This window comes from Massilia endophytica, assembly GCF_021165955.1.
In the GTDB taxonomy this organism is placed as follows: Bacteria; Pseudomonadota; Gammaproteobacteria; order Burkholderiales; family Burkholderiaceae_D; genus Rugamonas; species Rugamonas endophytica.
The window spans coordinates 393,478-450,896 of record NZ_CP088952.1; the positions used below are offsets into that span (position 1 = coordinate 393,478).

The window sequence follows — 57,419 nt, forward strand, 5'->3', positions numbered from 1 at the left end:
TGCGAATTCGTGTTCGTGACCAATGCTGCGGGTTCGCTGCGTCCCGAAGTGGATGCGGGTTCCCTGGTGGCGCTGAACGACCATATCAACTTCCTGCCGGGCAGCGCCATGATCGGCCCGAACGACGAGCGCTTCGGCCCGCGCTTCTTCAGCATGGCCAATGCCTACGACGCGGACCTGCGCAATCTGCTGAAAGACACCGCCGCATCCACCGGCATCACCCTGCATGAAGGCGTGTATATCGCCTACCCGGGCCCGAACTTCGAGACCCCGGCCGAGATCCGCGCCTTCGGCCGCCTGGGCGCCGATGTCGTGGGCATGTCCGTGGTGCCGGAAGTAGTGCCCGCCCGCCATTGCGGCCTGAAGGTGGTGGGCGTATCCGTGATTACGAACCTGGCGGAAGGCCTGTCGCCCTTCCCGCTGTCGCACGAGCAAACCCTGAAGTACGCAGCGGTGGGCGCCGAAAGCCTGATCAAGCTGATCCTGGCCTTCCTCGCCAACGTGGCGAAGACGCCGAAAGCCTAATTGCAGCGCGCGTGCGGACGGCGCGTGCCGTCCGGCGCGCCGAACCCGAAGCGAGAGTTCATCATGTCACGCGCATTCATTCTTCTGCTGGATTCCTTCGGCCTCGGCGCCACGCCGGATGCCGGTAAATATGGCGACAGCGCCGCGAACACCTTCGGCTCCATCGCCGCATGGGCCGCGAAAGAGGGCAAGCCAATGAGCCTGCCCACCATGGAAAAACTGGGCCTTGCCGCCGCCGCGCAGATCGCCAGCGGCAAATGGGCGGAGGGCTTCACCATGCGCGACGGCTTCACCGGCGCCTATGGCGCGGCGCGCGAGCAGTCCACCGGCAAGGACACGCAGAGCGGCCACTGGGAAATCGCTGGCGTGCCGGTCACTTACGACTGGGGCTACTTCCCCAAGACCGTGCCTTCCTTCCCGAAAGAGCTGACGGACAAGCTGCAGGAACTGGGCAAGGTGCCCGGCTTCCTCGGCAACTGCCACGCATCCGGCACCACCATCATCGATGAACTGGGCGACGAGCACGTTGCGACCGGCAAGCCCATTCTCTACACCTCCGCCGACTCCGTGCTGCAGATCGCCGCGCACGAGGAGAGCTTCGGCCTGGAGCGCCTGTACGCGCTGTGCGAACTGGCCTACGAGCTGGTGAAGCCTTACAACATCGGCCGCGTGATCGCGCGCCCCTTCCTCGGCTCCAACGGCAAGTACAAGCGCACCGCCAACCGCCACGACTACGCCGTGCCGCCGCATGCGCCCACCCTGCTGGACCACGTGAAGAACGAAGGCGGCGAAGTGATCGCCCTCGGCAAGATCAGCGACATCTATGCCGCGCAGGGCGTGAGCCGCGTGCTGAAAGGCCCCGACAACATGGCGCTCTTCGACCAGCTGCTGAAGGCGGAATCCGAGGCGGGCGACAAGTCGCTGACCTTCGTGAACTTCGTGGACTTCGACATGCTCTTCGGTCATCGGCGCGACGTGCAGGGCTACTCGAACGCGCTGCACGAACTTGACGCGCGCCTGCCGGAGTTCATCGGCCGCATGAAGGAGGGCGACCTGGCCGTGATCACCGCCGACCATGGCTGCGACCCCACCTCGCCAGGCTCCGACCATACGCGCGAACACATTCCGGTGATCTTCTTCGGCCCCGGCGTGAAGCCGCGCGCGCTCGGCGTATCCGAAACCTTCTCCGACATCGGCCAGACCATTGCCCACCACCTCGGCGTGAAACCCCTTTCCAACGGAACCAACCTTCTATGAGCAATCCCGCAGACTTCAAGCGCAACGAGGCCCAGGGCCTCGACCTGGGCTGGCTGAACCACATCCACGTCAACAAGGCTGCGGCAGACCGCCGCGCGGCATCGCTGGCGAACCGCCGCACGGTGAAAAAGGAATATCAGGCTGCATGGCTGGTCAAGGCCATCGAGCTGATCGACCTCACCACCCTGTCCGGCGACGACACGCCCGGCCGCGTCGAGCGCCTGTGCATGAAAGCCATGCGCCCGCTGCGTAATGACCTGGTCGAGGCCCTCGGCCTGCAGGAGCGCAATCTCATGACGGGCGCCGTCTGCGTCTATCACGAGATGATCCGCCATGCGGACAAGGTGCTGAAGGGCCGCCTGCCCATCGCCGCCGTGTCCACCGGCTTCCCGGCGGGCCTGACGAACATGGAAACCAAGGTGCGCGAGATCGAGCTCTCGGTGGCGGACGGCGCGCAGGAGATCGACATCGTCATCACCCGCCAGCACGTCCTCACGGGTAACTGGCAGGCGCTGTACGACGAAATGCTGGCCTACCGCAAGGCCTGCGGCGAAGCGCACGTGAAAGCCATTCTGGCGACGGGCGACCTGGTCACGCTGGAAAACGTGGCCAAGGCATCCTGGGTCTGCATGATGGCAGGTGCGGACTTCATCAAGACCTCCACCGGCAAGGAAGGCGTGAACGCCACCATTCCCGTGTCGCTGGTGATGGTGCGCGCGATCCGCGAATACTACGAGCAGACCGGCTTCAAGGTCGGCTACAAGCCGGCGGGCGGCGTGAGCACCGCCAAGGCCGCGCTGCAATACATGACCGTGATGAAGGAAGAACTGGGCAACGAATGGCTGGAACCGCACCTGTTCCGCATCGGCGCCTCCAGTCTCCTGACCGACATCGAGCGCCAGCTGGAGCACCACGTGACCGGCGCCTACTCCGCCGCCCACCGCCACGCGCAACCATAAGAAGACATCGCCATGCCAACTATTAACGAGATCCTCAACACTATGGACTACGGCCCCGCCCCAGAAAGCCAGAAAGAAGCGCAAGCGTGGCTGGACCAGCGCTCCCGCAAATTCGGCCTCTTCATCGACAACGCGTGGACCGAGCCGGGCGAACTGTTCGCCACCAATAACCCTGCGGACGGTTCGCAACTGGCCGAAGTCACCCAGGCCACTACGGACGACGTAAACCGCGCCGTGGAAGCCGCGCGCCGCGCGCAGCCGGGCTGGCAGGCGCTGGGCGGCCATGGCCGTGCGCGCGTGCTGTACGCGATCGCACGCCTGATGCAGAAGCACTCGCGCCTCTTCGCCGTGCTCGAGACCCTGGACAACGGCAAGACCATCCGCGAAACGCGCGATGCCGACCTGCCGCTGGTGGCGCGCCACTTCTACTACCACGCAGGCTGGGCCCAGCTGCAGGATGAGGAGTTCGCGGGCTACCGTCCCGCGGGCGTGGTGGGCCAGATCGTGCCGTGGAACTTCCCGCTGCTGATGCTGGCGTGGAAGGTGGCCCCTGCGCTGGCTGCCGGTAACACCATCGTCTTCAAGCCTGCCGAATTCACCCCGCTGACCGCCATGCTGTTCGCCGACATCTGCCAGCAGGCAGGCGTACCCGCGGGTGTGGTCAACATCGTCACCGGCGACGGCCGCACGGGCGAAGCCATCGTCAAGCACGAAGGCATCGACAAGCTGGCCTTCACCGGCTCCACCGAAGTGGGCCGCATCATCCGCGAAGCGACGGCGGGCAGCGGCAAGAAGCTCTCGCTGGAACTGGGCGGCAAATCGCCGTACATCGTGTTCGAAGACGCGGACCTCGACGCGGCCGTCGAAGGCCTGGTCGACTCCATCTGGTTCAACCAGGGCCAGGTCTGCTGCGCCGGTTCGCGCCTGCTGGTGCAGGAATCGGTGGAAGAGCGCTTCCTGAAGAAGCTCAAAGCGCGCATGGACAACCTGCGCCTCGGCTCTCCGCTGGACAAGTCCATGGACATTGGCGCCCTGGTCGATCCGATCCAGCGCCAGCGCATCCACGGCCTGGTGGAATCGGCGCGCGCCGAAGGCTGCGAGGTCTACCAGCCGGCCGCGTGCGAGATTCCCGCCAACGGCTCCTGGTTCCCGCCCACGCTGATCACCGGCGCATCGACTTCCGCCGCCGTGGCGCAGGCCGAAATCTTCGGCCCCGTGCTGGTTGCGATGAGCTTCCGCACCCCGGCTGAAGCGGTGCAGCTCGCGAACAATACCGTCTACGGCCTCGCATCCTGCGTGTGGACCGAAAACATCTCGCTGGCGCTGGACGTCGCGCCCGCGATCAAAGCAGGCGTCGTGTGGATCAACACCGCCAACCAGTTCGACGCAGCCTGCGGCTTCGGCGGCTACAAGGAATCCGGCTACGGCCGCGAAGGCGGCAAGGAAGGCATGTACGAATACCTCGTACCGCTGTCGGAAGACGCGCGTCCCGCCGCGCCGGTATTCGACAAGCCAGCGAAAGCCAAGGCCGCGCCGAGCGCCGCCGCCGACCCATTCGCCATCGACCGCACGGCCAAGCTGTATATCGGCGGCAAGCAGGCCCGCCCCGATGGCGCCTATAGCCGCGCCATTCACGGCGCGGACGGCAAGTTCATTGCCGAAGTGGGCGAGGGCAACCGCAAGGACATCCGCAATGCCGTGGAAGCAGCGCACAAGGCCACCGGCTGGACCAAAGCCACGGCGCACAACCGCGCGCAGGTGCTGTACTACATTGCCGAGAACCTGGCAGCGCGCGGCGAAGAATTCGCCGCCCGCATCGCCGCGCAGACCGGCACGAAGAACGCCGAGAAGGAAGTGCAAGCCTCCATCGAGCGCCTCTTCTACTGGGCCGCGTGGGCCGACAAGTACGACGGCCAGGCGCACCAGCCGCCGATGCACGGCATCACCGTGGCGCTGAACGAAGCGATCGGCGTGATCGGCATCGTCTGCCCGAACGAGAACCCGCTGCTCGGCTTCATCTCCCTGGTGGCGCCCGCGATTGCCGTGGGCAACCGCGTCGTGGCCGTGCCGTCGGAAGCCTATCCGCTGTCGGTGACTGACCTGTACCAGGTGTTCGACACCTCCGACCTGCCGGGTGGTGTGGTCAATATCGTCACCGGCAGCGCGGACGAACTGGCGCGCACGCTGGCGGCCCACTCCGACGTGGACGCCATCTGGCGCCACGACGGCTCGGCCGCAGGCTGCGCGGAAGTGGAGAAGCTGTCCGCCGGTTCGCTGAAGCGCAGCTGGACGGGCGGCGCGAAGGGCCGCGACTGGTTCAGCGTCCAGCAATCCGCAGGCCGCACGGTCCTCCAGCACGCGACGCAAGTGAAAAACATCTGGATTCCTTACGGCGTGTAAGCGGCGTCGCTCCCGCGGAGGCGGGAGCCCGGAGAATTGAACGGGGCTGCTGCGCGCAGCCCCAAGCTTTTGAATAGTGAGAAGAATATGTACCTGCCACAAGAAATCATCCGCAAGAAACGCGATGGCGGCGCGCTGAGCGCCGACGAGATCCAGTTCTTCGTGCGCGGCATCACGGACAACAGCGTCAGCGAAGGCCAGATCGCCGCGCTGGCGATGGCCGTCTACTTCCAGGGCATGAGCATGGACGAGCGCGTGGCCTTCACGCTCGCCATGCGCGACTCCGGCGATGTGCTGGACTGGAAATCGCTCAACCTGCCCGGCCCCGTGATGGACAAGCACTCCACCGGCGGCGTCGGCGACGTGGTCTCGCTCATGCTGGGCCCCATGATCGCCGCCTGCGGCGGCTTCGTGCCCATGATTTCCGGCCGTGGCCTGGGCCACACCGGCGGCACGCTGGACAAGTTCGACTCCATTCCCGGCTACTCCACCGTGCCCACCAACGAAAAATTCCGCGAAGTCGTGCGCGACGTTGGCGTGGCCATCATCGGCCAGACCTCCTCGCTGGCGCCGTCGGACAAGCGCTTCTACGGCATCCGCGACGTGACGGCGACCGTGGAATCGGTGGCCATGATCACCGGCTCCATCCTCTCCAAGAAGCTGGCGGCGGGCCTGGACGTGCTGGCGATGGACGTGAAAGTGGGCAGCGGCGCCTTCATGCCGACCTTCGAGAAATCGGTGGAACTGGCCGAGAGCATCGTCGCTGTCGGCAATGGCGCGGGCACCCTGACCTCGGCCCTGCTGACGGACATGAACGAGTCCCTGTCGCCGTGGGCGGGCAACGCGCTGGAAGTGCGCGGCGCCATCGACTACCTGACGGGCAAGCACCGTCCCGCGCGCCTGCATGAAGTGACGATGTCCCTGTGCGCAGAGATGCTCGTGCTGGGCAAGCTGGCCGCGACAGAGACCGAAGCGCGCGCCAAGCTGCAGGCCGCGCTCGACAGCGGCGAAGCGGCCGAGCGTTTCGCGCGCATGGTAACGGCCCTTGGCGGCCCGGCAGACCTCATCGACAACATGGAAAAGCACCTGGAGAAGGCGCCTATCGTCGTTCCCGTTCCGGCGCTGGAAGGCGGCTTCGCGGCGGCGGTTGACTGCCGCGCCCTGGGCCTGGCCGTAGTGAGCCTGGGCGGCGGCCGCCGCCGTCCATCGGACGCCATCGACTTCGCCGTCGGCCTGACGGACCTGGCCGAGCTGGGCCAGAAGATCGAAGCGGGCCAGCCGCTGGCGATGGTCCACGCCCGCACGGAAGCCGCGGCGCAGCAGGCAGTAGCCGACATCCAGTCCGCCTACCGCATCGCCGCCACGGCGCCCGCCGCCAACCCCATCGTCTACCGCACCATCCGCCCGTAGTATTTCTTAAAGGGGACAGACCCCTTTAAGAAATTGATTAAAGGGGTCTGTCCCCATTTAAGAAAGAATTCCGAGAGGAAAGATGGATACTCCAAAGCTGATTGAGGAAGCGAAGGCGGCGCGGCTGAAGGCTTATACGCCGTACTCGAATTTCAAGGTGGGGGCGGCGCTGCTGTGTAATGACGGCCAGGTGTTCCACGGCTGTAATGTGGAGAACGCGTCGTATGGGCTGTGCAATTGCGCGGAGCGGACGGCTCTGTTCAGCGCGCTCGCCCATGGCTACAAGCCGGGCGAGTTCGCGAAGCTGGCCGTCGTCGGCGAGACCGATGGACCTATCGCTCCTTGCGGCGCCTGCCGCCAGGTGATCCTGGAGCTGGGTGGCAACGAGCTGCCTGTGGTGCTCACGAACCTGAAGGGCGATGTGTTTGAAACCACTGCTGCCGCGCAGCTGCCGAATGCCTTCGGCGGCCAGGATCTGAAGAAGAAGTGAAACGGATCGTCGACGTCCAGGCGGCGGTGGCCGCCGCAGCGGCCGAAGCCATTGCGGCCAAGACCCAGGGGACGTTCGGCGTCGGCGGCGTCATGCTGGACCAGCATGGCACCGTGCTGAAGGCGCTCCACAATAACGTGATCCGCGATGGACTGATCTACGATCCCACCGCCCACGGCGAACGCCAGCTTATCGACTGGTACTTCGCGGAACGCGCCAAGGGCCGCGAGCTGCCGCCTCCCCATGAGGTGACGATCGTGACCTCGCTCGATCCCTGCTGCATGTGCGCCGGTGCGATTCTCGCCGCCGGCTTCAACGTTGTCGTCGCGGCAGACGACCGCAAGGCTGGTGTCAATCACGATGGCGGCGCGCAGTTCACCGCTTTGCCCGCAGGCCTGCGCGAGGGCGCGCGCGAGACCTTCGCCTATCCCGCCGTGCTGGGCACTTCGTCCTACGCGCGCGCCAGCGCGGGCGCCACGCCGAAGCCGAGCTTCATCGGCAAGACCATCGCGGAATCGACCCAGGCGCTGTGCTCCCTCGTGTTCGAGGCGACCGCCGAGGATGTGATGGACCTGTTCCAGATCGATCCTCCGCGCAGCGCGCTCAGGGATCCGGCAACCCTGCCCGAAGACCATGCCATCGTCCGCGCCTTGAAGCGCGCCTGTCCGGATGCGCTGACTTACCGCTGCGCGCCGCACCTGCCGGATGCGGGCCTTGCGCCTTACCTGTCGCAGGCCGCCCAGCGCGACCGCAGCAACGGCGGCAAGGGCAATGCGGTGGCGCTGCTGGATTCCTTCGGCAATCTGCTGCTGTGCTGCCATGGACGCTACAAGCTGTCCGATATCCGCAGCGCCTTCATGGAATGCACCCGCGCCTACGCCCAGCTGCGCTACCGCCTGATGCACGGCGCCAGCCCGGCAGTGCAGGCCGAGGTGCGGCAGTATCTGGGACATCCGAAGGACGGCACTTTCGTGTTCGCGCTCGGCCCCGATGCGGGCGCCTTGAGCTTCATGGACCTCGGCGCCTACGGCTCAAGCCTGGAAGGCGCACTCCCGGAAGACAATCCGCATCAGTTCCAGTACGTGCTGCCTTCCATGCCGGAAGACGAGCTGCACGCGCAGTGCGCCAGCCTGCCGCCGTTCTACCGCAACCTGGTGAAGGTGCGCCCGGTACAGGTGGAGGACGCGGCCCTGATTCAGTCCGTCCAGGGGTCGTAGGTTCCAATGCTCCAGACGTGGCCTTCGGGGTCGCGCAGCGTGAAGCCACGGCCCCCGTAGTCTTCGTCCTTCAGTTCCATGAGGATGGGCGCCCCGGCCCGGGTGGCGCGTTCATAGACGGCGTCCGCGTCGTTCACGACAAGATAGATGGACTGGGTGACGCGGTTGCCGATTTCCGCGGGCTGCTTCATCAGGCGGCCGTACTCCGTGTCGAATATCGATCCCAGCATCACCATGCCGTTGCCGTAGGAAAGCTGGGCATGCGCAATGGTTCCGTCTTCATTGGGCACAACCAGATTGCGTTCAAAGCCCAGCGTGCTGCACAGCCAGTCGATCGCGGCGGGCGCGTCGCGGTAGCGCATGCAGGGCATGACGGTGGCGTTGGTGTTCTTGGGTACATTCGACATTGCTCTTCTCCCTGAACTGGTTGGTGGTATCGGGAACGGCGAACCACCAATATAGACCAGCCCCGGAGGAGGAGCAAGCGGCGTCAGGTATTCGTACGCAACAGTGAAAGGGCCTTACATTTGCTGGAATAAATGGGTGTTGCCCCGGCTGACTTCCAGCTCTTCCTTCGAATTCCGCACCCGCACCATCTGCCGCCCGCGCAGGTCGCGCGTCACCTCGGCAATGGCGTCCACCCGCACCAGCGTGGAACGGTGGATGCGCCAGAACTCGTTGGGATTGAGTTCGTCTTCCAGTTCCTTGAGCGTTTTGCGGATCAGCACTTCGCCTTCCGCCGTCTGTACGCGCGTGTATTTCTCGTCCGCGCGGAAGAAGAGGATTTCGCGCGTGCTGATCATGCGCAGGCTGTTGCCCACCTGCGCCTGGATCCAGTGCAGGTAGTCGCGCTGCTTTTCCGGCGCACGGTGGGAGAGGAGGGCGGAGAGCTGCCGTTCGATATTGTTCGGCTTCTTGCCGACGCGCGCCTGCAGCCGCGCGCAGGTGGCCTTGAGGCGTTCACCGCCCGCGGGTTTCAGCAGGTAGTCCAGCGCGCCCTGTTCGAAGGCTTCAATGGCATATTGGTCGTAGGCCGTGATGAAGACGATATGGCAGCGGTTGAACAGCATGCGCGCCGCCTCGATGCCGCTCATGCCCGGCATGCGGATGTCGAGGAAAACGATGTCCGGCTGGTGCTGCCCCGCCAGCGCAATGGCTTCGATGCCGTTGCCCGCTTCGGCCACAATCTCCAGCTCCGGCCAGCATTCGGCGAGCCGTGCGCGCAGCATGTCGCGCATGGGTTCTTCATCGTCCGCAATCAGTGCGGTGGCGCGGGGATGGCTCATGCTGGCGCTCCTGCAAAAATGTCCGGCGCAAAGGGCACACGGATGGAGGCGCGGCAGCCGCCTTCCGCAGGCTGCTCGATCAGCAGCTGGGCGCGCGTTCCGTACACGAGCTTCAGGCGCTCGCGGATATTCGTCAGGCCCACACCGTCGCCCGCATAGAGGCTGAAGCCGACGCCATCGTCCTGCACGTCCACCTGCATCATGTTGCCGTTCACGCTGGCGCGGATGTCGATGCGGCCGCCCTCGATCTTCGGTTCCAGCCCGTGCTTGATGCAGTTCTCGATCAGGATCTGCAGCATCATGGGCGGGAAGGTCGCGGACTCCAGTTCCGGCGGCACGTCGATGGACACGGAGAGCCGCGACTTCATGCGCGCCTGCATGATGGCGAGGTAGGAGCGCGAAAGCGCTATCTGCCTTCCCAGCGTGCCGCTGCCGCGCGCCCGCATCTGGGGCAGGGTGGAGCGCAGATATTCGATCAGATGCGTGTGGATCTTCGCCGCCTGCGGCGGATCGGTTTCGATCAGTTGGCCGATCAGGGCCAGGGTATTGAACAGGAAGTGCGGTTCCACCTGCGCCTGCAGCGCGGCCATCTGGGCCTCCACCAGCTTGCGCTCCAGCGTTTCCGTGCCCGCCTGTTCGGATGCCTTGCGCGCTTCGATTTCGGCCTTGCGCTTGCCGCCGGCCAGCACCTTCAGGCCCAGCGAAATCAGCACGAAGGCGGCCGCCTGCTCCGGCAGCAGAATGGGCGTGCAGCCCAGGAGCAGTGCCAGCACCCAGGTCACCACCAGCTGGCGCATTGGCACCTGCGCCAGCCAGTCGAAGAACTGCCACCACAGCGCACTGGCAGTTTCGCCGACTTCGCGCACGAAGCCGATGGCGTTCCTTTTGGCGACCGGGTTCATGATCATTCGCCCTGTTTTTCCTCGGTTGGACGCGGCAGGTGCTTCACGCCGAAGGCGCCCACCACGACTTTCACCAGCATGAAACAGACGAAGAGCGTGAAGGCCAGCGGCAGGATCATCACGACCAGCGCGAGCAGGATGCACATCGCCAGCAGCGAGGGCCAGGACATGCGCTCGATCTGGCGCAGTGCGTGGCGGAATGAGCGCAGCACGGCATCGCTGGCGTCGTTCAGGCAATCGGAAAAGCTGCGGTTGATGGTTTTCATACGTGTTCCTCCTTGTTCGATGGTTTCACTGTACCCATCAAACTTGCACCAAGGTAGCGCTTTCCGATGGAGCGCAACTTTCGGGGGATGATTTGCGGCAGCGGCTGACGAATGGTGTGCTCAGCGGGCTGCGCGCCAGTCCGCGCGCAGCAGCCCGAACACATCGCTGTCGCACACCTCCCCATTCACGATCCAGCGTTCCCGCATCAGGCCTTCCTTGCGGAAATGCATACGTTCGAGCAGGCGTGCCGAGGCCTCGTTGCGGGGATCGACGTCGGCCTCGATGCGGTTCAGGTCCAGCGTGTCGAAGGCGTAGGAAATCATCGCAGGCAGCGCTTCGTGCATATAGCCCTTGCCCCAGAATTCCCTGCGTAGCAGGTAGCCGATTTCGCAACGCCGGTTCTGCATGTCGAAGGCCCGCAGCGTCACCGCGCCCGCCAGCACGCCGTCGATATCGATGCCCAGGCGCAGGTAGTTTCCGGCCTCGTAGCCCGCCAGCGTGGTGGCGATGGACTGCTGCGCCTGCTCAAGCGTGGTCCACGGTGCGCTGCTTCCGTAGCGCATGACTGCAGGATCGGAGAAGACGCGCAGCAACCCTTCCGCGTCGGATTCAGTGATAAAGCGCAACTTCAGGCGCTCGCATTGCAGGGTGAACGGGGCGAAGGGTGGCATTTTGGTTCAGAAGTGAGGTTTTTCTCAGCTTAAAGGTTTATAGGTAGAAAAACGATGGTATCGTGTCTGCTGTTTTATTGCAGCGGTTGAAACAAGATGTCGAAATTGATAACGGGCACCATGCTGGCGGGCGCGCTGCTGGCGGGTGCGGCCAAAGCGGACACCCTGGACCTGGGCTTCATCAAGGGAGCCAATCTTTTCAGCCTCGGCAGTTTCACCGCCATGGGGTCGGACGTGGAAGGCGCCGTCATCGTGCGCGGCGACGCGAATGTCGCCAACTACTCCATCAACGCGAAGAACGAAGACGCCTACGGCAGCTATTCGCTCGTCGTGGGCGGCAACCTCAATTACAACTCCGGTTCCATCAGCAACGGCCAGTGGTATGTGGGCGGAACCAGTCTGCTGACTTCCTTCGGCGCGGACAGTGCAAGCTTCGCGGCGGGCGCTCCCACGGGCTTGAACCTCGGCGCCATGGCTTCCCAGGCGCTTGGCGTTTCGTCAGCGCTGGCGCAGGCGCCCAGCACGGGAAGCGTGAACACCCAGTGGGGCGGCCTGTTCGTGAGCGGCACCGGGAAGTCCGTCGAGGTGTTCGACCTCACGGGCGCCATGCTGCAAAGCGTGAACTGGCTGAATGTGAGTAATCTCGCGGCCAATGCGACGCTGATCTTCAACGTGAGTGGTGCGGATGCATTGGGCTTCAACCAGAACGGCGGCGGCTTCGGCGCCTTCAGCAACTACAACGTGCTGTTCAACTTCTACGAATCCACGCACCTGAACTTCGCCAGCATCGGCCTTGAAGCCAGCGTGCTTGCGCCCCTGGCGACAGTAACGGGCGGCGGCGTCATCACCGGCAACGTCATCGCCGGAAACTGGGCTGCGCAAACCCAGGTCAATGCGGGAAATGCCTTCCAGGCCGCGAATGTGCAGGGCTTCGCGCCCAGCGTGGCGGAACCCGCGCCCTGGGCCATGGGCCTGATCGGCTTCTGCCTGATCGGCTTTCTCGGCCGCCGCAGCCGCCGCGGCGCGGAAATCAGGGTAGAGCCACCGCCGCAAGAACCATCCGGACAATAGTCTCCTCCGCCGCTTCGAAATCGCGGCGCGACAGTTCCTTGCGGTCCAGCACCAGCGACATCTGGGCCGCAAAGTCGGCGTAGGACTGGGTCATCGCCCAGATCGCAAACAGCAGGTGGGTGGCGTTGACGGGTGCAATGCGGCCCGCCGCGATCCACTGCTCGAATACTTCAATGTCCCTCCGCAGCAGCGGCACCACACGCTCGCGGATCTGCGGGCCGTAAAGCTGCGCGCCGCCGATAACCTCCATCGCATAGACGCGGGATGCCAATGGCTGCTCGCGGGAGAAGCGCAGCTTGGCCTGGATGTACGCGCGCAGCAGGTCCTGCGGCGACTGGGCGGGATCGGCGAGGCTGGCCATGCGTTCCAGCCATTCGTCCAGCACGTTGTCCAGCACGCGCTGGTAGAGCGCCTGCTTGGTGGGGAAGTAGTACATGAGGTTCTGCTTCGACAGCCCGGCATTCTCCGCGATCACGGAGATGGACGCGCCCTCGTAGCCGCATTCTGCGAAAGTGCGCACGGCTTCGGCCAGGATGTCCGCTTCCAGCTTGTCGCGCTGGAGCATGCGGCGCGAGACATTGCTGAACTTAGCCATGGTTTCTCCTCGCCGAAAGCAGGAAGCCGTGGAGCTGTGGCGTGTCCGTGTAGGCCACGTTGAAGCGGAACCAGATGGTTGGGCTGGGCCGAAGCATGAAGAATTCATTGGGCGAGAGCAGGATGCCAGCCTTCAGCGCCAGGTCGGCCACCACCTTGCCGTTCCATGCCTGGCTGGGCGCTTCCGGCCAGCCGGCGCTCACGAACATGCCGCCGCGCGGACGGGCAACGGGCGCCATGCCCGCTTCGGCCAGCACTTCGATGCTGCGTTCGCGTCCCGCGTCCAGCTGCGCCACCAGCTTTTCCACCATGCGCTTGTAGGGCCGCGCCGTAATGGCGTGGTAGACGGCGCGCTCGTTCACTTCGGAGGTTGTGAGCCCCGCCAGCATCTTCACCCGCACCAGTTCCGGCAGCAGCGAGGCGGAGGCGCAGATGGAGCCCACGCGCAGCACGGGCGAAAGCGTCTTGGAGAAACTGCCGACGCGGATCACGCGCCGCAGGCCATCCATCGCCGCCAGCGAGGCCTCACCGCGCGGCGTGAGCTCGCGGTAGATGTCGTCCTCCACCAGCCAGAAGTCGAATTGCTCGGCCAGCGCGAGCAGGCGGTGGGCCTGCGCCTGGGTGAGCGAGGTGCCAAGGGGATTCTGCAGCACCGTGTTCACGAACATCAGTTTGGGCTGGGCGGCCTTCGCCTGTTCGGCGAGTTGGTCCAGATCCAGCCCGTTCTCGCCGCGCGGAATGCCCACGATGTGGCAGCCGTGGTGGCGGATCAGCGAATGCAGGTTGCTGTAGCCGGGGTCTTCGACGAAGACGGTGTCGCCCGGCTTGGTGAGCGTGCGCAGTATGAGGTCGAAGGCGTGGGTGGCGCCGTGCGTGAGCAGGATCTGTTCGGGTTCCACCGGCAGCAGCTCGTCGCTCAGGGTGGAGGCCACATGCTGGCGCAGGCTGGGGAACCCGAGGGGATGGCCGTAGCCGCGCAGGCGGTTGGCCGGAATGCGCATGGCCTGGCGCACGGCGTCCAGAATCGTATCCTCGCCATACCATTCCGGCGGCAGCCAGCCCGCGCCCACCGGCAGGGCGTCCGTAACGCCGGAATAGAGCTCCGGCGTCAGCGCATCCACAGCGGCCGGGCTGGTGGCGAGGGCGGGGCTCAGCAGGGCGGGCAGCTCCTGGCGCGCCACGTAGTAGCCGGAACCCCTGCGCGAGGAGAGCAGGCCCAGCGTCACGAGCCGGTCGTAGGACTCCACAACTGTAAAGGTGCTGACGCCATTACACTTTGCGAATTGCCGTACGGAAGGCATTTTTGTCCCGACGCGCAATTCCTTGCTGGCGACCATCTCCGTGATGGCGGCAACGATCTTGTCCACCAGGCTGCCTTTGCTCGCGCGCTCCAGGGCGATCACGGGCCATCCGGCCGTGCCGGGCGTGCCTTGATCGGGCGCAAAGCCATGTCTATCCATCGTTGACTCCGTTAGCCTGCGGACAGGAAACTGTAGTGTTTTTGAGACCTGTACGGTTGGAATGTTTTTCTAATTGTGTATATGTGCCATAGTTAAAGCGCTGACTATTATTGCATCATCATTTTGCCAACTGGTAAAGAATTTTACGAGCCGTCAAAGACGCACAGGAGAAATGTATGAATGAGTCCCGGCCAGCATCGCTATCCGCTTTCTGGATGCCCTTCACGAACAATCGGGACTTCAAGGCCAGTCCCCGCCTGCTGGTGTCAGCCGAGGGCGTGTACTACAAGGATGTAGACGGCAACGCCATCCTGGACGGCACGGCAGGCCTGTGGTGCGTGCCCTGCGGCCACGCGCAGCCGAAGATCGTGGCCGCGGTGCGCGAGATGGTGGGCCAGCTCGATTTCGCGCCCACCTTCCAGATGGGCCACCCCGCAGCCTTCGACCTCGCCGAACAGCTGATGGAATATACCAACAAGCGTTACGGCCACGTGTTCTATACGAACTCCGGCTCCGAGGCGGTGGATACGGCGCTGAAGATGGCGCTGGCGTACCACAAGGCGCGCGGCGATGCGAGCCGCACCCGCTTCATCGGCCGCGAGCGCGGCTACCATGGCGTGGGCTTCGGCGGCATCTCCGTCGGCGGCATCGCGGGCAACCGCAAGCCTTACGGCGTGATGCTGCCGGGCGTGGATCATCTGCCGCACACGCACAATCTGGAGAAGAACGCCTACACGCGCGGCGAGCCGGAACACGGCGCCAACCTGGCGGACGAACTCGAACGCATCGTCGCGCTGCATGACGCGTCCACCATCGCCGCCGTGATCGTGGAGCCGGTCGCCGGGTCCACCGGCGTGCTGATTCCGCCCAAGGGCTACCTGAAGCGCCTGCGCGAGCTGTGCACCAAGCACGGCATCCTGCTGATCTTCGACGAGGTGATCACGGGCTTCGGCCGCCTCACCACGCCTTTCGCCGCCGACTACTTCGACGTCGAGCCGGACATGATGACCACCGCGAAGGGCCTGACCAACGGCACCATCCCCATGGGTGCGGTCTTCACCAAGCAGTTCGTGTACGACGCCTTCATGGATTCCCCGGCGGGCATTGAACTGTTCCACGGCTACACCTATTCGGGCCATCCCGTGGCCTGCGCGGCTTCGCTGGCCACCATCGAAGTGTTCAAGGAACAGAAGATCCTGGAGCATGCGGCCAGCATTCAGGATTACTGGGCCGATGCCGTGCATTCGCTGAAAGGCCTGCCGCATGTGATCGACCTGCGTACCATCGGCCTGATCGCGGGCATCGAGCTCGCCCCCATCCCCGGCAAGCCGGGCGCACGCGCCTATTCGGCGTTCAAGAAAGCTTTCGCGGACGGCATCCTGATCCGCGTGACCGGCGACATCATCGCGCTGTCGCCGCCTCTGGTCTTCGAGAAAAAACATATCGATGAACTGTTCGGCAAACTTACCAAGGTGCTGAAAGAACTGGAGTAAAGAGCGCGATTCCCATAAAGAGGAGACAACCATGCTTGTAGGCGTACCGAAGGAGATCAAGAATCAGGAATCGCGCGTTGGCCTTACCCCGGCCAGCGTGAAAGAGCTGACTCTGCGCGGCCACCAGGTTCTGGTGCAACAGAATGCCGGCGCAGCCATCGGACTGACGGACGAGATGTACGCCGCTTCCGGCGCCACCATCGTCGATACGGCGCAGGAAGTCTTCGCCCGTGCCGACATGATCGTGAAAGTGAAGGAGCCGCAGCCGCAGGAATGCGCCATGCTGCGCCCGAACCAGATTCTCTACACCTACCTGCACCTGGCGCCCGATCCCGAGCAGACCAAGGCGCTGGTGGCATCCGGCGCCGTCTGCATCGCCTATGAAACCATCACCGGCCCCGGTGGCGGCCTGCCGCTGCTGGCGCCCATGAGCGAAGTGGCGGGGCGCATGTCCATCCAGGCCGGCGCAGCGCACCTCGAAAAATCCAAGGGCGGCATGGGCCTGCTGCTGGGTGGCGTGCCTGGCGTGGCTCCCGGCCATGTGGCCATTATCGGCGCTGGCGTGGTCGGCACCAACGCCCTGCAGATCGCCGTGGGCATGGGCGCGCGCGTCACGGTGCTGGACAAGAACGTGGACCGCCTGCGCCAGCTCGACCTCGTGTTCGGCAACCGCGTGCAGACCATGTATTCGAACGCCCACACCATCGAGGAAGCCGTGCTGGATGCGGACCTCGTGATCGGCGGCGTGCTGGTGCCCGGCGCCGCAGCGCCCAAGCTGGTGACGCGCGCCATGGTGTCGCGCATGAAGCAGGGCTCCGTGGTGGTGGACGTTGCCATCGACCAGGGCGGCTGCTTCGAAACCTCCCACGCCACCACGCACGAGAAGCCCACCTTCGTGGTGGACGGTGTGGTGCACTACTGCGTGGCGAACATGCCGGGCGCGGTGGCCCGCACCTCCACCTTTGCGCTGAACAACGCCACCATCGGCCATGCCGTGGCCCTGGCGGACAAGGGCTGGGTGAAGGCGCTGCAGGCCAACCCGCACCTGAAGAACGGATTGAACGTATGCCAGGGCAAGGTCACCTATGAGGCGGTGGCCCATGCGCTCGGCTATCCCTATGTACCGGCAGACACCATGCTGGCCTGACCTTTTGGAACCACTATGAGCAATCTCGATACCATCACCCACTTCATCAACGGCAGCAAGGTGGATACGCTGAGCGGCCGTTATGCCGACGTGTTCAACCCCGCGCTGGGCGAGCCGGTGGCCCGTGTGGCGCTGGGCACGGCGGAGGAGGTGGATGCGGCGGTGAAGGCGGCGCACGCCGCTTTCCCTGCCTGGTCCAACACGCCCGCGCTGACCCGCGCGCGCGTGCTGTTCCGCTACATGCAGCTCTGCCAGGAACACACCGATGAATTCGCGGCCATGCTGACGCGCGAACACGGCAAGACCTTCGCGGACGCAAAGGGTGAAGTGGCGCGTGGTATCGAGGTGGTGGAATTCGCCTGCGGCATTCCACAGCTGCTCAAGGGCGAATTCACCGACCAGATTGCGCGCGGCATCGACGCCTGGGCCATGCGCCAGCCTCTCGGCGTGGTGGCAGGTATCACGCCGTTCAACTTCCCGGTGATGGTGCCGATGTGGATGTTCCCCATCGCCATCGCCTGTGGCAATACCTTCGTGCTCAAGCCTTCCGAGCGCGATCCTTCTCCTTCGCTGCTGCATGCGCGGCTGCTGAAGGAAGCAGGCCTGCCGGACGGCGTCTTCAACGTGGTCCAGGGCGACAAGGTGACGGTGGATGCGATTCTCGATCATCCAGAGATTCAGGCCGTGAGCTTTGTCGGTTCCACGCCGATCGCGGAATACATCTACGCCAAGGGCAGCGCAAGCGGCAAGCGCGTGCAGGCCCTGGGCGGCGCCAAGAACCACATGGTGGTGATGCCCGATGCGGACATGGAAATGGCCATCGACGCCCTGATGGGCGCGGCCTACGGTTCGGCGGGCGAACGCTGCATGGCGATCTCCGTTGTCGCGGCGGTTGGCGACGCAGGCGACAAGGTGATTGGCGCACTGGAACAGCGCACCGCCGCACTGAAAGTGCGCGACGGCATGGCGGCCGATGCCGAGATGGGGCCTGTCGTCACGGCGGCAGCCAAGCAGCGCATCGAACGTTTGATCGGGGAAGGCGTGGAGCAGGGCGCCAAGCTGCTGGTGGATGGCCGCGGCTATCAGGTGGAAGGACGTCCCAACGGCTTCTTCGTCGGCGGCACGCTGTTCGACCACGTGACGCAGGACATGACGATCTACAAGGAAGAGATTTTTGGCCCCGTGCTGTGCGTGATGCGCCTGCCGGACATTGCCAGCGCCGTGGAGCTGATCAACGCCAACGAATATGGCAACGGCGTGGCGGTCTTCACGCGCGACGGCGGCGTGGCGCGCGAGTTCGTGCGCCAGATCCAGGTGGGCATGGTAGGCGTGAACGTGCCCCTGCCGGTGCCGATGGCCTTCAACAGCTTCGGCGGCTGGAAGCGCAGCCTGTTCGGCGACCACCACGCATACGGCCCCGAAGGCGTGCGCTTCTACACCCGCCACAAGGCCGTGATGCAGCGCTGGCCCAACACCGCCAGCGCAGGCGCGGAATTTGCATTCCCGCAGATGAAGTAAGCAAGAGCAGAACGACACCAGGGATGAATCATGACGATCGAATCGCTGAAATACCTACCGCAGCCCAAAGCCACCGGCAACGAGCTGGCCACGCACTTCACCGACCTCGCACCGCCCTTGAACGCGCGCCAGGCGGCGATTGAAAGCGCCCGCTGCCTTTACTGCTACGACGCACCCTGCACCCGCATCTGCCCCTCCGAAATCGATGTGGCGAGCTTCATCCGCAACATCCACGACAGGAACATCAACGGCGCCGCGCAGGGCATTCTGAAACAGAACATCCTGGGTGGCAGCTGCTCGCGTGTGTGCCCCACGGAGATCCTGTGCGAGGACGCCTGCGTGCGCAATCACGACGCCGAAGGCCAGCCTGTGAAAATCGGCCTGCTGCAGCGCTACGCGCTGGACAACATGACCATCGAAGGCCACCCCTTCCAGCGCGCGCCGGGCACCGGCCGCAAGATCGCCGTGGTGGGCGCCGGCCCCGCAGGCCTCTCCTGCGCCCACCGCCTCGCCATGCTGGGCAATGACGTGGTGATCTACGAAGCACAGGAAAAGGCGGGCGGCCTGAATGAATACGGCATCGCCAAATACAAGCTGACCGACAACTTCGCCCAGAAGGAAGTGGACTTCCTGCTCGGTATCGGCGGTATCGAAATCCAGTACGGCCGCAAGCTGGGCGACAACCTGCACCTGAAGGACTTGCATGCGCAGTACGACGCCGTCTTCCTCGGCCTGGGCCTGGGCGCCAGCCGCCAGCTTGGCCTGACCGGCGAGGATGCGCCCGGCCTGTTGGCGGCGGTGGAATACATCGCCGCCCTGCGCCAGGCCAGCGACCTCTCCGCGCTGCCGCTGCCGCGCCGCGCCATCGTCATTGGCGCTGGTAATACGGCCATCGACATGGCCGTGCAGATCCAGCGCCTGGGCGCCGAGGAAGTGACGCTGGTCTACCGCCGCGGCTTCGATGCCATGAGCGCCACGCACCACGAACAGGACATCGCCAAGGCGAACCAGGTACGCATGGTGACCTGGGCCCAGCCGCAGCAGGTGCTGCTGGACGAAAAGGGCCATGTGCGCGGCATGCGCTTCGAGAAAACCATGCTGGAGGCGAACCGCCTGGTGGGCACCGGCGAAACCTTCGAGATCGCCGCCGATGCGGTGTTCAAGGCCATCGGCCAGAGCATGGAAGCTGTGTCCCTGAGCGATCCGCTTGCAACGCAGCTCAAGCGTGATGGCGACAAGATCCATGTGGACGCCCACTTCCGCACCGTGCTGCCGGGGATCTATGCGGGCGGCGACTGCGTGGCGCCCGGCCAGGATCTCACCGTGCAGGCCGTCCAGCACGGGAAGCTGGCCGCGCACGCGATTCATTCAGACATCCAATCGAAAGTGGAGGCTGCATAATGGCTGACCTGAGCATCGACTTCTGCGGCATCAAGTCGCCGAACCCCTTCTGGCTGGCCTCCGCTCCGCCGACCGACAAGGCCTACAACGTCGTCCGCGCCTTCGAGGCGGGTTGGGGCGGCGTGGTATGGAAGACGCTGGGCGAAGATCCTCCAGCCGTCAATGTGTCCTCCCGCTATTCGGCGATCTACGGAAAGAACCGCGAAGTCATCGGCTTCAATAATATCGAGCTGATTACGGACCGCAGCCTGGAAATCAACCTGGAAGAGATTACGGCCGTGAAGAAGGCCTGGCCGGACCGCGCCATCGTGGTCTCGCTGATGCTGCCCTGCGAGGAGCATTACTGGGCCGATATCCTGCCCAAGGTGGAAGCAACGGGCGCGGATGGCATCGAACTCAATTTCGGCTGCCCGCACGGCATGCCGGAGCGCGGCATGGGCGCGGCCGTGGGGCAGGTGCCGGAATACGTGCAGAACGTGACCAGCTGGTGCAAGAAGCACACGAAGCTTCCCGTCATCGTGAAGCTCACGCCCAACATCACGGATATCCGCTGGCCAGCGCGGGCGGCGCAGGCGGGCGGCGCGGATGCCGTTTCGCTGATCAACACCATCAACTCCATCACCTCCATCGACCTGGACCGCATGGTGGCCCTGCCCACCGTGGGCACGGCCAGCACGCACGGCGGCTATTGCGGCACCGCCGTGAAGCCGATTGCGCTGAACATGGTGGCCGAGATTGCGCGCGATCCGCAGACGAAAGGCTTGCCCATCTCCGGCATCGGCGGCATCAACAACTGGCGCGATGCGGCGGAGTTCATCTCCCTTGGCGCGGGCTGCGTGCAGGTCTGCACGGCCGCCATGCTGCACGGCTTCCGCATCGTCGAGGAGATGAAGGACGGCCTGTCGCGCTGGATGGACAGCAAGGGTTACCAGACCCTGGACGATTTCAAGGGCAAGGCCGTGCCGAACACCACGGACTGGAAATACCTGGACATGAACTACAAGGTGGTGGCCCAGATCAGCCAGGACGACTGCATCAAGTGCGGCCGTTGCTTCGTGGCCTGCGAAGACACCTCGCACCAGTCGATCTGGCAGCTGGTGGACGAGGCGACCGGCGTGCGCACCTATGAAGTAAACAAGGAGGAGTGCGTCGGCTGCAATCTCTGCGAGATCACCTGCCCGGTGCAAGGTTGTATTACCATGGTGCCGCAAGCGACCGGCAAGGGCTACATGAACTGGACGCAGGACCCGCGTAACCCCCGCGCCGAGAAAGTCACCGAAGCAGCGTAACCGTCATCCCCGCGAAGGCGGGGATCCAGGAGTGCGCCTAAACGCCCCTGGGTTCCCGCCTGCGCGGGAACGACCCTCGAGGAGAGCCGCAGTGAGCAAAGACTTGAACGGCAGTACCCAGTTGTGGAACGAGGACCTGGCGCCAACGAGCGCCGCCCAGCGCAGCTGGCGCTGGTATCACTTTGCGGCGCTGTGGGTGGGGATGGTGATGTGCATTCCAGCCTATACCCTGTCCGCCTCCCTGATCGAAGGCGGCATGTCCGGCTACCAGGCGGTGGTCACGGTCTTCCTCGCCAACGCCATTGTGCTGCTGCCCATGCTCGCCATCGGCCACGCGGGCACCAAGTACGGCATTCCGTACGCAGTGCTGGCGCGCGCCTCCTTCGGCACGTCCGGCGCCCGGCTGCCCGCCCTGATGCGCGCCATCGTGGCATGCGGCTGGTACGGCATCCAGACCTGGTTCGGCGGACAGATGATCTACACCCTGCTCGGGGTGCTGATGGGCGGTGAAATCGGCGGCGGAAAGATTGCGGGCCTCGGCATCAACCTTGCCCAGCTGTTCTGCTTCCTCGCCTTCTGGGCTATCCAGTTCTGGTACATCGTGCACGGCATGGACTCCATCCGCAAGCTGGAAACCTATACCGCGCCGCTGAAGATCCTGATCTGCTTCGTGCTGCTTGGCTGGGTCTACCAGAAGGCGGGCGGCTTCGGCCCGCTGCTGGACCAGCCTTCGCAGTTCGTTGAAGGCGGCAAGAAGGCCGGGCAGTTCTGGCCCACGTTCTGGCCGTCGCTGACGGCCATGGTCGGCTTCTGGGCGACACTGGCGCTGAACATTCCCGATTTCACACGCTTCGCCAAATCGCAGCGCGACCAGGTCGTGGGGCAGTCGGTCGGCCTGCCGGTGCCAATGGGCCTTCTCGCCGCGCTGGCGGTGATCGTGACCTCGGCCACCATCGTCCTGTATGGAAAGGCCATCTGGGACCCCGTCGACCTGGCCGCCCGCATGACCGGCGCCGCGGTGCTGATCGCCCTCATCATCCTCCTGATCGACACCGTCAGCGTGAACCTGGCGGCCAACCTGGTCGGCCCGGCCTACGACTTCTCCGCGCTGGCGCCGAAGCATATCTCCTACCGCACCGGCGGCTACATCACGGCGGGCATTGCGCTCGCCATGATGCCGTGGAAGCTGTTGGAGACTACCCAGGGCTATATCTTCACGTGGCTGATTGGCTATTCCGCGCTGCTCGGCCCCATCGCCGGTGTGCTCATCATCGACTACTACTTCGTTCGCAAGACCGAACTGAATGTGGCGGAGCTGTACCGTGAGGACGGCCAGTACTCCTACCGCAACGGCTGGAACGTAGCCGCCATCGCCGCCTTTGTGCTCGGCGTGCTGCCCAATATTCCCGGCTTCCTGAACGCCGCATTCCCCGCAGCCTTTCCGGATATCGCCGACAGCTTCAAAACGATTTATACCTACGCATGGTTCGTGGGAATCGCCATTTCGGCGCTGGTCTATGGCGTCATGATGAAAGGGAAGGCCGTGCCTGCCCTGCGTCCGGCAGCCCAGCCTTAAAGGAGAACGTTTCATGAGTATTATCATCCGTGGCGGCACCGTGGTGAACGCGGACCGTGCCTTCAAGGCCGACGTGCTGTGCGACGGCGACAAGGTAATCGCCGTCGGCGACAAGCTGAACGCCCCCGCTTCCGCCAAAGTGATCGACGCCAGCGGCCAGTACGTCATGCCAGGCGGGATCGATCCACACACGCACATGAACCTGCCCTTCATGGGCACCGTGACGGCGGACGATTTCTATACCGGCACCGCGGCAGGCCTTGCGGGCGGCACCACCACCATCATCGATTTCGTGATTCCCAATCCGCAGCAATCGCTGCTGGAGGCCTATCACACCTGGCGCGGCTGGGCGGCCAAGGCGGCGGGCGACTATACCTTCCACGTCGCCATCACCTGGTGGTCGGATCAGGTGCACGAGGAGATGGGCGAGCTGGTTCGCAATCACGGCGTCAACAGCTTCAAGCACTTCATGGCCTACAAGAACGCCATCATGGCCGATGACGAAACGCTGGTGCGCAGCTTCCGGCGCGCGCTCGAACTGGGCGCCATTCCCACGGTGCACGCCGAGAACGGCGAGCTGGTATTCCAGCTGCAGCAGGACCTGATCAAGAAAGGCTTGACCGGTCCATCGTCACATCCCTTGTCGCGCCCGCCCGCCGTGGAGGCGGAAGCGGCGAACCGCGCCATCGCCATCGCCAATGTTCTCAACACGCCGCTGTATATCGTGCACGTGTCCTGCAAGGAGTCGCTGGAGGCGATCACGCGCGCCCGCGCCATGGGCCAGCGCGTCTACGGCGAGGCGCTGGCGGGCCACCTGCTGATCGACGACAGCGTCTACCAGCATCCCGACTTCGAATTCGCGGCGGGCCACGTCATGAGCCCGCCCTTCCGCAGCAAGGAGCACCAGCGTGCGCTCTGGCACGGCCTCCAGGGCGGCAACCTGCACACCACCGCGACAGACCATTGCACCTTCTGCGCCGAGCAGAAAGCCGCAGGCAAGGACAACTTCGCCAAGATTCCGAACGGCTGCGGCGGCGTGGAAGACCGCATGGCCGTGATCTGGGACGAGGGCGTGAACAAGGGCCTGCTGACGCCATCCGAATTCGTGCGCGTCACCTCTGCGAACGCGGCGCAGATCTTCAACATGTATCCGCGCAAGGGCCTGATCGCCGCCGGTTCGGATGCCGACATCGTCGTGTGGGATCCGCAGGCTACCCGCACGATCTCGGCCAAGACCCAGTTCGCCAAAGGCGGATTCAATGTCTTCGAGGGGCGCACCGTGCGCGGTATTCCAAGCACTACCGTCGCGGCAGGCAAGGTCGTGTTCCATCGCGGCGAGCTGATGGCCGTGGAAGGCGCGGGGCGCCACATCGACCGTCCGGCCTTCCGGCCCGTGACGCCAGACTGATTCAGGGAGCAGAACATGAACGACATGCGTATCAATGGCCGCCGCCTGTGGGACTCGCTGATGGAGCTGGCGAAGATCGGCGCCACGGAGAAGGGCGGCGTGAAGCGCCTCACGCTGACGGACCTCGACAAGCAGGGCCGCGACCTCGTTGTCGGCTGGGCCAAGGCGGCAGGCATGAGCGTGACGATCGACCAGATCGGCAACGTCTTCATGCGCCGCGACGGCACGGACAACTCGCTGCCCCCCATCATGACCGGCAGCCATATCGACACCCAGCCCACCGGCGGCAAATTCGATGGCAACTACGGCGTGCTGGCCGGGTTGGAAGTGGTGCGCACGCTGAACGACCGGGGCATCAAGACGAAGGCGCCCATCGAGGTGGCTTTCTGGACCAATGAAGAGGGATCGCGTTTCGTGCCCGTGATGATGGGCTCCGGTGTGTTCTGCGGCGCCTTCACGCTGGAACATGCCTACGCCGCAAAGGACACCGAAGGAAAGACTGTGCGCGAAGAGCTGGAGCGCATCGGCTACAAGGGCGACCAGGTTCCAGGCCAGCACCCTATCGGCGCCTACTTTGAAACGCACATCGAACAGGGCCCTGTGCTGGAAGACGCGGACAAGGTGATCGGCGTCGTGCCCGCCGTCATGGGCCTTTCGTGGTACGACTGCACAGTGACCGGCATGGAGGCCCATGCAGGTCCCACGCCCATGCACTTGCGGAAGGATGCGATGCAGGCGGCGGCGAAGATCATTCCGGAAGTGGTGGCGATTGCCAACCGCTATCCGCCTTATGGCCGGGGCACAGTGGGCATGATGCAGGTCTTCCCCAACAGCCGCAACGTGATTCCCGGCCAGGTCAAGTTCAGCATCGACCTGCGCAACGTGAACGACGAGCTGCTGAACAAGATGCACGAGGAGATGCTGGCCTTCGTCGACAAGACCGCGTCCGAAACGGGCCTGGACATCAGGATCGAGCGCGTTTCCTACTACCCGCCGTGCCCCTTCCATCCGGAAGTGGTGGGAGCGGTGCGCAGTGCGACGGAGAAGCTGGGCTACTCCACCATGGACGTGGTTTCAGGCGCCGGCCATGACGCGATCTACGCGGCGCGCGTTGCACCTTCCGGCATGATCTTTGTGCCCTGCAAGGACGGCATCAGCCACAACGAGATAGAGGATGCGAAGCCCGAACACCTGGAGGCGGGCTGCAACGTGCTGCTGCACGCCATGCTGGAGCGCGCGGGCACGGCCTGAGGATGCCGCTTCATTTCAGGCCCGGACAGTTCTACGGCGCGCTGCAGGACGGTGCGCGGTGCAGCGCGTTCGACATCCGGGCCATGCAGGCCACCATTCCCGAGCACGGCGTGCACATGCACACCCACGAGGACGCGCACTTCGTCCTCGTCCTCTCGGGCATCTACATATCATCCGCACGCGGCGCTCCGCAGTTCGCGCGGGCGCCCGCCCTGGTCTACAACCCTCCCGGCACGACTCACCGTGACCGCTTCATCGATGGGCGCGGAAGCTTCATGACGGTGTCGATGGATGCTGCCCTGCTGGACGAGGCAGCGGATTTTCGCACCCTGCCGCCATCCGCATCCATGCTCGCCGCGCCTGTCTCATTGCGCAGCGCCTTCGTGCTCGCGCGCGAAGTGCACGGCGGCGCCGATGCCGCCTTGCTGGAGGCAGGTGCATGGGAGCTGCTGGCGGCCGCCAGCGGGGCGCAAGAAGGCAAGCCGCTGCCCGGCTGGACCTGGCGCGCTTATGAGGCGGCAATGGACCTCGCCGGCGATCCCTTCATCCGCGTGGCGGACATCGCGCAGGAGCTGGACGTGCACCCTGTGCATCTGGCACGCGTATTCCGCCATGCCTTCGGCTGCTCGCCCGGCGACTTGCTGCGCTGGCGCCGTATGGACCGCGCCTGCACCCTGCTGCGCGAAGCCACGCTGGGCCTCGCGGAGGTGGCCGCCGCGGTGGGCTTCACGGACCAGAGCCACATGACCCACGCCTTCCGCGAGCGCTTCGGCATAACACCCGGAAGCTACCGCAAGCTCATGTTTCAAGGATACAAGACGGTGCCCGGACTGCCGGAGTAGACTGGCGGTTTTCAACATGGAGCGCTTCTATGTATCGACCGATTTCCGGCCTCGCGCTAGTCTTCGCGCTGTCGTCCGCCCATGCAGCCAGCCTGGATGCCGTCACCACCGAAGTCAAGGCCGGTAACTTCAAGCAGATCACCAGCGTAGTCGTCGCCCAGCACGGAAAGATCGTCTACGAGCAGTACTTCGACGGTGAAGGCGCCGAAGGCCTGCGCAATACGCGTTCCGTGACCAAGACCGTGACAGGCATGCTGGTCGGCGCGGCGGTGGACCGCAAGCTGCTGCGCCCCGATACGCCCGTTCTTCAGTACTTCAAGGACCGCCAGCCGCTCGCCTCGCCCGACCCGAGGAAGGCGAAGATCGTGGTCGAAGACCTGCTGACAATGAGCTCCATCCTCGAATGCGACGACGATAACCAGTTCTCGCGCGGGAACGAGGAGCGCATGTACCTGGTGGAGGATTGGAGCCGCTTCTATCTTGACCTGCCTGTGAAGGGCTTTCCGGACTGGGTGCCGAAGCCGGACAGGCAGCCCTATGGCCGCGCATGGAGCTACTGCACCGCTGGCGTGACCCTGCTCGGCCCCGTGCTTGAAAAAGCAACGAAGCGCTCCGTGCCCGCCTTTGCGGACGAAGTGCTCTTCAAGCCACTCGGCATCACTTCCCTGAAATGGCAATTCCAGCCTCTCGGTCCTGCCATGACCGGGGGCGGCCTGGGCCTGCGCAGCAAGGACCTGCTGAAGCTTGGCCAGCTCTATCTGAACGGTGGGAAGTGGGAAGGCCGGCAAGTGATCTCCGCCGAATGGGTGAAGCGCTCGATTGCCCCGCATGCGAATGCGCGCGAGGACATCGACTACGGCTACCTGTGGTGGCTGCAGCCCTTCAAGGTCGGCGAGCGCAGGGTGCCCAGCTTCGGCATGTCCGGCTCTGGCGGCAACAAGGTGTACGTGCTGCCGGAGCAGGACGCGGTCGTGGTCATCACCACAACCAACTTCCAGATGCGCGGCGCGCATCCGAACAGCGACAAGCTGCTGACGACCCTCGTGCTCCCGGCGCTGCTGGAAAAGCCCGATTAACGGCCGAAGGCTAGGCGGGTGATGGCGACAGTGGCTTCGTGCGCCAGGTTCCCCAGCTCCTTGTGCTGGGGGCGGGTTTCGGAGATGAACAGCATGGTGCCCAGCATCTGCGCCACGATCAGCGTGCCGCGCACCTCGCATTGCTGCATCGGCAGCCCGGGATCGATCTCGTGGATCAGGTTGCGCAGCGTCTTGCGTGCGCGGCTCATCATGGTGTCGAACAGCTTGGCCGCCACCGGGTGGCGGTTGGCTAATGCGGCGATCTCGAAAAACAGTCCGCTCGATTCCTGGTCGCGCAAGTCGGCCAGGAAGTAGTCGATGATCGATTCGAACAATTCCACACGCGGCCCGGCCCCTGCGGCGGCAACACGTTCGTCGATGCCCGCCTGATAGCGCGCGAAAGTCTGCTCCAGCAAGGCCTCGATCAGTGCATCCCGGCTCGGGTAGTAGTGCTGCACGGTAGACAGGCTCACTCCAACCTGCTGCGCCACGCTGCGCATGGCCAGCGCAGCATAGCCGTCGCGCGCCAGCAGCTGCCGCGCCGCCTCCAGGATGGCGCTGGCGCGCTCGTAGCCCTTGGTGGTGGTGTTGGAGTCTTTTGCCTGCAGGGGCGTATCGGTCTTTTTTCGCATACTGCCCGGATTATCCCGTCGATTGACAAATAGGTCAATTGACCGATAATATTTCGGTCAACTGACCTATAACAAGATACGGAGACTCGCCTCATGATCCCGCGCACCCTATTCACCGAAGAACACGACATGCTGCGCGAATCGGCGCGCCGCTTCATGGAAACCGAGATCGCCCCGCACCACGAGCGCTGGGAAGAGCAGGGCTACGTCGACCGCGACGCATGGCGGAAAGCTGGCGCCGCAGGCTTCCTGTGCCCCACCATGCCGGAGCAATATGGCGGGGTTGGCGTCGACCGCCGCTACAGCATGGTTCTGATCGAGGAACAGGCCCGCGTGGGCGCCTCGGGCCCGGGCTTCATGCTGCACTCGGAGATCGTCGCGCCGTATATCCTGCACTACGGCAGCGAGTACCTGAAATCGCACTACATCCCCAAACTGGCCACCGGCGAGATGATCGGCGCCATCGCCATGACCGAACCTGGCACCGGCTCAGATCTGCAGGGAGTGGCGACGACCGCCATCCGCGATGGCGAACACTATGTGCTGAACGGCTCGAAGACCTTTATTACCAACGGCTGGAATGCCGACGTGGTGATCGTGGTCGCCAAGACCGATCCGGCAGCGGGGGCCAAGGGCATCAGCCTGTTTGTGGTCGATACTTCGATGGAAGGATTCAGCAAGGGCAAGCGGCTGAAGAAGGCGGGCATGAAAGCGCAGGATACTTCCGAACTGTTCTTCCAGAACGTGCGCGTACCTGCGGAAAACCTGCTGGGCGAGGAGGGCGCTGGCTTCAAGTACCTGATGCAGGAACTGCCATGGGAGCGCATGCAGATCGCCATCATGGCGGTGCAGGCGGCCGAATCCGGCCTGGAATGGACGGTGCAGTATACGCGCGACCGCAAGGCCTTCAAGCGCCCGATCGCCGAGTTCCAGACAATCGCCCATGCGCTGGCCGAGATCAAGACCGAAGTGCAGATGTGCCGCGTGTTCGTGGATCGCTGCATGGAGCTGCTGCTGGAAGACAAGCTGGATGCCGCCACTGCCTCCATGGCCAAATACTGGACCACTGAAATGCAGTTCCGCGTGCTGGACAAGTGCGTGCAGCTCCACGGCGGATACGGATACATGTGGGAGTACCCGATCACCCGCGCCTGGGCCGACGCACGCGTGCAGCGCGTGTATGGCGGCACCAACGAGATCATGAAAGAACTCATCAGCCGCACGCTGTAAGGAGAGAAGATTGGAAGCTTATATCTTTGACGCCGTGCGCACGCCGCGCGGAAAGGGCAAGAAGGACGGATCGCTGCACGGCGTAACGCCGCTGCGCCTGGCGGAGACCGCGCTGCGCGCGCTGGTCGCCCGCAACAACTTCGACAGCGCGCTGATCGACGATGTGGTGCTGGGCTGTGTGGAGCCGGTGGGCGAGCAAGGGGCCTGCATCGGCCGTGTGGCCGCGCTGGCGGCAGGATATGCCGAATCGGTGGCGGGCGTTCAGGTCAACCGCTTCTGCGCTTCGGGGCTGGAGGCGTGCAATATGGCTGCGGCGCAGGTCATGTCCGGCCAATCCGACATGGCGGTCGGCGGCGGCGTGGAGTCGATGTCTCGTGTGCCCATGGGTTCCTCCGGCGGCGCCTGGCCGGTCGATCCGCAAAGCGCCTTCGATTCCTATTTTGTGCCGCAGGGCGTTTCGGCCGACGCCATTGCCACCATCTGGGGCTACAGCCGCCGCGATGTGGACGCCTATGCGGTCGAATCGCAGCAGCGTGCGCACCGGGCCTGGCAGGAAGGCCGTTTCGCACGCTCCGTAGTGCCGGTGCTGGACCGCAATGGCCTGAATATACTGGCGCGCGATGAGATGGTGCGTCCCGAAACCACGCTTGAATCGCTGGGCGCGCTGAAAGCATCGTTTGCCGAGATGGGAGCGAATTTCGGCTTCGATGCGGTGATTACCCAGCGCTATCCGCAGATCGAACAGATGCAGCATGTGCACCATGCAGGCAACAGCTCCGGCATCGTGGATGGTGCAGCGGCAGTGCTGATCGGCTCGCGCGAAGCTGGCGAACGCGCAGGCCTCAAGCCGCGCGCCCGCATCCGCTCCTTCGCATCCATCGGCAGCGAACCGTCGATCATGCTGACCGGCCCAAGCTACGCAGCCGAGAAGGCGCTGAGACGCGCGGGCATGAAGGCGTCCGACATCGACCTGTATGAACTGAACGAAGCCTTCGCCGCCGTGGTGCTGCGCTTCATGGAAGTGATGAACGTTCCGCACGAGAAGATGAACGTGAACGGCGGCGCCATCGCCATGGGCCATCCGCTGGGCGCCACCGGCGCCATGATCCTCGGCACCCTGCTGGACGAGCTGGAACGCCGCGGGCTGCAAACCGGCTTGGCCACGCTGTGCGTCGGTGCGGGCATGGGCACTGCCACCATCATCGAGCGCGTGTAAGGGAGATAGAGAATGATTGATTACAGCCTTGATGCACACGGTATCGCCACCCTGAGCTGGAATATGCCAGGCCGCAGCCAGAACGTGCTGAACGAGGAAAGCTGCGCCGCGCTGTGCGAGCTGGTGGAGCGCGTGGCGGGCGACGCGGCCGTGAAGGGTGTGCTGATGACGTCCGCCAAGCAGGACTTTATCGCCGGCGGCGACCTGGAATGGCTGCTCTCCGCCACCACGGCGGAAGCGCTGTTCGAACGCGTGGTGCGCCTGGACCGTGCTCTGCGCAAGCTGGAAAGCTGCGGCAAGCCGGTCGCCATGGCGCTGCCCGGCACAACCCTCGGCGGCGGGCTGGAAGTGGCCCTGTGCGGGCACTACCGCGTGGCGGCCGACAATCCGAAGGCGCGCTTCGGCCTGCCGGAAGTGACACTCGGCCTGCTGCCGGGCGGTGGCGGCACGCAGCGCTTGCCGCGCCTGGTTGGCATCCAGAAATCGCTTCCCTTGCTGTTGGAAGGCAGGCGCCTGAGTGCAGCCGCCGCGCGCGAGCTGGGCATCCTGAATGAAGTGGTGCCAGCAGGGACGGAAGCCGCCGCCGCGCGCGTCTGGCTGGAAGCTGCGATAACCGCTGGCGGCGCGCAGCAGCCGTGGGACGTGAAAGGCTTCAGGATTCCCGGCGGTGCGGTGTCGTCGCCAGCGGTGCAGCAGGTATTCATGGCGGCCAACGCAATGCTGCGCGCCCGGACTTACGGCAACTACCCGGCGCCGCGCAACATCCTGTCCTGCGTGTACGAAGGCCTGATCACCGACCTCGATACCGGCCTGATGACGGAAGCGCGCTATTTCGTGCAGACCGTGCTGTCGCAAGAAGCGAAGAACATGATCCGCACCCTGTTCTTCAGCATGAACGAAGCGAACAAGCTTGCAGCACGGCCAGCCGGGGTGCCAGCGCAGAAGTACAGCAGGATCGGCGTGCTGGGCGCGGGAATGATGGGCGCGGGCATTGCGTACGTAGCGGCCAAGGCGGGCATCGATGTGGTGCTGGCAGATACCACGCAGGAGGCGGCCGAACGCGGCAAGCAGTATTCGGCGGGCCTGCTGGCCAAACAGCAGGAGCGCGGCCAGATTAGCGCCGGGAAGGCCGAGGCGCTGTTGGCGCGCATCACGCCAACCACCGATTTCGCGCTGCTGTCCGGCGCGCAGCTTGTGGTGGAAGCGGTGTTCGAGGATCGCGCCATCAAGGCCGATGTCACGCGCCGCGCCGAAGCGGTGCTGGATGGGGATGCGATCTTTGCCTCCAATACGTCCACGCTGCCGATCAGCGGCCTGGCCGAAGCCAGCGTGCGCCCGGCGAATTTCATCGGCCTGCATTTCTTCTCGCCGGTGGACCGCATGGCAATCGTGGAGATCATCGTCGGCAAGCAGACGTCCGACGCCACGCTGGCGCGCTCGATGGACTTGGTGCGTGCGCTGGGTATGACGCCGATTGTGGTCAACGATGCGCGCGGCTTCTACACCAGCCGCGTGTTCTCGACCTATGTGCTGGAAGGCCTGGCAATGCTGGCCGAAGGCGTGGCGCCTGCGCTGATCGAAAACGCGGGCCTGCAGGCGGGTATGCCGGTAGGGCCGCTGGCGCTGACGGATGAAGTGTCCTCCGAATTGATCTGGAAGATCGACCGGCAGACCCGGCTCGACCTGGGCGACGCCTACCGTGCGCGTCCCGGCCACGAGGTGGCGGCGCGCATGGTGGAGCTGGGCCGCATCGGCAAAAAGGCGGGCACGGGCTTTTACGATTATCCGGAGGGCGGCAGAAAGTCGCTGTGGCAAGGGCTCGCGGATCTGTTCCCGCGCGCGGAGGCCCAGCCGGATGTGGCAGCTCTGGTCGAACGCCTGACCGTGGTGCAGGCGGTGGAAACCGCGCGCTGCATGGATGAAGGCGTGCTGCGTTCCGCACGCGATGCGGACGTCGGTGCTATCCTCGCATGGGGCTTTCCGCCATTCCGCGGCGGCCCATTGAGCATGATCGACAATGCCGGTCCGGCAGCCTTCGTGGAACAGTGCGAGCGCCTGGCGGCGGCGCATGGCGAGCGCTTCGCGCCGCCCGCGCAGCTGAGGGCCATGGCTGCCAGCGGTGGAACCTACTACACGGAGCGTTGATATGGGCGTGCTGTCGGGCGTCAGGATAGTTGAAATTGCGGGTATCGGCCCTGGGCCGTTCTGCGGCATGCTGCTGGCGGACCTGGGGGCGGAGGTGATCGTGGTGGAACGTCCCGGCCCGGCAGAGATTCCTACGGCTGGCATCCTGCGGCGCGGCAAGCGCTCGGTGGCACTGGATTTGAAGGCGCCCGGCGCGGTGGACACGGTGCTGGAGCTGATCGATGATGCCGATGGCCTGATCGAAGGCATGCGCCCCGGCGCCATGGAGCGCCTTGGCCTCGGCCCGGAAGTCTGCCTGGCGCGCAACCCGCGCCTCGCCTATGGCCGCATGACCGGCTGGGGCCAGGACGGTCCGCTGGCGCAGGCGGCAGGGCACGACAACAACTACATCGCGCTCTCCGGCGCCCTGCATTACGCCGGAGCCGGCGACGTGCCGCCGGTCGCACCGCCAACCCTCGTGGGCGATATCGGCGGCGGCGCGCTCTACCTGGCGCTCGGCCTTGTGTCGGCCATCCTGCACGCTCGCGGTGGCGGCAAGGGGCAGGTGGTCGATGCCGCCATCGTCGATGGCTCGGCACATATGATGAACCTTCTGCTGGACCTCTCGGCCACGGGGCTGATGCGCGAGCAGCGCGGCATGTCCATGCTGGACGGACCGCACTGGTTCAACACCTACCGCTGCAAGGATGGGCGCGACATCACAGTGGGCGCGCTGGAGACAAAGTTCTACAAGCTGCTGCTGGAAAAGCTCGGCCTGTCCGGCGACCGCCGCTTCGCTGTCCAGCATGCGGCGGGCCAGTGGCCGCTGCAGCGCTCAGCGCTCGCCGAGCTGTTCGCCACGCGTACGCGCGACGAATGGTGCGAACTGCTCGAAGGCAGCGACGCCTGCTTTGCCCCGGTGCTGTCGCCGTCCGAGGCGGCGCGCCATCCGCATATGCAGGCGCGCGGCGCCTACAGGGATGATGGCGGCATGCTGCAGGCCAGTCCTGCGCCGCGCTTCTCCGAAACTCCGTCCGTGGCGGGGCCTATTCCGGCCGTGGGCGAGCATAACGGCCAGGGATGGAAGCTGTAGGTCAGCCTTCGGACGGGAAGCTTCGCAGGAAGTCGAGGAATACCTGTGCTGCGATATCGGCATCGTCGGCGGTCATGGTTTCCAGCGGATTGTGGCTGATGCCGCCGTTGCCGCAGCGGGTGAACAGCATGGCGACGTCGGTCAGTGCGGCCATCGCCATGGCGTCGTGGCCCGCGCCGGACAGCAGGTCGAAGCGCGGCAGCCCCTGGCGCTCGACGGCGTCGCCCAGGCGCTGCATCAGCGCGGGAGAGCAGGGCGCGGCAGCCGCTTCCACGATTTGCTCGGCCTTGAATTCGATCTGGCGGCGGGCGCAGATTTTGGCGACGCCGTCCATCACATCGCGTACCGCAGCCTGGCGCACGCCATCGTCCGCCGCACGGATATCGAGGGATAGTTTGCAGGCCCCCGGCACCACATTCACAGAACCGCCCGGCACGCTCAGCTGGCCGACCGTGCCCACCAGCGAGGGCGCCTGCGCGCAGCGCTGTTCGACCAGCAGAACGATTTCCGCGGCGGCAGCGGCAGCGTCCTTGCGCATATTCATCGGCGTTGTTCCCGCGTGGCTGGCAAGGCCGGTGAGTTCCACCAGATAGCGTGAGCTGCCCGCGATGGCGGTGACCACGCCCAGTGGCAGGCCGCGTTCCAGCAGGACCGGACCCTGTTCGATATGAACCTCCACGAACGCCAGCACGTCCTCGCGCTTGCGGGCGATGGCGGGAATGCCGGCGGGGTCATGCCCGGCTGCCTTCAGTGCTTCGCGAATCGTGATGCCCTGCGAGTCGGCGGTATCCAGCAGCGAAAGGTCGAAATGACCGGTAACGGCATTCGAGCCAAGGAAGGTGCTGCGGAAGCGCACGCCTTCTTCCTCCGCGAAGCCGATGATCTCGAAGTTGAAGGGCAGGGTTTCGCCGCGCTGGTGCAGGTGGCGCACGATGGCGATGGGCAGGAGGATGCCGAGCCGTCCGTCGTATTTGCCGCCGTTGCGCACAGTGTCGTAATGAGAGCCGGTGATGAGCATCTTTGCGCCCGGTGCAGGCGAGACGTAGCGCCCCACTACGTTGCCGACGGCGTCGATGTGAACGTCCATGCCCGCTTCGCGCATCCAGTCCGCCAGCTGAGAGGCGGTCTTGCGATGCGCATCGGTCATGTAGGCGCAGGTAAGGCCGTCCTCGTCGTCGCTCCACTGCGCAAGGGTTTCGGCCCACTGCATAACCTGGGGACCGAATTCCAGTTTCACACCCAGCAGGTCGTTCAGCCGCATTTCTGCAATGCGGTGGATCTGGCGCAGGCATTCCGTGGTTTCGTCCGCGCGCTGGTTCTTCAGGCGGCGCGAGAAGGTATCGATGATGGCCTGGCGGGACAGCCCGTTCCCCGTGGGGCCCTTGACGGCGAGGATAAAGGGGAAGCCGAACTTCGCGTTGTAGTCCGCGTTCAGCTTGTGCAGGATGGTGAATTCTTCCGGGCTGCACAGGTTCAGGCCGGACTTCGCCTGCTCGTTCGTTGATTCCGCGGTGAGCTGGCCCGCGATTGCGGCCTTGCCAGCCAGTTCCGGGTGAGCGCGGATCAGACCAAGCTGTTCGTCCAGCGTTGCTTCCGTCACGACCTTCTGCAATGCCTGCTTGAGCGCCGCGACGCTGGCAAAGGGCCGCTGCGCCGCCGCGCGTTCAGGAATCCACGGCGAATGTTCGTAAATGCCGTGCAGCGCCTGCACAAAGGCTGCCGGATCGAGGGCGTTCAGTTCGGAGAGGGTCATCGTCATCGCAGGTATCCCATCATGAAGTGCCGATCATATCGCGCGCGGCGGGGCGGAGGTATATGCCACCGCAGATGCCGTCTATACGCTACTTCTGCACCAGGGCGCGTGCCGCCTCGCTGACCTGGTCGCGCAGCCATTTGTGTTCTGGCGCCTGGTGCACGCGCTCGTGCCACAGCTGGTAGAAGCGCATGGGCGGGAATTTCACCGGCACCGTGAAGGTCTTCAGCGGCAGGGAGCGTTCGTAGAAGCGCACAAACTGGCGGCCCGTCGTCAGCACGAGATCCGTCTGCGTCAGCATGTAGGGGATGAGGCCGAAATAGGCCGATTCCACCGCCACGTTGCGGCGCAGGCCCTGGCGTTCCAGGAAGGCGTCGATCACGCCGCCGTAGCCGGGCAGCATCTGCGAGGGCGCCACGTGCGGAAGGCTCAGGTAATCGTGAAGGGACATGGCATCGCTGGCCGTGCGCTTCGCATACGGGCTGCCCGCGTGCATGGCGCAGATGATGGGGTCCTCGAACAGCTTGGAGATGTGCAGGTGCTGGGGCGGCTCGTCCCAGTTGGCAATCACCAGGTCCATGTCGCCGTCGGAGAGCATGCGGATGTAGTCGACGCCTGGGCCGATACTGTGAATGACCACGCGGCTCTTCGGCGAACCCCGCCGCAGCAGGGCCACCACATTCGGCAGGAACTGGCTGTCCAGATAGTCCGGCGCGGCAATGTGGAAGGTGCGGGCTTCCTCCTGCGGCACAAAGGGTGTTTTCTTGACGAAGAGGTTCTCTGTTTCATCCAGAATGCGCTTGGCGGGCTTCAGCAGGCTTTCGCCGTGCTGGGTGGGCACCATGCCGCGCGCCCCGCGCACCAGCAGGGGATCGCCGGTCAGTTCGCGCAGCTTGCGCAGCGAGGCGGAGATGGAGGGCTGCGGCTGATTCAGCTTCAGCGCTACGCGCGAGACATTCTTCTCCACCAGCAGCAGGTAGAGGATGCGAATGAGGTGAATGTCGAGGTGTTGCGGAAGGCTGGACATGGCTGGCGTGGCTATATTGAAACGGATATGTCAAATATACGCCATTTTTCATGTGCCCGAAACGGAAAGCGTTTATCTTCTGTAAATTACCATCAGTCTGACCGCAAGGATTTACATGGATTTTCTGCTCCCGTATGGCCTGGAATGGGCCAATCTGCTGGTGCGCTGGCTGCACATCATCACCGGCATCGCCTGGATCGGCGCTTCCTTCTACTTCGTCTGGCTGGATAATTCCATCCGTCCGCCCGCACCAGGCTCGGAGCTGGCGAAGAAGGGCGTATCCGGCGAATTGTGGGCCGTGCACGGGGGCGGCTTCTATAACCCGCAGAAATACCTGGTGGCGCCGGCGGAACTGCCGAAGGAACTGCACTGGTTCAAATGGGAAGCCTATTCGACCTGGATCTCCGGCTTCGCCCTGCTCACCATCGCCTATTACTTCAACGCGCAGGCCATGATGATCGACAAATCGGTGGCGGACCTCACCAGCCTCCAGTCCATCGGCATCGGCCTCGGCTCGCTGGTGGTGGGTTGGGTGGTGTACGACGCGCTGTGCCGCTCGCCGCTCGGCAAACACGATCTCTGGTTCGGTGTCACAATCTTCGCGCTGCTGGTGGGCGCGGCATATGTGCTGACTCATCTCCTGAGCGGACGCGCGGCCTACATCCACATCGGCGCCATGATCGGCACCATCATGGTGGCTAACGTCGCCATGCTCATCATCCCCGGCCAGCGCAAGATGGTGACCGCGATGCAGGCGGGCGGCCTGCCCGATCCGATCCATGGCATCAAGGCCAAGCAGCGCAGCGTGCATAACAACTACTTCACGCTGCCGGTGCTGTTCATCATGATCAGCAACCACTATGCGATGACCTACCGGAACGAGCGTGCCTGGCTGGTACTGGCCTTCATCATGGCTGCCGGTGTGTTCATTCGCCATTTCTTCAACCTGCGGCACAAGGGCCGCGTGGAATGGCGCTATCCGGCCATCGGCGTTGCGCTGCTGGCCGCTGTCGCAGTCGCGATTGCGCCGCAGCGTCCTGCAGCAGCGGTGGCGGCGGCCGATCCGGCGGCGCAGTTCGCGAAGGTGAAAGCCATCATGGACCAGCGCTGCCTGTCCTGCCATGCCGCGCACCCGACCCAGCCCGGCTTCGCCACTGCGCCTGCGGGCATCGTGTTCGATACGCCGGAGCAGATTCTCCAGCGCACGGCGCAGATCCACAAGCAGGTGGTGGAGCTGAAGGCCATGCCGATCGGGAATCTCACCAATATGACCGATGCCGAGCGCGCCGAAATCGCCGCCTGGATCGCAGCGGGAGCAAAGTAATGAACGAAAAACTCACCCAGTGGATCGACGCCCACTTCGACGAAGAAGTGGCCTTCCTGCAGCAGGTGCTGCGCGTGCCAACCGATACGCCGCCGGGCAACAATGCGCCGCACGCCGATACCGTCGCCGAACTGGTGAAGGCCTGGGGCTGGGAGGCGGAGAAGCACGCCGTGCCGGAGCAGCGGGTGCGCGACTACGGCATGGAGAGCATCACCAACCTGATCGTGCGGCGCCCATACGGCGCGGGCGGCCCCACCATTGCCCTGAATGCGCATGGCGATGTGGTGCCCCCGGGCGATGGCTGGACCAAACCACCCTACGGCGGCTTGATCGAGGACGGCTATATCTACGGCCGGGCGGCAGCGGTCTCAAAGAGCGATTTCGCTACCTACATCTTCGCCACCCGCGCGCTGGAAGCGCTGGGTGTGCCGCTCAAGGGCGGCATCGAATTGCACTTCACCTACGACGAAGAATTCGGGGGCCTGCTGGGCCCCGGCTGGCTGCTGGAGCAGAAGCTGACGAAGCCGGACCTCGTGATGGCGGCGGGCTTCAGCTACAACATCGTCACGGCGCATAACGCCTGCCTGCAGCTGGAGATCACGGTGCATGGGAAGTCGGGCCACGGCGCCATGCCCGAGACAGGCCACGACGCGCTTCAGGCGGCAACGAAGATCCTGAGTGCGATCTACGGCCAGCTGCCGGAACTGAAGAAGGTCAAGTCCAATGTGCCGGGCATCGATTCCCCGACCATGCTGGTGGGCCGCATCGACGGCGGCACCAACACCAATGTGGTGCCGGGCAAGGTGGTGATGAAGATGGACCGCCGCATGATTCCGGAAGAGGACCCGGTGGCGGTGGAGGCGCAGGTGCGCGCCCTGATCGAGGAAGCCGTGCGCGGCGAGCCTGGCATCCGCCTGGAGATCCGGCGCCTGCTCCTGTCGCACGCACTGCGTCCCCTGCCGGGAGCGGACCAGCTGGTGGCCAGCCTGCGGCGCAACGCGAAGGAGGTGCTGGGCGAGGAAATCACGGCCCAGGGAACGCCGCTGTACGCGGACGCGCGCCTGTACGGTGAACACGGCATTCCTGCGGTACTATATGGAGCCGGGCCGCGCAGCGTGCCCGAATCCAATGCCAAGAAGGCCGACGAGAAACTGTCACTGGATGACCTGCGCAAGGCGACCAAGGTCGTGGCGCTCACCCTGCTGGATCTGCTCGCGGCCGATTAGACCAGGAGCGCATGCATGTTCGAACGCAGAATGATGGCCGGTTGGGGCGACATGGACTTCAACAGCCACATGGCCAATACCTCCTTCCTCGACAAGGCCGGTGACATCCGGATGCTCTTCCTTGCCGAGCATGGCTTCCCGATGGGGGAGTTCAAGCGCCTGAATATCGGGCCGGTGGTGATGAAGGACGATATCACCTACTACAAGGAGGTATCGCTGCTGGAGCAGATCACCGTGACCTTGGCCATGGCGGGCCTGTCGCAGGACGGCTCGCGCTGGATGCTGCGCAGCGAGGTCTATCGCAGCGACGGCAAGCTGGCCGCGCGCATCAACAGCGCGGGCGGCTGGCTCGATCTCACCGCGCGCAAGCTGGTGACGCCGCCTCCGGCGCTGCTGTCGGCCTGGCAGTCTCTCTACCAGGTGGACGATTTCATGGAGCTGCCGAGCAGCGTGCGCTAGAAAAAAGGCCGGGATCTCCCGGCCTTTCGCTTACTTCAGGGTGCGCTCGAAGAGCTGGTAGATGCGGCGGAATTCGTCGTACCAGCTTTCCGGCTGCACGAAGCCGTGGCGTTCCAGCGGGTAGCTGGCCAGTTCCCAGTTGTCCTTCTTCAGTTCGATGAGGCGCTGCGCCATGCGCACGGAGTCCTGGTAGAAGACATTGTCGTCCACCATGCCGTGCGCAATCAGCAGGTGGCCGCGCAGGTTCTCCGCGTACTCGATGGGCGAGGATTTCTTGTAGGCCTCGGGATCGAGATCGGGCGTGTTCAGGATATTGGCCGTGTAGCCGTGGTTGTAGGTCGTCCAGTCGGTCACTGGGCGCAGCGCCGCGCCGGACTTGAACAGTGCAGGTTCGCGCATCAGGGCCATGAAGGTCATGAAGCCGCCGTAGCTGCCCCCGTAGATGCCCACGCGATCCAGGTCGCCCTGGTGGTTCTCCGCCAGCCACTTCGCGCCGTCCACATAGTCTTCCAGCTCGGGGTGGCCCATCTGGCGGTAGATGGCCGTGCGCCAGTCGCGCCCATAGCCCAGCGAGGCGCGGTAGTCCATGTCCAGCACGATATAGCCTTTTTCCACCAGCAGGTTGTGGAACATCTGCTCGCGGAAATAGTTCGGATAGCGCTTGCTCACGTTCTGCAGATAGCCCGCGCCGTGCACGAACAGAACGATGGGGTACTTCTTGCCCGGTTCGAGCTTCGCCGGGCGGTACAGCTTGGACCACACCGGCTGGCCTGCGCCATGCGTGGACGGAATGGCCACATACTGCGGCTGGATCCATTCGCGCGCCTTGAATTCGGCCGTGCGGGTATCGGTCAGGCGCTGCGCTTCGCCGCCGCTGCTGGGCACCGTCGCCAGCTGCGCCGGCATATAGGATGCGCTGTAGCGCACGGCCAGCTTGCGCAGGTCGGGGGAGGGCACGTAGTCCTCGACGCCGCCGCCCAGCTGGGTGATTTCGCGTACGCCATCTTTCGCGGATACGGAGCAGATCTCGTAATCCCCCGGCGTCTTGCGGTTGCACAGCACCCAGGCCATGGAACCGTCCGCGTTCCAGCGCACATTGCTCGCTTCCCACTGGCCGCTCGTGAGGGTGCGCTTAACGCCGCCGCTCACGGTGTAGAGGTGGGAGTAGCCGCTTTCCTCGGAGAGGAACCACAGGGTCTGCTGGTCCGGCAGCCAGCCGAATTCGTTGAAGCGCGAGTTGATCCAGGCCTTGTCGGTCAGCCGGTGCACCGGCTGCAGGGCGGCCTTGTCCAGATCCACGGTAGCGATCCAGCGGTCCTTGTTGTCCACCGCGCGCAGCATCACCGCGGCGCGGGTGCCGTTGCTGTTCCATGCCAGGCCGTTGCCGGTGTCGTCTTCCAGGCGCAGGGCGCGGTTGCCTTTCAGGGCTTCCAGCTTTTGCGCACTGCGCATCGCCGCGAGCGGGTCGTCCTTCACGCCGGGCAGGGTATCGAGCGGAATGTCGCGCACGGCGCCGCTGCGCAGGTCCACCAGCTTCAGCGACTGCGCCAGCGGCAGGTTGCGTCCCACGCGGGTGCGCTGGTCGTCGAATTCCTCGTAGCCCGATTCCGTGACGTAGCGCGGCATCTTGCCCACGCGGCCGTTCTCGCTGGTTTTTGGGGACAGCGCCAGCAGCAGCCAGCGGCCGTCCGGCGACAGGGAACTGGCGTCGATCACCACCTTGTCGCCGAGGTAGAAGGGCGCGGGAGCGCGGGTTGGGTCGGCGCGGCGCAGCGCTTCGTTGTAGCTGCGCGTGGCTTCGCGGTCGTCCTTCTGGCGCTTCAGGGTGGCGATGAGGCGCAGCTGCATGCTGCGCAGGTAGTCTTCGTCCGGCGCGGCGGCAGGATCCTTCATCGCGCGCGGCATCGCCAGGGGCGACACCAGGCGGTCGGCGCGCGTCCAGCTGAACCAGTCGTGGCCGATGCGGTACTGCACGGCGCTGCCGTCGGAAGAGTACTGCGGGTCGGCGGCGGGCACGGTGTTGCGGCTGATCTGGGTGAGCGCGCCCGTTTTCAGGTCGCGCTCGAACAGGTCGCCGTTGCGCAGCAGGACGGCGCGCGTGCGCTCGCGGTTGAAGGCGATGTTCTCGCTGTCGAGGGTGGCCAGTTCCGCCTCGCCAACCACGCGCGGCTTGGCCCCGGCCACATAGGTGTCGCGCAGCGGCGAGCCTGCGCGCTTCTGCTTGTAATAGACGTTCTTGCTGTCCCAGCTCCACCACGCGGTTTCGACTGGGGCGCCGATCCAGTCCGGATGGGACATGGCCTGGTCGAGCGTGACAGGGGTATAGGCGAGGGCCGGCAGCGCGATGGCGGCAGCCGAAAGGGTCAGGACGAATTTGCGCATTGGATCGGTGAATGAACAAAGGAGCGCAGATTCTAGCGCATTCGCGCACCGCCGCCGCCGGCGGCCGGGCCGGCCTCAGATCTGAACAGCGAAGCGGCGTACGGTGGCATCCAGCACGTCAAGGCTGACGGGCTTGGTCAGGTGATGGTTGAAGCCTGCGGCGCGGGCTTCCTCGCGGTCCTTGTCCTGGCCGTAGCCGGTAAGCGCGACGAGCGCTGTGCGCTGCAGGGAAGGCTCGCGGCGCATGGCCGCCGCCACTGCCACGCCGCTCATGTCCGGCAGGCCGATGTCGAGGAAGACCACGTCCGGCTGCATGGCCAGGGCGGCCGCGATGGCGCCCGCGCCGTCATGCGCCAGCTTCACCTGGTGCCCGGCATGTTCCAGCAGGGCGCCCACGATTTCGGCGGCGTCCACGCTGTCGTCCACCACGAGGATTCGGTACTGCTTCGCGTCCGGCGCCGAGGCGGCTCCCGCCGAGGCGCAGGCGGGAGCGTCCGCCTCCTGGGCCGGGAGCCTGACTTCGAAAGTGCTGCCCTTGCCCGGCCCTTCGCTCTCCGCGCTGACCGTGCCGCCATGCAGCTGAACCAGGGTGCGCACCAGCGAAAGGCCGATGCCAAGTCCGTCCTGCACCCGGTCCGGCGAGTGGCCTGCCTGGGAGAAGAGGTCGAAGATATTGGCCATGTCCGCCGGGCTGATGCCGATGCCGTCATCCTGCACGCGCACCACGGCCTGCCCGTCCGCGAAGGATGCGGAGAGTGTGATCTGCCCGCCCGGCGGCGTGAACTTGGCGGCGTTGTTCAGGAGGTTGGAGATGACTTGCGACAGCCGTACTTCGTCGCCGTCGATCCACAGCTCGTGCTCGGGGAGGTGCACATCCAGCGCGTGCTGGCGCTTGCGGATATTGGGCTGCGAAGTCTCGATGGCGGCGCGCACCAGGGCGCACAGCTCCACAGGGCCACGCTTCAGGGTGATCTTGCCCTGCGAGATGCGCGACACGTCGAGCAGGTCGTCCACCAGGCGCACCATGTGGTCGGTCTGGCGCAGGATCATCTGGCGTGCATTCTCCTGCAGTTCCGAAGGCGAGGGATCGAGCTGGCGCAGCAGCTCCACGGCATTGCGGATTGGCCCGAGCGGATTGCGCAGCTCGTGCGCGAGGATGGCGAGAAACTCGTCCTTGCGCCGGTCCATCTCGCGCAGCTCGCGCTCCACCCGGCCCAGGCGCAGCAGCGCCCGCACATTGGCCACCAGTTCTTCCGGCTCGATGGGCTCGAACAGGTAGTTGTCCGCCCCCGTATCGAGGGCGCGGATCTTGTCGGGCTTGCCGATGTAGGAGGCGGAGGTCTGCAGCACCAGCACCATGGCCGTGTGAGGATCCTCCTTCAGCTTGCGGCAGACGTCGAAGCCGTTGATGTCGGGCAGTTTGGTGTCCAGGAGCACCAGGTCCGGCCGTTCCTGCGCCGCCTTCTCCAGGGCTTCGCTGCCGCTGGCAGCTTCGATGACGCGGAAGCCAGCGTACTGCAGCACACGGGTCTTGGCGTAGCGGGCGGCGTCGGTGTCGTCCACATTGAGAATCAGCTGTTCAGGAGGTGCCTTCATCATGACCTCTATTCGAAATGGCACAGGGCGTTCAATTGCGCGAGCAGCTCATCGCGCGCCAGGGGTTTGGTGAAGTAGGCATCGGCGCCGAGCGCGAAGGCCTTCTGGCGGTCGGCCACTTCGGAAGCGATGATGATGGGTACATGCCTGCGCCGCTCGTCGCTCTTGGTCTGGGTGAGCCAGCGCCAGCTGTCCTCGCCGCCCAGGTAGAGATCGAGGATGACCGCCGCGGGCGTTTCGTGCGCCCAGGCCTGATCGGCCTCCCAGATGCTTCGCGCGGGCACCAGGCGGTAGGGCGTATTGCGCAGGAAGCCCCGGTAAAGCACCAGAGTGGAGCGGTCGTCCTCCACGGCCAGCACGGGTATGCCGCTGGCGTCGGCATCCATCGGACTTTCCGCGAACGGCAGCGGTTCCGGCACCGCCGCATGCACCAGGGGGACGGTAACGCTGAACGTGGAGCCCTGGCCCGGCGTGCTGGCCAGCGCCACATGGCCGCCCAGCAGTTCGGCCAGGCGGCGGCATAGCGGCAGGCCCAGGCCCGTTCCCTTGACGCGGTGCTGCAGGCGGTTTTCCACCTGCCCGAACTCCTCGAAGATGATCTGCTGGTGCTCCGGTGCGATGCCGATCCCCGTATCCTCCACGGAGAAACGTACCGTTTCGCCATCGTCGGCCAGCGCTGCGCTCACGCGAACCCGCCCGCGCTCCGTGAACTTCAGCGCGTTGGAGATGAAGTTGCGCAGGATCTGCGACAGCTTGGCCTCGTCCGTCATCAGCGTGAGCGGCGCCTCGGGCTCGTCGAAGACCAGCTCCACGGAGGCGCTGACCAGGAGCGGCCGCAGCATGCCGCGCAGGGCGCTGAACATGTCGTGCACCTCGAAGGCCACCGGGTGCACGTCCACCTTTCCCGCCTCGATCTTGGCCAGGTCCAGCAGGTCATCCACCAGTTCGGCCAGGGATTCGGCGCCCTTCAGGATGTAGCGCACCTGCTTCTCCTGCTCGGGCGCGAGGGGGCCGTCCACCCGGTCCAGCAGAAGCTTGGAGAGCGCGCGGATGGAACTGAGCGGCGTGCGGAACTCGTGGCTCATGTTGGAGAGGAAGCGCGTCTTCATTTCGTCCGCCCGGCGCAGATGGTCGGCCTTCTCGTCCAGCTCCGCATACAGGGCGACCACGCCGCGGTTGGTGTCTTCCAGCTCGCGCGTGAGCTGCACCAGTTCGTCCTGCCGCGCCTTCAGTTCGGCCAGGGTGGCGAGCAGCTCCTTGTTCTGCTGCTGCATCTCGGACAGGGTGACATCGGCGGGCAGGGACGTCAGCTGAGCGCCCATGGCGCCGATCGCCACCGGCGTCAGCAGCTCCGCCGTCGGTGGAAGCAGCTTTTTCAGGACGATGGTGGTGCCTGCCCCCGGCGCCGTGCGGATATCGCACTGGTCCATCAGCCGCCGCGCACCAAGGATGCCGAGGCCCATGCCCGTATTCGACTGGTAGCGGCCCGACAGCACAAGATCGAGGTTGACAATGCCGGGCCCCTTGTCTTCGATGGTGATGACCAGCAGCTGCGGCGCCGTTTCGCCCTCCACCGCAAACTCCACGCGGCCTTCGCGCGCGTAGTTGTAGACATTGCGCGCCAGCTCGGAAACGGCGGTGGCGATGCGGGCCTGGTCCTGGCTGTTGAAGCCGCAGAGCGCGGCGATCTGGCGCGCGCGCTGGCGCGATGCCACCACGTCCAGCTCCGCATGGATGCCCAGGCTGAGGATGCGCAGGCTCATGGCGACCATCCTTCGCGGTCACGCAGCACGAGCACAGTCACGTCGTCGCGGTGGCGGCTGCCGTCGCGGAACAGCACACCCGCCACCAGGGCGGGGTGGCAGTGCAGCAGGCCGGGGTAGTCGCCCAGGTCCCAGCGCGAGGCCAGTCCGTCCGAATGCAGCACCAGCATGGTGTCCGCGTTCCAGGCTGCGGAGAATTCCTGCACCTTGCGCATATTGCTGCCGACGATGCCGTTATGCGATACCAGCTGGCGCCGGTCGGACCCGTCGAAGATATAGGTGGCGATATTGCCGATGCCGGCGAAGCTGAGCGTTTCATGCAGCATGTCGATGCGCGCCACCGCCACCGCCGCGCCGCGCGTTGCGCGCAGGGCGCCGTGAGCGTCCTGGATGAGGGTGGCGGCGGGAAGACGCGGTTCCTGCATCGTCACCGCGGCCGCGAGTTCCGAGGCCTGGGCCGCATGCATGCCATGGCCCAGGCCATCGGCCACCAGCACCGTCGCTTCCGTGGCGCCCAGCGCGAGCGCCCAGCTGTCGCCCGCCACCGTTTCGCCGTGCATGGGCAGGCAGACCACGCCGCAGTGAACCGATTGCGTGGGCGGTGCGGCATTGCGTGGCCACAGCTGCATGACGATGGCCGAGCCCTTGCCGGGCTGGCTGTAGATATCGAACACCTGGGCCAGGCGGCGCATTGCGCCCAGGCCCACGCCGAAGCTGCCCGCCGTGGTGGTGCCGTCCTGCAGGCTGGCCGCGAGATTGGAGAAGCCCGGGCCGCTGTCCAGGGCCAGCACCTCGATTCCCCGGGCGGCGCCGCTGCGCAAGGGCCGCAGGAGGATATGGCCGCGGCCAGCATGCTTGAGGATGTTGGTGGCCGCCTCGGTGACGGCAATGGCCACTTCTCCCGCTGCCGTCTCGTCGAAGCCGCTGTGCGCGCAGATATCGGCGGCCGTGCGGCGGCAGGCAGCGATCTGGCTGCTCTCGTTGACCGGATGGCAGGTCTGGCGCAGTTCCGCCCCTAGAATGGTTTCCATTTGCTGATCTTTACTGTGGTGCCTTGCCCCGGCGCCGATTCGATATCGAATTCGTCCGCCAGGCGCTTGGCGCCGGACAGGCCCAGGCCCATGCCGCCGCCAGTGGAGTAACCGTCGGCCAGGGCCTGGGCAATATCGGGAATGCCCGGACCGTGGTCGACAAACGTGAGTCCGATGCCGCGCCGCAGCCCGTTCTGCAGCTTGTGCAGATGGGCCTCGCCGCCGCCGCCGTAGCGCAGCGTGTTGCGCGCCAGTTCGCTGGCCGCGGTGATCATCTTGGTCTGGTCGATCAGGCTGAAGCCTGCGCCGATCATCTGCTCCCGCACGGACTGGCGCAGGCGCACCACATCTTCGTCGGAGCGGATCGGCAGGTTCAGCGCGGCCACGTCGTACTGGTTCAAGAAATCCGCCTTTCGCCCCGCATCATTCGGGGCGCTGCAGCAGCTTGACGCCCTGCTCGACATTGAGGGCGGTGCGCACGCCGTGCAGCGTCAGGCCCAGTTCCACCAGCGTGATGGCGACGGCCGGCTGCATGCCCACCAGCACGGTGCGCGCATCGAGGACGCGCGCCATGGCGGCGGTGTTGCTGATCATGCGGCCGATAAAGGAGTCCACGATATCCAGTGCCGAGATGTCGATCAGCACGCCTCTTGCGCGGTCCTTGACGATGCGCGCGGTCAGGTCGTCCTGCAGGGTCATCGCCAGCCGGTCGTGCATGTCGACCTGGATGGTGACGAGCAGCAGGTCGCCCATCTTTAGAATGGGAATGCGTTCCATGGCGCGCTACTCAGGCTGCAATTGCGGTAACGCTGGCCCCCACGCGTTTCAGGGCAACCAGGAAGGCGTCGGCCAGGGTGGCTTTGGTGATCACATCTTCCAGGTTCACCCCGAGGTGGACGATGGTCTGGGCGATCTGCGGGCGGATGCCGCTGATGATGCAGTCGGCGCCCATCAGGCGCGCGGCGGCCACGGTCTTCAGCAGGTGCTGCGCCACCAGGGTATCCACGGTGGGCACGCCGGTGATGTCGATGATGGCGATGGAAGCGCTGGTCTCGATGATCTTTTGCAGCAGGTTCTCCATCACCACCTGGGTGCGGGCGCTGTCCAGGGTGCCGATCAGGGGCAGGGCCAGCACATCCTTCCACAGCTGCACCACGGGCGTGGAGAGCTCCAGCAGCTCCTGCTGCTGGCGCAGGATCACGGCCTCGCGGCTCTTCTGGTATTCCTCGACGGTGAGCAGGCCAAGGCGGTCGAACAGCATGCCCGTTTCGGCCACTTCCGTCGCCAGGGCGGCCGGATCGCCGGCCATGGCGGTGCGCAGCAGGCCGAACAGGGGCTCCTTCAGGGAGAAGATGAACAGGGCGGTCTCGGTCGGCGTGTAGCCCTGGCGCACGCGGCTGGCGGAAATGTCCTGCAGCAGGTGGCGCACGTCGGTCCAGCTGGCGCTGTCGATGTCGTAACTGCCACCCTTGTCCAGCGCCTTGATCAGCTGCGGAACGAAGCGCATGGCCTGCTGGCGCATTTCCGCCTCGGCAGCCTTGTCGCGCCGCACCATGCGCGACAACATGCCGTTCAGCCAGCCCTCCAGCAGGGCATCCTGATGTTCGGTGAGGATTCTGGCCAGGTGGCCGGTTGTTGCCAGACTCATGCGTGCTCCGGAGAAATGTTAAAAAGAATCGGAGCAGTGTAGCAGCGGAGTTCGTAAACCCCGTGCACAATTGGAAATTGTTGTTGCCGGAACAATATGGCCACAAAAACAAAAGGCAGGCCCGCAGGCCTGCCCCTTGCGTGGCGCGGCGGCGCTTAGAATTTGTAACGCAGGCCGGCCAGGAATTCGCGGCCGGTGACGTTGTTCACCACCACGCTGTTGCGTGCGCGGCTGATGAACTGGTCGTTTTCCTCGTTGGTGAGGTTCACGCCTTCCAGGGTCAGCTCCAGCTTGTCGTTGACCTTGTAGGAAACCGACAGGTCCACGTTGAAGGTCTTGTTCTTGCCCTCGACGTCGTTGTTGTTCTGGCCCGGCACGCGGGTCAGGAAGCTGGAACGCTGGGCCGCCGAGACACGGGCGCTGAATTTGCCGTCATCGTAGTACAGCGTGGCGTTCCAGGAACGCGGCGACAGGTTCAGGAGGTCGTCCTCGATGGTGGAGCTGGCGTTCGGCGAGATCAGGTACTGGATCTTCGACTTGACCCAGGTGTAGTTCAGCAGCGTGCCGAAGTTGCGGCCCCAGGACGGCAGGAAGGTGAAGGGCTGCTGATAATTCAGCTCGAAGCCTTTCAGTTTGCCGCCTTCGGTATTCACCGGCGCCGACACCTGGAACACCTCCTCGCCCGTGAAGTTCGCGGGGAGCAGGGACATCGGCAGGCCCGTTTCGCGGTAAGGCACGTTGGTGCGCAGGGTCTGGATATAGCTGTCGATATTCTTCTGGAACAGGCCCAGGCCGAGGAATGCGTTCTTCTGGAAGTACCATTCCAGGCTGCCGTCGAAGGTCTTGGCGCGGAAAGGCTTGAGGAATGGATTGCCCGTGGTGATCGACAGCGTGCCCGTGGTGGCGATGGTGCCGCCCGGCGACAGGTTGGCGAGTTGCGGACGGGTCATCACCTTCGCCGCGCCGAAGCGGGCGATGAAGTCCGGCGCCAGGGTGGCCGCCAGGTTCAGGGATGGCAGGGTGTCGCTGTACTCATGGTCCACCGTGACGGCCGTGCCACCGCCCGCCGCCTGGTAGCCGGTGGCGGAGAGTTCGGTCTTCACATAGCGCACGCCCACATTGCCGCGCAGCGGAACCTGGGCCAGCTCGGTGTTGAAGTCGGCCATCAGGAAGAAGCCGTTGTCCTTCTCGGTGACGGCGCGGTTGTTGCCGCGCGCATTGCCGTTGGTGATGGAGGACAGGGTGAAGTCGCCCGGGCCGCCCGCAGGGCCGCTCTTGATGCAGTTGCAGTAGATATCGTAGGCCTTGGCGATGGCGTTCAGGTTGGGAATGACCCACGAGGTGGCGGTGCCGGAGGGCAGACTGAGGCCGCTGCCGAAGCCCGTCAGCATGGTGGTGAGGTCGCCCGAGCCGGATGGCGGCGCGAAGATCGTGTCGTTCTGGTTTACGCGGCGGAACTCGTAGGAATCGAAGCTGTACTTCTTGTGGTTCGCGCCGCCGCGGAAGGTGAGGCTGTCGCTCGCTTCCCAGGCCAGGCTGATTTCGCCCGTGTCGTTGCGGTTAGTTGCGCCCTGCGGACGGATGCGGATTTCGCTCGTCGTGGTGTTGGGCACCGTGGTCGGCTGCGCGCCGCTGGCCACCACGGGAACGCCGACGATGCCGAAGGTGTTGCCCGGATTCGCGGGATCGAAGGGATAGGTGATCGAAGGCAGGCGGTCGCTGTTGCGGAAGTCGATGGCGTAGCCGTTCACGTTCAGCGCATCCAGGGTGGTGGTGGTCTGCACCGGATTGCGGAACTTGGAGGTGGCGCGGCCGATCTTCGCGTTCAGGCGGATGGTGTCGGTGACCTCCTGTTCCCAGCTCAGGGTGGGCTGGGTGAACGTGGTGGTCAGTTCGTCGTAGCGCGACTCGGCGCGGATATCCACGCCGTTGTACTTGCCGTAGAGGAGGGCGCCGTTGGGCGCGTACTGCGCTTCCACCACGCTGGTCTGCGGCTTGCCGCCCTGGCTGGCGCTGCGGCTGAAGGAGATCGCTTCCAGGAAGTCTTCCTGGCGGGTGGCGTCCAGCTTCGCATACAGCATGTCGAAGGTGAGCAGCGAGCCTTTCATCGGACGCCACTGGGCCGAGGCGGTGAGGCCCGTGCGGTCCTGGTCGTGCGTGAGGCGGCCGTAGCGCGGCAGGCGCGGATGGAAGTTGTTCGCGTTGCTGGCGAGGTTGTAGGCATCCGTGGCGGCCTGCGATGCGGGCAGGCGCGGCACGCCCTGGGCCGCCGGGCCGCAGGTGGTGGCGGTGGAGTTGCTCGGGTTGGCGGTCACGCCCTGCGGCGCGCACCAGCCGCCGGAGGAAGGGCCGTTATCCCAGCGCACGGTGCTGAAGCCTTCTTCCAGCACATTGCGCTGCGAGAAGGCGCCGGACAGCAGCCAGCCGAACTTGCGGTCCGAGCTCGTGTCGGAAAGCAGGAAGGCCACACGCGGGTCGGTCTTCTTCGACATGTCGTTGTACTTGCCCTTGGCCGTGACGGTGGCGTTGAAGCCGCGCAGGTCGAAGGGACGCATGGTCTGCAGGTCCACGGTGGCGCCGAGGGAGCCTTCGTCCACATCGGCCGAGGAGCTCTTGCGCACGGTCAGGGTGCTGAAAAGCTCGGAGGCGAACACGTTGAAGTCGAAGCCGCGCGAGCGGTTCGCGCCGCCCGAGCTGTCGGTGCCGCCGGTGGTCGCCAGCGCTTCGATGCCGTTGATGCGCACGCGGGTGAAATCCTGGCCCAGGCCGCGCACGGTGATATTGCGGCCCTCGCCCGCGTCGCGGTCGATCACCACGCCCGGCACGCGCTGGAGCGATTCGGCCAGGTTGGTGTCGGGGAACTTGCCCATGTCCTCGGCCTTGATCACGTCGACAATGCCATTGTCCTCGCGCTTCTTGTTCAAGGCGCTTTCCAGGGAAGCGCGCAGGCCGGTCACGACCACGGTCGCCGGCGCTTCGGGAGGCGGTGCGGTCTGGGCCTGCACAGCGGCGGCAATGGCCGTGAGGGAGGTGGCGCCGGCGATGCGCGCAAGGCGTCCGAAAGTCCGCGAATGGGGGCTGAATTTCATGCTATCTCCTAATCGTTTTTATTGACTACGTTTCGCAGCATGGGCGCACCGGGCGATTGCTGTTCCCGATAATTGGTCAGGCCGCAAACCCTATTCTAGGTTAGTTTTTTGAAATTTGGTCAGTCCAGATAATATTTTTTTGAAAAGTGGTCTGGCCAGAATGCTGGCAATGTTGTTAAAGGGATACAAACAGAAAGCCCCGCGAAGGCGGGGCTCGGATCAGGGCAGGGTTTTCAGCGTAACGCTGATGGGGTGCCGGTAGCGTTCGGCCATGGCGGTGACATAAGCCTGCCATTGCTCGCGGCTCGTGATCTCCCCCGCGCGGTCCCAGGCGCCGCCCGCATAGTAGCGGACGGGTTTGCCGGATACGGCGTCGGCCAGTATCAGGTGGTTCATCGCATCCTCCGCATAGCCTTTCGCGCCGGGCAGCACCACGGCCACGCCGAACTGGCCCTTGCTCTTCTGCTGCACCCATTGCAGGAGCAGGCCGCGCGCCGGGTCGCGGTCCATGGCGATGGCGGGGTCCTGGAATTTGTCGGTGGGCGCCTTGTTCAGGCCTGCGGCCATGATGAGCGAAGGCTTGCCGGAGAAGGTGAGGGTGCTGTCGATCTGGTCCAGGTAGTGGCCCGCGTCCACGGTGAAGCGCTTTACTTCGCCGACCTGCGTTCCCGCCGCATCGAAGCTGTTGTAGCGCAGCTCGAAGATGGCGCGCACGGGACCGTTGGCCAGCAGCTTCCAGCTTGCGTAGTTCACGCTCGTGTACAGGGCGCTGCCGTCCCACACGCCCGTGCCGCCGGCGCCGCGCGACTTGCCCACGTTGTACATGTCCATGCCCTCGCCCTCGTCGTGGTGGTAGTGGTCATGGCCTTTGTTGTACCAGCGGTCGACGATGGGGTAGGACACGCGCTTGAACCACAGATCCAGGCCGCTCGTCACCAGCACCTCCTTGCCGCTGCCCGGTTCCGCAGGCGCGGCGAGCGCGGGGCCGTAGGTGCGGTGGCCCAGCTTGTCGTTCTCCCAGGCGAAATCGTCCAGGCGCTCCTGCACGTAGCGGGCGTAGGCCTTCACCGGGAACACCGGCGACAGCGCCTCGATTTTCTCCACCGTGAAGGTGGCCTGCTTTTCGCCGGGCGCGAAATTATGCTGGAAAATCAGCTCGCCATAGGCGATGCCCTCATTCTTCGGGTCCTTCGCCAGGGGCGCAACATTGGTGACCTGGTGCGGCAGCACGCGGCCCTGCGCATCCTTCACGGCGATATGCTGGATCAGCGCGCCGGGCAGGGCGCGGTTCACTTCCGCCCAGGGCACGGTAATGGTTTCGGAAGGGCGTGCGGCGTTCAGGTCGTGGCTCACCGTGACCAAGAGCGCGGCGGCCAGCGCATCCGGCGCGACCATGGCGAGGGCGGGAAGCAGGGCTGCAAGGGCAAGACGTGCACTCATGATCGGAGCCTCAGTGATGTTCGCGGTAATCGGTCTTGCCGCCGTCGCGCGGCATGTAGTGGTAAGTGCGCACGCGGTATTCGATGCCGATGTTCCTGTTGTTGATGAGGCGGATGATCTCCGCTCCAGCCATCAGCATCGGTCCGTAGCCGTGCAGCGCATGCACGCTGGTGGGACGGTTGTAGTAGTAGACCTGGTCGCCCGCCAGCGTGGTTCCGACGCAGGTGCCTTCGACCTGGCCTTTCGCATTGATTTTCGTGGACAGGCCCGCCCATCCCGCCTGGGCCACCGAGCCGTAGGTGGTGGGCGGCACCCAGCCTTCGTTGACGGCGTGGGCGATCACGTACACGAACATGGCGCTCGCGGAGGTTTCCAGGTAGGAGTCGCTACGGTCGATCATCTGGTGCCACAGGCCGCTGCCCGACTGCCGCTCGGCGATGCCTTTCAGCGCGGCGCGCAGCTGCGCCAGCACTTTCGGGTAGCCGGGATGGTCCTTCGGCAGCACATCCAGCAGGTCGGACATGGCGAGCACCGCCCAGCCGTTCGCGCGCGCCCAGTAGAAGCGCGGCGCGTCGGGGATGTTGGCGTGCCAGCCGTGGGTGTAGATGCCTTCCTGCGCGTTGAACAGGTACTTCGACATGTTCAGCACATTGTTCACCGCGTCGTCGTAGTGGCCCATTTCGGCCAGGGCGGGAATGCTCATGTACATATCGTCGCCCCACAGCGATACGGCCTGCGGACGCTTGCGCGCCATCGTGCCGTCCGGCAGGCGGAACTGCTTGTTGGCGACCCAGTCGCTGCAGGTGGCGATCATGTTCGCGAGGTCGGGACCGATCTTCGCGTTCCGCGCGCGCATGAGGGCTGCGCACATCGAGCCTGCGTCGTCCAGGGCGCGCGGGTCGAGGAAGCGGGAGAAGCTGTTGGCGCGTTCAAGGTGGAACTGCGCTTCCTGAGCCTTGAAGTAGGGGAGGGTATCGGCGAAGAACTGCAGGTGGCGCCGCGTCATCGCGGTGAAGCGCTGATCGCCGGTGATGGCGGCCGCCTTCATCAGGCCCGAATGCACCACGCCCATTTCGTAGACCATGATGCCGAAGTCGCCCTTGGCCGGTTCGAAGATGGCGTCCGCCACGGGCTTCTTCAGGTCTGCTATCGGCTGGCCCGTCTTCCTGCTGACGACGCGGGTCGGCGTGACCTCGTCCATGTAGTTGCGGATGCGGAGCAGCTGCTCCGTGATCTCGCTGGCCACCGGCATCTTGTAGGGCACGGGATAGCTGCCTTCGCCGGGATCGTCCTTCGATTTGTTATCGGGATTGCGGTAAGGGCCATCCGCCTGTGCAGCGCCCAGCAGCAGGCAGAACAGCCCCGCCCCGGCCAGCGCCCTGGTCAGTGTGCTCACATGGTCTCCGTTATGAATATGCGAATTTGGTCAGGCCATTCTAAATTGGTCTGGCCAAATTCGCAAGGCGGACTAACCGCTTGCGCGCGAAAGGATCAGCCGCGCGAGAAGACGCGGGTCACGCGTTCGAGGTGGGCGCGCATGGCCTGGCGGGCCGCTGCGGGATTATGGGAAGCGATGGCTTCAAGGATGTTGCGGTGGTCGAGCAGGGTCTGCTTGCGCAGTTCTTCCGTCTGGAAGTGCTCCTTGAGCTTGTGCCACAGGCTGCCGCGCTGGTCCCACAGGCATTCGATCACGCCCACCAGGGCCGCGTTGGCCGTGGCGCGGGCAATGGCAAGGTGGAAGTTGCGGTCGGCCTGCTCGTTGCTGGCGCGGTCTTCATGGTGCTTTTCCATTTCCAGCACGGCGCGCAGGATGGCATCGACCGCGGAATCGGTGGCCACCTTGGCGGCGATGGCCGCCACTTCGCATTCGATCAGCTTGCGCGCGGCCAGCACCTCGAAAGGACCGGGACCGGATTCCGGCATGTTCGATTCCGGCGTGGCCTGCTCGCTCACGTACACGCCGGAACCGCCGCGCACTTCGACGATGCCGCCCAGCTCCAGCGCAATGAGGGCCTCGCGCAGGGAAGCGCGGCTCACGTTCAGGGTCGCCGCCAGCTCGCGTTCGGCGGGTAGGCGGGTGCCCGCCTTCATGTTCTCCTCGCGGATCAGCTTCTGGATCCGGTCGGCCACCACCCGGTACAGCCGCGGTTCGGCGGTTTGTGCGTCTTGCGGCCCGGCGGTTTTTTTCATTGAAGGCTGGCTCGAAAAATGTTGAGGAAAAAGCAGTTCCGGGGATTCTAGTGCGGCCCATGCCTTCTTGCAAGGCGCTTCAGCGTGCTAAAATCAAGGGCTTAACCAAGTGCGCCACGGAGGGCGCGTCACATGACAAAGACCAATCAACCGGTAGTGGGCGTGGTCATGGGTTCGGATTCCGACTGGCCCACGATGCAGGCTGCAGCTGCCATTCTCAAGGAATTCGGCGTCGCCTATGAAGCGCGCGTCGTGTCGGCCCACCGCACCCCCGACCTCATGTTCGAATACGCCGAGCGGGCGGCCGAGCGCGGCCTGCAGGCCATTATCGCTGGCGCTGGCGGCGCCGCCCACCTGCCCGGCATGCTGGCGGCGAAGACCACGGTGCCAGTGCTGGGCGTTCCCGTCCAGTCGCGCGCCCTGTCCGGCAAGGACTCGCTGCTTTCCATCGTGCAGATGCCGAAAGGGATTCCCGTTGCCACCTTCGCCATCGGCGAGGCGGGCGCCGCGAATGCCGCGCTGTTCGCCGTGGCCATGCTGGCCACCCACGACAGCGAGCTGGCCGCCAAGCTGGCCGCCTTCCGCCAGGCGCAGACCGACAAGGTCCTGGCGATGAACCTGCCCCAAGCCTGAGATTCATCCATGAGCAAACACACCACCCAGCGTCCTGCCATTCTCGGGATGCTCGGCGGCGGCCAGCTTGGCCGCTACTTTGTCACCGCGGCCCATGAACTGGGCTACCAGGTCTGGGTGCTCGATCCCGATCCCCACAGCATCGCTGGCCAGATCGCCGAGCGCCACCTGCACGCGGCCTATGACGACCGCGCGGCCCTGGACGAAATGGCGCGCGAGTGCGCCGCCATCACCACCGAATTCGAGAACGTGCCCGCCGAAACGCTGGACTACCTGGCGAAGTTCAAGCCGGTGCGTCCTGCCGCCGCCGCCGTTTCCGTCTGCCAGAACCGCCTGTCTGAAAAGGGCTTCCTGCGCGATAACGGCCTGCCGCACGGCCCCTACGCCGCCGTGCACACGGAAGCGGACATCGCCGTCGCTGGCGCTGATCTCTTCCCCGGCATCCTGAAGGTGGTGCGCTTCGGCTACGATGGCAAAGGCCAGGCCGTGGTCGAGGACCGCGAGGCGGCCGTTGCCGCCTTCCGCAACTTCAAGGGCGAGACCTGCATCCTCGAAAAGAAGCTCACGCTGGACTATGAAGTTTCCGTGGTGCTGGCGCGCGACGAAGAGGGGTGCACCCGCTGCTTCCCCGTTTCCGAGAACATCCACACGAAGGGCATCCTGGACATCTCCATCTCGCCCGCGCGCGCACCGCAGTGCACCCGCGACAGCGCCATGGAATACGCCGAGCGCATCGCCGAGAAGCTCGGCTACATCGGCACGCTGGGCGTGGAGTTCTTCGTTTCGAACGGCCAGCTGGTGGTCAACGAGATGGCGCCGCGCCCGCACAACAGCGGCCACTACACGCTGGACGCCTGCGTCACCAGCCAGTTCGAACAGCAGGCGCGCGCCGTGTGCGGCCTGCCGCTGGCCGAGCCGCGCGCCCATTCGGCTTCGGTGATGGTCAACATCCTCGGCGACATCTGGTTCGACGGCGACAGCTATCGCGAGCCGGACTGGAACATCCTGCTCCAGCATCCGAACCTCAAGCTCCACCTCTACGGCAAACACGAAGCCCGCAAAGGCCGCAAGATGGGCCACTTCACCGTGATCGGCGACGATCCGGCAAAAGTGCTCGAAACGGCCATGGCGGCACGCGCTGCAATCGGAATTACCGGCTGAAGGAAAAGAAGAATGGCACGCTCCCTGGCAGCCTTGTTTGCAATGCTGGTTCTGGGGAGTGCGCTTGCCGCGGAGCCGGTCTTCAACAATCCCCTCGTGCCGCAGCGTGCCGATCCCCAGGTTGTGCTGCAGGACGACGGCAATTACTACCTTGCCGCCACCGTTCCCGAATACGACCGCATCGAACTGCGCCGCGCCGCTTCGCTCAATGAGCTGGGCAAGGCAGAGCCGAATGTTGTGTGGCGCAAGCACGGCAAGGGCGAGATGGGAGCGCACATCTGGGCGCCCGAACTGCACCGCATCGGCGGCAAGTGGTATATCTACTTCACGGCAGGCCGTGCGGACGCGATCTGGGAGATCCGCCTTTACGTGCTGGAGAACAGCTCGCCCGACCCCTTCAAGGGCGAATGGATCGAACGCGGACAGCTCAAGACGGGCTGGGAATCGTTCTCGCTGGACGCAACCACGTTCGAGCTGCGCGGCCAGCGCTACTTGCTCTGGACACAGACGCAGCCCGGCGTGAAGGGCACCAACATTTATATTGCCCGCATGGACAGCCCGCTCTCGATCAGCGGCCCGGCTACGATGCTGACGCGTCCCGAATTCGACTGGGAGAAGAAGGGGCATGACGTGAACGAGGCCCCCGCGATCCTGGTGCGCAACGGCCGTGTATTCCTGACCTATTCGGCCAGCGCCACGGACGCCAACTACGCCATGGGCATGCTGACGGCCCGCGACAATGCCAACCTGCTGGACGCCGCGTCGTGGACGAAGTCTCCCCAGCCGGTCATGCGCAGCAGCGCGGCCACGGGCCAGTACGGTCCCGGCCACAACTCCTTCACCACCACGCCCGACGGCAAGACCGACCTGCTCGTCTACCATGCGCGCAACT

49 protein-coding genes (2 of these 49 only partly in view) are annotated in these 57,419 nt (G+C 65.0%); 28 read left to right on the forward strand and 21 right to left on the reverse strand.

Translation table 11 applies throughout. The annotated features are described in order from the left end of the window. From xapA to LSQ66_RS01935, 7 genes are all read left to right on the forward strand, one after another. Nucleotides 1-525, forward strand: partial view of a xanthosine phosphorylase gene (gene xapA, locus LSQ66_RS01905; RefSeq protein WP_231768128.1) — the 3' portion only. 315 nt of this gene lie to the left of the window's left edge; the window shows 525 of its 840 coding nt (coding positions 316-840); its start codon lies beyond the left edge, outside the window; it ends in the stop codon at nt 523-525. Nucleotides 526-588: 63 nt separating this feature from the next. Then, entirely contained in the window at nt 589-1,782 is a 1,194-nt protein-coding gene (locus tag LSQ66_RS01910) for a phosphopentomutase (RefSeq protein WP_231768129.1), read from the forward strand. Next, complete coding sequence (gene deoC / locus LSQ66_RS01915) at nt 1,779-2,741, forward strand: deoxyribose-phosphate aldolase (RefSeq protein WP_231768130.1); 963 nt, start codon at nt 1,779-1,781, stop codon at nt 2,739-2,741. The genes LSQ66_RS01910 and deoC overlap by 4 nt, the downstream gene beginning before the upstream one ends. A 12-nt stretch (nt 2,742-2,753) precedes the next feature. After that, nucleotides 2,754-5,141, forward strand: coding sequence for an aldehyde dehydrogenase family protein (locus LSQ66_RS01920; protein ID WP_407659551.1), 2,388 nt, complete (start codon nt 2,754-2,756; stop codon nt 5,139-5,141). A gap of 87 nt (nt 5,142-5,228) precedes the next feature. Beyond that, nucleotides 5,229-6,551 (forward strand): thymidine phosphorylase, encoded by a 1,323-nt coding sequence (gene deoA / locus LSQ66_RS01925; protein WP_231768131.1) that lies wholly within the window; start codon nt 5,229-5,231, stop codon nt 6,549-6,551. Nucleotides 6,552-6,633: 82 nt separating this feature from the next. After that, nucleotides 6,634-7,041 carry a cytidine deaminase gene (locus LSQ66_RS01930; protein WP_231768132.1) on the forward strand — a complete coding sequence of 136 codons (408 nt, stop codon included), beginning with the start codon at nt 6,634-6,636 and terminating at the stop codon, nt 7,039-7,041. Continuing rightward, nucleotides 7,038-8,258 (forward strand): nucleoside deaminase, encoded by a 1,221-nt coding sequence (locus LSQ66_RS01935; RefSeq protein WP_231768133.1) that lies wholly within the window; start codon nt 7,038-7,040, stop codon nt 8,256-8,258. Before LSQ66_RS01930 ends, LSQ66_RS01935 begins: the two co-directional genes overlap by 4 nt. Here the strand turns inward: LSQ66_RS01935 and LSQ66_RS01940 are convergent. From LSQ66_RS01940 to LSQ66_RS01960, 5 genes are all read right to left on the reverse strand, one after another. Beyond that, a complete protein-coding gene (locus LSQ66_RS01940; protein ID WP_231768134.1) occupies nt 8,237-8,665 on the reverse strand; it encodes a VOC family protein in 429 nt (142 codons plus the stop codon). The two genes, LSQ66_RS01935 and LSQ66_RS01940, sit on opposite strands and share 22 nt — an antisense overlap. Before the next feature lie 114 nt (nt 8,666-8,779). After that, nucleotides 8,780-9,544, reverse strand: coding sequence for a LytR/AlgR family response regulator transcription factor (locus tag LSQ66_RS01945; protein ID WP_231768135.1), 765 nt, complete (start codon nt 9,542-9,544; stop codon nt 8,780-8,782). After that, nucleotides 9,541-10,446: a sensor histidine kinase gene (locus LSQ66_RS01950; RefSeq protein ID WP_231768136.1), complete on the reverse strand. Its 906-nt coding sequence runs from the start codon at nt 10,444-10,446 to the stop codon at nt 9,541-9,543. Before LSQ66_RS01950 ends, LSQ66_RS01945 begins: the two co-directional genes overlap by 4 nt. A 2-nt stretch (nt 10,447-10,448) precedes the next feature. Then, nucleotides 10,449-10,712: a hypothetical protein gene (locus LSQ66_RS01955; protein WP_231768137.1), complete on the reverse strand. Its 264-nt coding sequence runs from the start codon at nt 10,710-10,712 to the stop codon at nt 10,449-10,451. Nucleotides 10,713-10,832: 120 nt separating this feature from the next. Further along, a complete protein-coding gene (locus LSQ66_RS01960) occupies nt 10,833-11,384 on the reverse strand; it encodes a GNAT family N-acetyltransferase (protein ID WP_231768138.1) in 552 nt (183 codons plus the stop codon). Nucleotides 11,385-11,480: 96 nt separating this feature from the next. Between LSQ66_RS01960 and LSQ66_RS01965 the strand changes: the two genes are divergently transcribed. Continuing rightward, nucleotides 11,481-12,455: a choice-of-anchor A family protein gene (locus LSQ66_RS01965; RefSeq protein ID WP_231768139.1), complete on the forward strand. Its 975-nt coding sequence runs from the start codon at nt 11,481-11,483 to the stop codon at nt 12,453-12,455. On the opposite strand, the gene LSQ66_RS01970 is transcribed toward LSQ66_RS01965, so the two are convergent. After that, nucleotides 12,415-13,050: a TetR/AcrR family transcriptional regulator gene (locus tag LSQ66_RS01970; protein ID WP_231768140.1), complete on the reverse strand. Its 636-nt coding sequence runs from the start codon at nt 13,048-13,050 to the stop codon at nt 12,415-12,417. The genes LSQ66_RS01965 and LSQ66_RS01970 overlap by 41 nt on opposite strands. Continuing rightward, nucleotides 13,043-14,509: an aminotransferase-like domain-containing protein gene (locus LSQ66_RS01975; protein ID WP_231768141.1), complete on the reverse strand. Its 1,467-nt coding sequence runs from the start codon at nt 14,507-14,509 to the stop codon at nt 13,043-13,045. The genes LSQ66_RS01970 and LSQ66_RS01975 overlap by 8 nt, the downstream gene beginning before the upstream one ends. A 176-nt stretch (nt 14,510-14,685) precedes the next feature. Between LSQ66_RS01975 and LSQ66_RS01980 the strand changes: the two genes are divergently transcribed. The 10 genes from LSQ66_RS01980 (at nt 14,686) to LSQ66_RS02025 (ending at nt 27,510) form a co-directional block, all read left to right on the forward strand. Next, nucleotides 14,686-16,002 (forward strand): aspartate aminotransferase family protein, encoded by a 1,317-nt coding sequence (locus LSQ66_RS01980; protein ID WP_231768142.1) that lies wholly within the window; start codon nt 14,686-14,688, stop codon nt 16,000-16,002. A 31-nt stretch (nt 16,003-16,033) separates the two neighbouring features. Continuing rightward, nucleotides 16,034-17,149 carry an alanine dehydrogenase gene (gene ald / locus LSQ66_RS01985; RefSeq protein WP_231768143.1) on the forward strand — a complete coding sequence of 372 codons (1,116 nt, stop codon included), beginning with the start codon at nt 16,034-16,036 and terminating at the stop codon, nt 17,147-17,149. Nucleotides 17,150-17,164: 15 nt separating this feature from the next. Beyond that, nucleotides 17,165-18,667 (forward strand): CoA-acylating methylmalonate-semialdehyde dehydrogenase, encoded by a 1,503-nt coding sequence (locus LSQ66_RS01990; RefSeq protein WP_231768144.1) that lies wholly within the window; start codon nt 17,165-17,167, stop codon nt 18,665-18,667. A 30-nt stretch (nt 18,668-18,697) separates the two neighbouring features. Beyond that, entirely contained in the window at nt 18,698-20,068 is a 1,371-nt protein-coding gene (locus tag LSQ66_RS01995) for an NAD(P)-dependent oxidoreductase (protein ID WP_231768145.1), read from the forward strand. Continuing rightward, a complete protein-coding gene (gene preA, locus LSQ66_RS02000; protein ID WP_231768146.1) occupies nt 20,068-21,357 on the forward strand; it encodes an NAD-dependent dihydropyrimidine dehydrogenase subunit PreA in 1,290 nt (429 codons plus the stop codon). Before LSQ66_RS01995 ends, preA begins: the two co-directional genes overlap by 1 nt. 91 nt (nt 21,358-21,448) lie before the next feature. Continuing rightward, nucleotides 21,449-22,933: an NCS1 family nucleobase:cation symporter-1 gene (locus LSQ66_RS02005; RefSeq protein WP_231768147.1), complete on the forward strand. Its 1,485-nt coding sequence runs from the start codon at nt 21,449-21,451 to the stop codon at nt 22,931-22,933. 13 nt (nt 22,934-22,946) lie between these two features. Next, a complete protein-coding gene (gene hydA, locus LSQ66_RS02010; RefSeq protein ID WP_231768148.1) occupies nt 22,947-24,341 on the forward strand; it encodes a dihydropyrimidinase in 1,395 nt (464 codons plus the stop codon). A 15-nt stretch (nt 24,342-24,356) separates the two neighbouring features. Beyond that, the gene (locus LSQ66_RS02015; protein ID WP_231768149.1) at nt 24,357-25,592 is read left to right on the forward strand and encodes a Zn-dependent hydrolase; all 1,236 of its coding nucleotides are present in this window, start codon (nt 24,357-24,359) and stop codon (nt 25,590-25,592) included. 2 nt (nt 25,593-25,594) lie between these two features. Beyond that, complete coding sequence (locus tag LSQ66_RS02020; RefSeq protein ID WP_231768150.1) at nt 25,595-26,434, forward strand: helix-turn-helix transcriptional regulator; 840 nt, start codon at nt 25,595-25,597, stop codon at nt 26,432-26,434. A gap of 29 nt (nt 26,435-26,463) precedes the next feature. Further along, the gene (locus LSQ66_RS02025; protein ID WP_231768151.1) at nt 26,464-27,510 is read left to right on the forward strand and encodes a serine hydrolase domain-containing protein; all 1,047 of its coding nucleotides are present in this window, start codon (nt 26,464-26,466) and stop codon (nt 27,508-27,510) included. On the opposite strand, the gene LSQ66_RS02030 is transcribed toward LSQ66_RS02025, so the two are convergent. Further along, nucleotides 27,507-28,142 (reverse strand): TetR/AcrR family transcriptional regulator, encoded by a 636-nt coding sequence (locus LSQ66_RS02030; RefSeq protein WP_231768152.1) that lies wholly within the window; start codon nt 28,140-28,142, stop codon nt 27,507-27,509. The genes LSQ66_RS02025 and LSQ66_RS02030 overlap by 4 nt on opposite strands. Nucleotides 28,143-28,235: 93 nt before the next feature. On the opposite strand from LSQ66_RS02030, the gene LSQ66_RS02035 reads away from it, so the two are divergent. From LSQ66_RS02035 to LSQ66_RS02050, 4 genes are read left to right on the forward strand one after another with little or no spacing between them, the layout of a single operon-like run. Then, nucleotides 28,236-29,372 (forward strand): acyl-CoA dehydrogenase family protein, encoded by a 1,137-nt coding sequence (locus LSQ66_RS02035; RefSeq protein ID WP_231768153.1) that lies wholly within the window; start codon nt 28,236-28,238, stop codon nt 29,370-29,372. 10 nt (nt 29,373-29,382) lie between these two features. Next, nucleotides 29,383-30,588, forward strand: coding sequence for an acetyl-CoA C-acetyltransferase (locus LSQ66_RS02040; RefSeq protein WP_231768154.1), 1,206 nt, complete (start codon nt 29,383-29,385; stop codon nt 30,586-30,588). Between the two features lie 12 nt (nt 30,589-30,600). Continuing rightward, complete coding sequence (locus LSQ66_RS02045; RefSeq protein ID WP_231768155.1) at nt 30,601-32,733, forward strand: 3-hydroxyacyl-CoA dehydrogenase NAD-binding domain-containing protein; 2,133 nt, start codon at nt 30,601-30,603, stop codon at nt 32,731-32,733. A 1-nt stretch (nt 32,734) separates the two neighbouring features. After that, entirely contained in the window at nt 32,735-33,805 is a 1,071-nt protein-coding gene (locus LSQ66_RS02050) for a CaiB/BaiF CoA transferase family protein (protein WP_231768156.1), read from the forward strand. Between the two features lies 1 nt (nt 33,806). On the opposite strand, the gene LSQ66_RS02055 is transcribed toward LSQ66_RS02050, so the two are convergent. Both LSQ66_RS02055 and LSQ66_RS02060 read right to left on the reverse strand, forming a co-directional pair. After that, nucleotides 33,807-35,564, reverse strand: coding sequence for an allantoate amidohydrolase (locus LSQ66_RS02055; protein ID WP_231768157.1), 1,758 nt, complete (start codon nt 35,562-35,564; stop codon nt 33,807-33,809). Nucleotides 35,565-35,646: 82 nt separating this feature from the next. Next, a complete protein-coding gene (locus tag LSQ66_RS02060; protein WP_231768158.1) occupies nt 35,647-36,585 on the reverse strand; it encodes a LysR family transcriptional regulator in 939 nt (312 codons plus the stop codon). Nucleotides 36,586-36,700: 115 nt separating this feature from the next. On the opposite strand from LSQ66_RS02060, the gene LSQ66_RS02065 reads away from it, so the two are divergent. The 3 genes from LSQ66_RS02065 to LSQ66_RS02075 are packed head-to-tail and all read left to right on the forward strand — an operon-like array spanning nt 36,701 to nt 39,594. Further along, a complete protein-coding gene (locus LSQ66_RS02065) occupies nt 36,701-37,909 on the forward strand; it encodes a urate hydroxylase PuuD (RefSeq protein ID WP_231768159.1) in 1,209 nt (402 codons plus the stop codon). Then, complete coding sequence (locus tag LSQ66_RS02070; RefSeq protein WP_231768160.1) at nt 37,909-39,135, forward strand: M20/M25/M40 family metallo-hydrolase; 1,227 nt, start codon at nt 37,909-37,911, stop codon at nt 39,133-39,135. The genes LSQ66_RS02065 and LSQ66_RS02070 overlap by 1 nt, the downstream gene beginning before the upstream one ends. A gap of 15 nt (nt 39,136-39,150) precedes the next feature. Continuing rightward, a complete protein-coding gene (locus tag LSQ66_RS02075; protein WP_231768161.1) occupies nt 39,151-39,594 on the forward strand; it encodes a thioesterase family protein in 444 nt (147 codons plus the stop codon). Between the two features lie 30 nt (nt 39,595-39,624). On the opposite strand, the gene LSQ66_RS02080 is transcribed toward LSQ66_RS02075, so the two are convergent. From LSQ66_RS02080 to LSQ66_RS02130, 11 genes are all read right to left on the reverse strand, one after another. Beyond that, nucleotides 39,625-41,976 carry a S9 family peptidase gene (locus LSQ66_RS02080; RefSeq protein ID WP_231768162.1) on the reverse strand — a complete coding sequence of 784 codons (2,352 nt, stop codon included), beginning with the start codon at nt 41,974-41,976 and terminating at the stop codon, nt 39,625-39,627. A 75-nt stretch (nt 41,977-42,051) separates the two neighbouring features. Beyond that, nucleotides 42,052-43,575, reverse strand: a complete 1,524-nt coding sequence (locus tag LSQ66_RS02085) for a response regulator (protein WP_231768163.1) — start codon at nt 43,573-43,575, stop codon at nt 42,052-42,054. 5 nt (nt 43,576-43,580) lie between these two features. Beyond that, nucleotides 43,581-45,335, reverse strand: a complete 1,755-nt coding sequence (locus LSQ66_RS02090; protein WP_231768164.1) for an ATP-binding protein — start codon at nt 45,333-45,335, stop codon at nt 43,581-43,583. Further along, nucleotides 45,332-46,366: an ATP-binding SpoIIE family protein phosphatase gene (locus tag LSQ66_RS02095; RefSeq protein ID WP_231768165.1), complete on the reverse strand. Its 1,035-nt coding sequence runs from the start codon at nt 46,364-46,366 to the stop codon at nt 45,332-45,334. The genes LSQ66_RS02090 and LSQ66_RS02095 overlap by 4 nt, the downstream gene beginning before the upstream one ends. Further along, nucleotides 46,351-46,767: an anti-sigma regulatory factor gene (locus LSQ66_RS02100; protein WP_231768166.1), complete on the reverse strand. Its 417-nt coding sequence runs from the start codon at nt 46,765-46,767 to the stop codon at nt 46,351-46,353. The genes LSQ66_RS02095 and LSQ66_RS02100 overlap by 16 nt, the downstream gene beginning before the upstream one ends. Before the next feature lie 22 nt (nt 46,768-46,789). Continuing rightward, nucleotides 46,790-47,143 (reverse strand): STAS domain-containing protein, encoded by a 354-nt coding sequence (locus tag LSQ66_RS02105; protein ID WP_231768167.1) that lies wholly within the window; start codon nt 47,141-47,143, stop codon nt 46,790-46,792. Between the two features lie 10 nt (nt 47,144-47,153). Then, nucleotides 47,154-48,014 carry an STAS domain-containing protein gene (locus tag LSQ66_RS02110; protein WP_231768168.1) on the reverse strand — a complete coding sequence of 287 codons (861 nt, stop codon included), beginning with the start codon at nt 48,012-48,014 and terminating at the stop codon, nt 47,154-47,156. A gap of 155 nt (nt 48,015-48,169) precedes the next feature. Beyond that, entirely contained in the window at nt 48,170-51,103 is a 2,934-nt protein-coding gene (locus LSQ66_RS02115; RefSeq protein ID WP_231768169.1) for a TonB-dependent receptor, read from the reverse strand. 219 nt (nt 51,104-51,322) lie between these two features. After that, nucleotides 51,323-52,543: a DUF4861 family protein gene (locus LSQ66_RS02120; protein ID WP_231768170.1), complete on the reverse strand. Its 1,221-nt coding sequence runs from the start codon at nt 52,541-52,543 to the stop codon at nt 51,323-51,325. A gap of 10 nt (nt 52,544-52,553) precedes the next feature. Then, the gene (locus tag LSQ66_RS02125) at nt 52,554-53,939 is read right to left on the reverse strand and encodes a glycoside hydrolase family 88/105 protein (protein ID WP_231768171.1); all 1,386 of its coding nucleotides are present in this window, start codon (nt 53,937-53,939) and stop codon (nt 52,554-52,556) included. Nucleotides 53,940-54,034: 95 nt separating this feature from the next. Next, nucleotides 54,035-54,733, reverse strand: coding sequence for a FadR/GntR family transcriptional regulator (locus tag LSQ66_RS02130; RefSeq protein WP_231768172.1), 699 nt, complete (start codon nt 54,731-54,733; stop codon nt 54,035-54,037). Nucleotides 54,734-54,865: 132 nt separating this feature from the next. On the opposite strand from LSQ66_RS02130, the gene purE reads away from it, so the two are divergent. The 3 genes in view from purE to LSQ66_RS02145 are tightly spaced (at most 12 nt apart) and all read left to right on the forward strand, a layout consistent with a single transcriptional unit that may run on beyond the window. Then, nucleotides 54,866-55,366: a 5-(carboxyamino)imidazole ribonucleotide mutase gene (gene purE / locus LSQ66_RS02135; RefSeq protein ID WP_231768173.1), complete on the forward strand. Its 501-nt coding sequence runs from the start codon at nt 54,866-54,868 to the stop codon at nt 55,364-55,366. A 9-nt stretch (nt 55,367-55,375) separates the two neighbouring features. Then, complete coding sequence (locus tag LSQ66_RS02140; RefSeq protein ID WP_231768174.1) at nt 55,376-56,527, forward strand: 5-(carboxyamino)imidazole ribonucleotide synthase; 1,152 nt, start codon at nt 55,376-55,378, stop codon at nt 56,525-56,527. A 12-nt stretch (nt 56,528-56,539) separates the two neighbouring features. Beyond that, nucleotides 56,540-57,419, forward strand: partial view of a glycoside hydrolase family 43 protein gene (locus LSQ66_RS02145; protein WP_231768175.1) — the 5' portion only. Its footprint extends 116 nt past the window's final position; 880 of the gene's 996 nt are visible here — the first part of the coding sequence; the start codon lies at nt 56,540-56,542; its stop codon lies off the right edge, out of view.

Excerpts from the sequence above, each read along its gene's own strand:
- LSQ66_RS01910 (WP_231768129.1), top strand. The coding sequence starts at position 589 with ATGTCACGCGCATTCATTCTTCTGCTGGATTCCTTCGGCCTCGGCGCC.
- deoC (WP_231768130.1), top strand. The coding sequence starts at position 1,779 with ATGAGCAATCCCGCAGACTTCAAGCGCAACGAGGCCCAGGGCCTCGAC.
- LSQ66_RS01920 (WP_407659551.1), top strand. The coding sequence starts at position 2,754 with ATGCCAACTATTAACGAGATCCTCAACACTATGGACTACGGCCCCGCC.
- deoA (WP_231768131.1), top strand. The coding sequence starts at position 5,229 with ATGTACCTGCCACAAGAAATCATCCGCAAGAAACGCGATGGCGGCGCG.
- LSQ66_RS01930 (WP_231768132.1), top strand. The coding sequence starts at position 6,634 with ATGGATACTCCAAAGCTGATTGAGGAAGCGAAGGCGGCGCGGCTGAAG.
- LSQ66_RS01940 (WP_231768134.1), bottom strand. The coding sequence starts at position 8,665 with ATGTCGAATGTACCCAAGAACACCAACGCCACCGTCATGCCCTGCATG.
- LSQ66_RS01945 (WP_231768135.1), bottom strand. The coding sequence starts at position 9,544 with ATGAGCCATCCCCGCGCCACCGCACTGATTGCGGACGATGAAGAACCC.
- LSQ66_RS01950 (WP_231768136.1), bottom strand. The coding sequence starts at position 10,446 with ATGAACCCGGTCGCCAAAAGGAACGCCATCGGCTTCGTGCGCGAAGTC.
- LSQ66_RS01955 (WP_231768137.1), bottom strand. The coding sequence starts at position 10,712 with ATGAAAACCATCAACCGCAGCTTTTCCGATTGCCTGAACGACGCCAGC.
- LSQ66_RS01960 (WP_231768138.1), bottom strand. The coding sequence starts at position 11,384 with ATGCCACCCTTCGCCCCGTTCACCCTGCAATGCGAGCGCCTGAAGTTG.
- LSQ66_RS01965 (WP_231768139.1), top strand. The coding sequence starts at position 11,481 with ATGTCGAAATTGATAACGGGCACCATGCTGGCGGGCGCGCTGCTGGCG.
- LSQ66_RS01970 (WP_231768140.1), bottom strand. The coding sequence starts at position 13,050 with ATGGCTAAGTTCAGCAATGTCTCGCGCCGCATGCTCCAGCGCGACAAG.
- LSQ66_RS01975 (WP_231768141.1), bottom strand. The coding sequence starts at position 14,509 with ATGGATAGACATGGCTTTGCGCCCGATCAAGGCACGCCCGGCACGGCC.
- LSQ66_RS01980 (WP_231768142.1), top strand. The coding sequence starts at position 14,686 with ATGAATGAGTCCCGGCCAGCATCGCTATCCGCTTTCTGGATGCCCTTC.
- ald (WP_231768143.1), top strand. The coding sequence starts at position 16,034 with ATGCTTGTAGGCGTACCGAAGGAGATCAAGAATCAGGAATCGCGCGTT.
- LSQ66_RS01990 (WP_231768144.1), top strand. The coding sequence starts at position 17,165 with ATGAGCAATCTCGATACCATCACCCACTTCATCAACGGCAGCAAGGTG.
- LSQ66_RS01995 (WP_231768145.1), top strand. The coding sequence starts at position 18,698 with ATGACGATCGAATCGCTGAAATACCTACCGCAGCCCAAAGCCACCGGC.
- preA (WP_231768146.1), top strand. The coding sequence starts at position 20,068 with ATGGCTGACCTGAGCATCGACTTCTGCGGCATCAAGTCGCCGAACCCC.
- hydA (WP_231768148.1), top strand. The coding sequence starts at position 22,947 with ATGAGTATTATCATCCGTGGCGGCACCGTGGTGAACGCGGACCGTGCC.
- LSQ66_RS02015 (WP_231768149.1), top strand. The coding sequence starts at position 24,357 with ATGAACGACATGCGTATCAATGGCCGCCGCCTGTGGGACTCGCTGATG.
- LSQ66_RS02020 (WP_231768150.1), top strand. The coding sequence starts at position 25,595 with ATGCCGCTTCATTTCAGGCCCGGACAGTTCTACGGCGCGCTGCAGGAC.
- LSQ66_RS02025 (WP_231768151.1), top strand. The coding sequence starts at position 26,464 with ATGTATCGACCGATTTCCGGCCTCGCGCTAGTCTTCGCGCTGTCGTCC.
- LSQ66_RS02030 (WP_231768152.1), bottom strand. The coding sequence starts at position 28,142 with ATGCGAAAAAAGACCGATACGCCCCTGCAGGCAAAAGACTCCAACACC.
- LSQ66_RS02035 (WP_231768153.1), top strand. The coding sequence starts at position 28,236 with ATGATCCCGCGCACCCTATTCACCGAAGAACACGACATGCTGCGCGAA.
- LSQ66_RS02045 (WP_231768155.1), top strand. The coding sequence starts at position 30,601 with ATGATTGATTACAGCCTTGATGCACACGGTATCGCCACCCTGAGCTGG.
- LSQ66_RS02050 (WP_231768156.1), top strand. The coding sequence starts at position 32,735 with ATGGGCGTGCTGTCGGGCGTCAGGATAGTTGAAATTGCGGGTATCGGC.
- LSQ66_RS02055 (WP_231768157.1), bottom strand. The coding sequence starts at position 35,564 with ATGACGATGACCCTCTCCGAACTGAACGCCCTCGATCCGGCAGCCTTT.
- LSQ66_RS02060 (WP_231768158.1), bottom strand. The coding sequence starts at position 36,585 with ATGTCCAGCCTTCCGCAACACCTCGACATTCACCTCATTCGCATCCTC.
- LSQ66_RS02065 (WP_231768159.1), top strand. The coding sequence starts at position 36,701 with ATGGATTTTCTGCTCCCGTATGGCCTGGAATGGGCCAATCTGCTGGTG.
- LSQ66_RS02070 (WP_231768160.1), top strand. The coding sequence starts at position 37,909 with ATGAACGAAAAACTCACCCAGTGGATCGACGCCCACTTCGACGAAGAA.
- LSQ66_RS02075 (WP_231768161.1), top strand. The coding sequence starts at position 39,151 with ATGTTCGAACGCAGAATGATGGCCGGTTGGGGCGACATGGACTTCAAC.
- LSQ66_RS02080 (WP_231768162.1), bottom strand. The coding sequence starts at position 41,976 with ATGCGCAAATTCGTCCTGACCCTTTCGGCTGCCGCCATCGCGCTGCCG.
- LSQ66_RS02085 (WP_231768163.1), bottom strand. The coding sequence starts at position 43,575 with ATGATGAAGGCACCTCCTGAACAGCTGATTCTCAATGTGGACGACACC.
- LSQ66_RS02090 (WP_231768164.1), bottom strand. The coding sequence starts at position 45,335 with ATGAGCCTGCGCATCCTCAGCCTGGGCATCCATGCGGAGCTGGACGTG.
- LSQ66_RS02095 (WP_231768165.1), bottom strand. The coding sequence starts at position 46,366 with ATGGAAACCATTCTAGGGGCGGAACTGCGCCAGACCTGCCATCCGGTC.
- LSQ66_RS02105 (WP_231768167.1), bottom strand. The coding sequence starts at position 47,143 with ATGGAACGCATTCCCATTCTAAAGATGGGCGACCTGCTGCTCGTCACC.
- LSQ66_RS02110 (WP_231768168.1), bottom strand. The coding sequence starts at position 48,014 with ATGAGTCTGGCAACAACCGGCCACCTGGCCAGAATCCTCACCGAACAT.
- LSQ66_RS02115 (WP_231768169.1), bottom strand. The coding sequence starts at position 51,103 with ATGAAATTCAGCCCCCATTCGCGGACTTTCGGACGCCTTGCGCGCATC.
- LSQ66_RS02120 (WP_231768170.1), bottom strand. The coding sequence starts at position 52,543 with ATGAGTGCACGTCTTGCCCTTGCAGCCCTGCTTCCCGCCCTCGCCATG.
- LSQ66_RS02130 (WP_231768172.1), bottom strand. The coding sequence starts at position 54,733 with ATGAAAAAAACCGCCGGGCCGCAAGACGCACAAACCGCCGAACCGCGG.
- purE (WP_231768173.1), top strand. The coding sequence starts at position 54,866 with ATGACAAAGACCAATCAACCGGTAGTGGGCGTGGTCATGGGTTCGGAT.
- LSQ66_RS02140 (WP_231768174.1), top strand. The coding sequence starts at position 55,376 with ATGAGCAAACACACCACCCAGCGTCCTGCCATTCTCGGGATGCTCGGC.